Genomic DNA, 57671 nt, shown 5'->3' with positions numbered 1-57671 from the left:
ATCTAACAGAATGCTCTTGATGTATAACATTAGAGTTAACATTGGGGTTAGAAGAGAGAAAAACAGAATATTTAAGCCGACGAGTAAATGGGCAAAAGTAGGGTTTAATTAACAGAGCAATATCGCCGAGAATGTTATGCGATGCATTTAAACGATAGTACAAACCGATCGAATGACTATGCTTCGGAGGCTTAGGAATACAACCATTCTTAAGTTCTAAAACATGAGTATCAACAGAATCGATATTAACAACCCACGAAGACTTTAATGCTCCATAGAATTCAAGACCAAGTTGCTTTGCTAGTTTCATAACTTCAATGATGGAGTATTCCGAGTCGGTAACCATGCGCACCCCATCAAGAGTAAGACCGTTGGCATGTACATAATTATTTAATTCTAAAAGCATCTGTTTTATTTGCACTTTTGGACTTACATGATTAGGGTGCTGTTTCGATGTAATAAAAGTGGGGGCTAAAGGAAAAATGAATTTATCTTTTCCTACGCATACAGCAAAAAATAACAATTTTTGCGCATGCATGTAGCACCTATCTGTTGGATTGTACACGTTAAATGTATATGCCATTTTTCTTCCCCAGCGTTTTATTATCGTGCTGTCTAAAATTAGTCTTATTTTCCAACGACTCTTTGACGATTTCTCTTTTTTGCTTCTGTATTTTTTTAAGAACGTTACTAATAGCCCAAAGCTTATTTCTTTGATTAGTTGCCACCAATCGACATCTTTGTCTTTCAAAAGATCATAATATTTGTTTTTGTTCTTTTGTAACGTTTGTGAAATATCATTAATACTATCAAATTGAAATATTGGATAAAGTATCAGTTCATTTAGAGTTTCTTTTACTCTCGTACCATATCTTTCTTCCAATTTTTTATACTCTTCACTCTTGTACCACGGATATATTTCTTGTACTCTATCTATCAGGGGAATTCCTGTTTCCATTTTTATATCCTTAAAAAGGAAACTAATTTTTGAATTTTTGAATTTTGAATTCCCCTAATTATATTAAATTAAAACAGTTGCATCACTCTCCTTTCTTCTTTCTTCTGTTAATTCTAATCTTTAGCTAATTACTGAAACTCCTGCTCTGTGGTTCATTTTTATTGGTTATACAAGACGACCATCAAATCCATGAGAGTAATCACACACTCCTTTTAACTTATTTAATTTATTTGATATTTAGCAATAAATGAGTATATTTATCTAAATGTAAAGAAACGGAATATGACAATCAATCCATTTGCAAGTAGATCAATAACAGTAAGAGTGCAACATGAAAAATATCTTCATCTATGTTTTGTTTTTAAGCAGTTGTGTATTTTCACAAAATGACGAAAAAATTTCTGCTTGGATTACGCAGTTACAAAATCCAGATCAGTGTTTTTTTGCGATAGAAAAGTTAAAAGCGGTTGGACCACAAGCAAAAAAAGCGATTCCTTTTTTAAAAACGGTTTTACAAAAAGCCCTCAGGGACAACGACACACGGTTGTTTAATGCTGTATTCGTTGCGATTGCAGAGATTACACCCGATATCATGCAAACAGCACAAGAGAAATCAACAACGCATAACAAACAGCGCTCTATCGCGAAAAAGAGCTATGAGAATTTTGGTGGGCTTACTGTTTTGGGGTTGAGCCAGGATTTTCGTCAGAAGTTGCGCTACAATCGTTCCCATGCTGTTATTGTTGGCATAAATCGTTATAAACATCACCCTTCTTTGCATGGAGCGTCTTACGATGCTGCCGAGATTGCGGCGGTTTTGGCAAGTCGTTATGGTTACCACAACATCACCTTAATCACCGATACACTTCCGCAAAAAATTTATCCTTTACGCTACCTAGAAGAGATCGCAAGCAATAATGTATATACAACTTACCGGCATCGGTTAAATAAAGAAAACATTGTTGTTGTTCATCCTAGGCATTTTGTCACAGGGGAGTTGATAGAAAAGTGTATTTCTCGTATAAAAGTAGAAAACAAATACGAGTCGCTGTTTTTCTTTTACGCGGGACATGGGATTCCAGGAAGTTTTGTTTTGGGAGATAGTCCAAAAAACTCGGGTTATCCTTTGGCAAAAATTGCGAATACATTATCTGAAGTCAAGGCGCATCACACATTGATGGTTTTGGACAGTTGTTTTTCTGGTTCCTTGTTGCAAAACCCCCACCGACCACAACTACAAGGTTATCGCGATCAACAGCTTTTGTTTGGTCGTGGAGAGAATATTGATCGTGTATTTGCACGCCGTTCTTTCCAAGTAATTACGGCAGGAACGGGTAGCGAAGCCGTCGAAGACCAATTGAGCAACTCCACGCGATATGCACAACTGACAGGAGAAGGGGAACATTCGCCTTTTACGGCAGTTTTCTTGCAGGCAATAAAAGGTCTTGCCGGGCGTGCCGATGGTATTCAACTGGCCTCTGATCTTGGCTATTACATGATGAGTAACTTGGTAAATGACCGTCGTATTCAGGCGTCGCAGGCTCCACGTTATAGTAGTCTTGCCGGAGATGGCGACTTTATGTTATTTCCCAAGGATTTGGTTTTGAATCCGAAGTTAATCGCACCGCTCTATCTCGATGAAAAAAGCTATGCGGATATTCGCATTGCCACCTGTGAAGCTTTAAAAAGTTTTATTTTAGAACAACCACAACAGCAACGCCTCGCCTTGACAAAAAGTGCCATGCCCCACGTAGGTAAATTACTTCAAGAGTCGCGTGTGAAAACACAAGTAGCAGCGGTTACATTTATCCGTGATATGCTAAAACGATTTCCTGCGCAAAAAGTAAACGAGGTCCAAGCATTTGTTCTTCCAATAACACAGTTACTCGCAAATACCAATCACCAGGAATCTTCTCAGATTCGTTTATTGTTAAGTTGCTTGGGGAAAATGTCTTTTTTTGCCACGCCACAATCTATGGATGTCCTCAAAAATCTGGTGGAAAAACACTACATCCGCGATTGGCAACAAATCGACAAACAAGAGTTACCAAATGACGTCAAGGATTATGTGCAACGCCTGGAAAACCTGAAACTTGCAGATGCAAACACTCAGCAACAACAAATGGACTACTGGATCGAAAAAGGCGTCATTTATGAGTGGCTAACATCTACGGGAAAAGTTCACATAGCTAATCATAAAGATCGTTTAGAAAAAAGGCATCAGCAGGGGCTTTTATTGTTAAAAAATGCCAAAAAGTTGTATGAGGAAAAAGATTTCTTTACGGCTCATTTTACGATGGCTCGGGCAACGAATTTTGCAAATGTCGACAAAACTCCCGCACGAAAATCCAAATTTTTGAAAAATTATAGTAAAGAGTGGTTTGAGGCTTATCGCCTACTCAATTCTAATCTCCATTGTACGTTGCAGTGGCAAAACGCGGCTTTTTCTCAGCACACAGGTGCAGTGACTTGTATAGATAAAAACCAACAAAATACCCTTCTTGCCTCCGGAAGTAGTGATAAAACAATTAAACTATGGGATTTACAGTCGCGTAAACTTCGTGCTGTTTTATATGGACACAAAGAGAAAGTAAATGCGGTGTGTTTTCATCCACAAGAAGAGGTGTTGTTTTCTGCTGGTGACGATGCGCTCATTGTATGGGAACTGAAAACGCACAGCAAAAAAATGGAACTAACCGGGCATACCGAGCATATTACCAGTTTGGCATTATCTCCAGATGGAGTATATTTAGCTTCCGCGGATACTGATGGCAATATACATCTCTGGGATACGAAAACCTATGAAAATAAACGCTCTTTTCCTGCAAAAGGCCACATCAACATATCTAGCTTGAGCTTTATCAGCAAAAACACTCTGGCGTTTACCAAGCTACAAAAAAATACATTTTTTACATGGAACATAAAAACAGGTAAACAAAAAGAATTCATCGGACACAAACAACAAGTGAACCATGTTATCGGAAATGATTCGTTTTTACTGTCCGCCAGCCGCGATAAAACTGTAAAAATGTGGGATTTTAAAACCCAAAAATTACGACATACATTTTCTCACCCCAATATCGTACGAAAACTTGCTCTTTCACAAGAAAACATTCTGGCCACGGCTTGTGGAGATAAAACAATTCGCCTTTGGGATCTATCGAACAAAAAGCTACGACATACTATGCATGGACACAAAGACGCCACCCAAGCTCTTCTTTTTACTCCACGACATTTAATCTCCGCAAACAACGATTATACGATAGGGCTGTGGGACTTAAATACCGGTAAACCTCTTCGAGACTATAAAAATTACTACGGCACACCTGTACGTTCCGTTTTAAGCGAGGATGGAAAAACTTTCGCTGTCGGTTATAGTTCAGGAAGCATTCGGTTGTGGGACACAAAGAGTGGAAAAAGTACTCTATCTCTTCATGGTCTTTCTAATTGGCCACTGGCTATAGCCCTAAGTCCCGACGGTAAAAAGTTAGGAGCCGTTAGTCGCAATATCATTTTTGTGTGGGATACCAAAACAGGAAAGCCTCTGCGATTTTCATATGGCCGATTTGGTAGGAGTGTAAATATTATCCGTTTTGGCACAAAGAGCGAACAATTTTTCTTTGCTTATGGCAACCGCATTTATTCATGGAATCTACATAACAAACAGCAAAAAACCTTTACCGCGCACAATGGACAAATTACGAGTTTTGATTGCCACAACAACATGCTGTTATCGTCCAGCGCTGATAAAACGGTAAAAATTTGGGACATTGCCAACCACAAGTTAATCAACAAACTCGAGCACAGCCATCCCATTGGTATGGCAAAATTTATAAACAACGGTAAGGTGCTAACTTGCTCTACCGATAAAAAAGTAATCATTTGGGATACCGAAACCAAAAAGATCTCACAACAAATCCAAGAAGACCTTTCATATATGTACGCTTTTGCGAGTACGGATCAAAAATTTTGTGTTGTTCTTGGACAAAATGAGAAAAACAAAAAACGCCTTCACTTGTGGAATGTGACATCTAAACAAAAAATTCACTCCTGGCAATGTCCACGAGGAAATTGGTTGAATGTCGTTTGTTTTAGCCCTGACAATCGTCTTGTCGCCTATACAGGAGAAGACAACAAAATTTACATACACGACCTCGAAAACAAGTCTTTAGTTGCAAAGCTAAGTGGTCATTCGCAAACGATTCGCAGCATACATTTCGCAAAGAATAGCCGCAGTATATTTTCGATTGCCGCTGATAACACCATCAAGTCGTGGAAAATAGAAGTTGCCAAAAATCACCGTTCGATTGACAACTGCGTTATTGACATTATCTTTCATAAAAAACGAAATCTCTACGCCGCCATTAGCAAAAACCTCCGGAATATCAAGTTGTGGAAAGATCCCAACAACATAACGATACTAAAAGGACATAAAAAGCGCATCAACCAAATCGCCTTTAGCGCAAACGGAAAATACCTTGCTTCGGCGAGCGCTGATCAAACTGTTCGCGTGTGGGATGTAGAAAGCCAAAAGCTTCTCATGACTTTTACTCACCAAGACCGGGTGGAAAGCGTATGCTTCCACCCTAAAAATGAGATACTCGCCTCTGCTGGTCGCGATAAGGTAATCAAATTGTGGAGTATAAAAACGCAAAAGTGGATTAAGGATTTGCAGGGAAATACTGGGTGGATACAAGATTTACGGTTTAGCTCTGATGGAAATACCATTTTTTCCGTCAGCACCGATAAAAAGCTGATGATGTGGCGTTGGAAAACAAATGATGTCATCAAACGCTCCGGGCATTCGAGTGTCATTCGCAGTATAGATCTTAGCCCTGATGGTAAGCTACTGGCAACAGGCAGTTGGGATAAATCCATTATTTTATGGGATGCCAAATCTGGCAATCCTATTGCAAATTTAAGTGGTCATGAGGAGATGGTTTACAAAGTGAAATTTACTCCCAATGGAAAATATCTTCTGTCTGCCAGTGAAGACAAAACCATTAAAATTTGGAGTTTACAACACAGAAGAGCCATTGCGACTTTCTCTGGGCATAAAAAAAGCGTTACGGGTTTGTGTATTCTCGATGAAGAAAACTTTGCCTCTGTGGAACATGACTATGTCGCGAAGTTTTGGAGGATAAACTTTCCTACGTATGAAAAGTATGAATCGTTTTTCGACTCTGATTTTCGATTTCGTAATTTTTCGAATATGTTGTATTAGAATTCGTGAATCTCCGATCTTGCGAAATCAAAGGTTTAAAGTTACACATAGGTATGAGCGACTTGGGATAAAATAAAATTTTATTTGTCTACTTGCAAAGCCAAAGATTTGTTTCCAAAAAATTTAAAATCAAATTTAGTATTAAACAAAAAATTTAAAAGAAAAGGTTATTATGAATTTGAATATGAGTAAGTCACTCGTGCTATTTCTTTTCTTTAGCTTTAATTTTATTTTTTCGGACTTTGATCTTAAAAAGTTAAAGCCACCAGCTAATCCCATAAAAAAATTGGAAGAAGCTAATAAGCATGTAATAAAAAAAGGGAAAGAAACCACCAATCATGTACGGAGAGACCTAAAAAATGGAGCAAAGACTCTTTCAAATTTTGCTCAAGGTAAGCCTTGGAAGACATACATAAGGTTTCTTAATAATCAAGCTAACGGGAGAAAAAAGCGCTTACCGAACTGGTTTATAAAGAAAATACAAAATTATTATCGTGATATTAATCTAGCAAAAGTACAATATGCCGAAGGAATAAATTTGGGAACAGGAGATCTACAAGATGCAGTTACGATTGGCTATGATATTTTTTTTAGAGGACACATAACATGGACAGAGGAGAAGGATCGACGTTTGATGCTACACGAGCTAGCGCACGCTGTTCAGTATAAAAAAGCAGGTGGTATCGATAATTTTATGAAAAGATATTTCTATGAAGCCTCTCAAACGACTTTTGAAAACTCTAATAACATTCATAAAATTAAAATTACTAGTACTCACCGCTTTAGAGACAGTATTAGCGGTCTTATCGATATACATGGTAACATGACGTTAGAAAAAAATGCGGAAGGCAAAGCGAAATATGTAATGAGAGATTTACAAAGACAAAATAACATTAATCAGCAAACAAGTAAAAATCAGCATAATAAATCTTTCATTTACATTCACAACCCTACCAATGAAAGAATTTATGTCATTCTTGGTTATCAACCACCAGGCAAAAGGCCTATCCAACAAGGATTTGTCATTCATCCATCTAAGAATCTAAGAGTTACGCGTGAAACGGGAAAATATGTATATTATTATGCTTTCAACCGTATAAATTCTTTGATATGGCAAGGTAACAGTCCTGGCCGTATTAAAAACGTAAAAACTTTATTTCAGCGTTTCGCAAAAGAAATAAAATCCCCTAAGACTAATCAAGTAGTACGTTTCAAAAAACTTTTTATACCAAACACTAGAGGATTGCAGATAGTACTACATCCCAATACAGCTACATCCTCAAATAAATTCCAACCGACAAATCGTCATTACAACCAACATCATGTTCAAACACAAACACCAATACAAAGGCAAACGCAAAGACAAGAAACAGAAGAAGAAAGACAATTAAGAATAGCTTTACAGGGAACAGCCAAAATTGTAGAGGCTGTAGGAAATCAAATAGATCAATCTATTCAACGATACAACACCGATCACCAATACCAAGAGAACCCCTCCTCGAATGCTCCACTCCACGTAAAACGCGACATAAGAAAACGCTCAACATATTATAATTCCTTCTACTTAGAATTCAAAAATCTTCGCTTTCGAGATGTTGTTGTGACTTTGCGTAGTCCAGATGTATTTGGTGGAAAAAAAATGAAAGTCATTGTTCCCGCCCAAGGAAAAAAATTCTTAAGTATGAAAGGGAAATTTCTTTCTTTTCGCAAAGTTTATTTCATGGCGCAGGAAAAGGGAAACGGTAAAAAGTGGATGCAATTTGTGCGCAAGCCACTCACGTCTAAAAAGAAAAAAAGTCTAACGATTAGTTTTCGTTAAAATTTGAAAGAAAGGATACATGTGAAAACAACCAATTTTTTACTCATCGTGTTGTTGATATTCGCATCAGGATGTTCATCCAAGTTGGCGGAGTATTCCATTATTTCTTCGCGTACATTAGGTGATTCCAATACGTTGGTATTTACCAGTGAATCTCAAGCGCAAAGAGTCAGTGGGAGTTCTAGTCGCGTGTGGTTTTTGTTTATACCTTTTGGAGAAGCACCACGCATACAATATGCAATTGACAACGCTCTGAACAACGGTCAGGGAGATTTTATTGAAAACGCCGAACTGTCTTCTAGTTGGTGGTCCATTCTTTTGTTTAGTTATGGAAGTTACAGTATTGATGGAACAGGCAGACGGGTTGTACGTTATCAGAATTAGGGAGGAACAAATGTCTGGTAAAAATTTACTTTTATTTTTTACATTGTGTTACTTTATCACCGGATGCTCTAACGACAAATATATGAATTTGTCTATTGTATCGACAACGCAACATCATCTAGAGAATATCGAATTATCTGAGGAAAGAAGCCGCTCGTTAGGGAAAATAGAGGGAAGTGATTCAAGATTTTGGCTCACTCTACTACCTTTAGGTTTTGCCCCAACACCGTATGAAGCAATTGACGACGCTCTTTCTAAAACACAAGGAGGATATCTACGAAAAGTTGTCGTGCAGAGAAAATCATTTCACTTACTTCTTTTTGGATGGGACACTTTTCAAGTGTTTGGTCAGGGCTATCGTTTTCCATCTTCTGATACACCTGTATCTCCTGCGTCTGAAAGCTCTCCTACCCAAGAAAATGTATCTCCCACACCTTCTATTCAAAACGAAGATGAAGATGAAATCATTCTCGATTGATGTTTCCAAGTGCAGCATAAGACGAAACTTTACGTGTTCTGCTGCATAACAGGTATTTTAGTTTGAATGGCAACGAAAGGATATTTTGTGAAACATATATTTTTTGTATTTTTTTTCGTCTGTGGTTTATGTGCTCAGGAGCTTTCTATTCCTATAGACCCACTTGCAGAGCAGCGCGAACAAGTCGCCTCTCACCTTGCAGTCGTGTTGGAAAAATCACTGGAAATGTCTACAAATAATCGAGCATCTTTGTATAAAAAAATAGGTATAACACCTACTTCTCTTGAGACAAATTTTTCTTCGTGGCAAAAACAATTGATTTTATGGCACGATTTAGCTCGTTTACAACATTGCTTAGGCGAAAAATATTTGAAAGAGCAATACCATTTTTCCCAAACAGTCGTTCCCGATGCTGAGGGAAATTACTTAGCTGTGTTGAGTAAAAACCCCCTGGTGGCTGCGGAACAAATTGAAAATATGACGAAACAAATACAAAAAGTAGTGGGAGAAAATAAATGAGGATTTTTCTGACGTTGATCATTTTACTATTACCTGTTTTTGCACAAGACGGACTTGCTTCACTCTACAAGAGCGCTTTCGAAACGCAAGAAGTTACTACGAGTAAATTTCTCGAACAGGAAAGTTTCCGCAGTGCTATTATATCTAACTTTAATGCTCTTCTTACACAATTGTCCCAACCGCAGCAGGATCTCATTCTCGATAACGCTATGCAAGAATTTAGTTTTATCAGAAGAGAAGTGATCAAAAAAGAACTGCAAATGAACAACAGCAAAAGTGCTGACCTGCATTCTTTAGATGCGAATACTTTAAAAAGCTATGTTCTGTTACTAAGTTCTGTTCAAGCGTTACGGACACCCGCTAACTCGGAACAAATGGAAAAGCTAAAAGAATTGCACGATCAAATTTTTACAAAAAAGTCGGATCAACAAACTGTTGTGAATTTTAGTGGCGGAGTAAACTTACTAAAAAACACCTATGAGCTATTTGTAAAACATCACCAGGCAGGAAACATATCCGCAGAAGAGTTCCGTGCCTGGATGCGTATTGCGGTACCTTACTTGTTTAAATACGAGACACAGGAAACTCCACTAGTGGTAGATGGTAAATTCCAAGAAATAGTAAAGGCAATATCTCCGTTTTTGGAAAAGTCACTGGAAGTGTTTTTTCACGATATTCAATTCAAAGGGGAATCTGCTCTTCAAGACACGACACAATTAGGCTTATGGTTTCCGTACAACGAGCCGAAAAACAGTATTGGGTTTCACCCTGTTTTTTTTCTGACATTGGAGAATAATAAAAAATTTCAAGACATTATCGCTAGTGGAAAAGATGATAGTTTGTCTGCTAAGGCAATGCTTTCTTATATGGAGTGGCTGGCAACATTTAGTCGTAAGGACGAAACAATCATTTCGTTCCTCTTTCGCGTGGCCTGGAAAAATGCAGAGGCAACACTTCCCGGGAAAGAAATTCCAACTTTTTTAGCGAAAGAAACCCCGACAACTCCTGTATACTGGCAGAGGGTAATTCAAACTGTCATTTTTGGATTAGAAGAGAATTGGCCAAAGGTTTTCTCTATTATCGACATTGCCTTACTTGGCAAGCAATGGAAAAACAATTTCTACCAGGAAAGAATACAACTAACCACGCATGCGGTGGATTATTTATTTGAAATTAGCAAAAACACGCAAAATGATCTCAAGCTTTTGTCACTTAGAGAATGGAAATTACGCAAAGATAGTAACAAGCAGTTCGCTGAAGATTTCCGCAAAATTCTTTTTCCCCATACCTCAAAACTCGTTTTCGACAATCCATATGCCATTTTTGAATTTTCTCCTACAGAGTACAATTCTTTGATTATGATCGCTAACTCCTTGCATACTTTAGAAAATAAAGCTTTCTTAGCGGCACGTAATTTCTTATCCATACTAGCTCTTAGAATTCCGCAACTCAGCGAACTAGCCTGGAAAACGCTAGCAGATCAACAGCAGACACCACAAACCAAAAGAACCATGTCTCTACTTTTTGAGGGATTTGCTTACAGAGAAATTAAACCGCAGGAAGTAGACAACATATTTGCCCGCTGGAAAAAAGACAAAAACTTGAGTGATACTCTACTCCTTTTGTATATAGGAGATCACAGATATGAAGGTCAACAACTAGTAAAGCACATTTTTCCAGAAACTTCCTCTATAAAAACGTTGATCGAAAATAGCTCGGAAAGAAAAGCGGAAGTCTACGACGCTGTCGCAAATTTTATTATACGTGATATCCAACAACGTAGTTTTCGCGACGACACTTTTTCTCGTTTTAAAGTTCTATGTGAATTAGACGCTCCACCAGGAGCATTATGGAGTACGCAAAAACTCAATCTCGAAATAGCGCAAATATATTGGATGAAGATTGGAGGAGTAGGTCTTGAACAAGAGGGCGTTCTTGGTCTTGTTGATAACATACTGTCTTCTCAACAAAACTTTACCAAACCCTATTTTGATACATGGATTGCTTTTCGTGGACTACTAAAAATATCTACAGCGCAAGTTTCCAGGTCTTTCGAAGACTCAGAACCTTCTTTGTTTACAGAGCTAAAACTCATTTCCGAGCATTCCATCTCCGAATTAGATCTTCGAAGTCAAAGTTTTTTTCATTTGTTTTGGATTCTCAATTATTCGCGAGAAGGAGACCGTTTATTCCGAAAAGGAAAAGAGTTAAGTGATGCAGGTAAGCACTATAAAAATGCTATTAACAAAGGTCCTGTGTTATTAGATTCATTCGATCGCTTTGAAAAGAAAAATAAGATTTTTGGTGAGTACGGTAAAAGTCTACGCGCTTTTAACTACCACTTAGTACAGAGTCTACAAAAACGAGCTCAGCTTGAAGTGAAGAGATGCGAAATAAAGCAAAAGTATCTCGAAAAAGGTTTTAATTTTCATGGTGTAAACCCGAATATGTTTCCGAGCCTACAATGGGAAAATTATCGACTAGCCGCAAAGTTAGAAATAGACCATTTAAAGGAAATTAGAACAAAAATAGAAAAACAAAAAGCTGATAATCTTCGTGACATAGTCAACAAACATAGCGAATTAATACAGGAGACACAAGAACAAGCGCAAAGTAAATTAAAAGTTGAAAAAGCTATACATCTACGGCAGCAGGCTTTTTTTGAGGAGGAAGCAGCAAAGTTTGCGGTAGAAGCGCGATCTCAAGAGTTAGAAGCAATGCAGATAATGCATTCTGTTGTTAAAAAAGCGAAAGAAGCTGCAGAGATAAATGTAACACTAGCAGAGAAATCTTTAGAAATTAGCAAGATAGAAAAAAGTCGTTTGGAACTCGCCACTAAGGTTCAAGTTTTAGATATTAATATTCAAGAATTTAATACAGAGATTGCAGAGCTTGAAGGAGAATATCAAGAAAAAGAAAGTTACAAGAAGAAATATGAGCGTTTGGCAGCTCAGGCAGAAAAATTAAGAGTACATGAGACCCAAAAACAATCCTTCCAAATAAAAGAACAATACCAACAACAATTAGAACAACACCAAAGAGAATTGCAGTTATTGCAAGGAGAACTTGAAAGTCGACAGAAAGTACTCACTAGCCTGGGACAGTTGTTTAGCCTCATTATCAAAGAGATTGACGAAGAAGTCAGAAACTTGAGAGAAAAGCATGACAACGTACAAGATGCCAGGGTAAAAACCTTGATAGAAAGAACAACGATTATTGGCTGGCAACTTGCGAAAAAATTTCTAGAAAGTCCGTTCTTAAATACACAACAAAATAAACTTGTTGCCGATTTAGAGCAGCTCATTCGTGAAAAGAAAAAAAATAGCAGTGCACAAGCAAATGCTGTATCGTCTTTTCGCTCTAATAGCGACCCGATTTTTCAAGAGCTTTCTTCTGATGCGATCGAAAATACTGTCTTTGAAGGCATTTCTCTTCAAGAACTGCATAAAAAATTTCCAGAGGTTATCGACTTTACCAGAGACTACGAACGCAACATGCTACGTAATACGATTAAGCAATTTATGACACAGGTAGTCGCAGAAGATTTTTCTGCAGATATGGAAACACAAGTTAAGAGAGAACTGCTTCTTACTACTAACGAAGAACAAAATTACATAGGTAACTATCTAAAATTTATCACTCGTAACATTGAAAAGAGAATTTCTTTCAAAAAAAGCATGGACGACGAAGCGTTAAAAAAAGCAGTTTTGTTTAGCCTGAGTAATAAATACGCAACTGTTCTTGAAAAAGAAATCCACAAAATTGCGATGAAGTACATTGAGGAAAAGTGGGATACCGCTGAAGGAAAAATCGAAAATGACTTACGAGCTTTGTTTGGAAGTTCGGAGTCTTTACAGCAAGAGATTCAAAAATGGCTTGGCATTGTACAGCAACAGTTTTTTGCAGATGAATCCCAGCAACTTTTACAAAATTCACTGCAAAGTTTGGTGAAAAGTTTTCAATGCAACATCGCAGGATTGATGTCAGTTGCCAATATTGACGAACTAGAACGCAAAGTCAATAGCGTAAAGCAAAGTCTAAATGAAAAAAAGAAAACATTAGAAACCCAACAAAATGAACAAATAAGCAAAATAGAAAGTAAAATTGCTGCACAAATAGCAGAGATTACAGAACTCAAGGACAAAATTCAAAAACAGGATGTAGATTACAAACAGGCTACGTTGTTGTATTTTCAGGGAATTCAAAATCTAAAAAGTGCGGAAATCGGTGAACAACAAGCGCAACTAGGAGTGCTCATTTCCCAAATAAAAAAGAAAAGAGAATCTATAGAAGCGGAGAAGAGAAAAATCTTTTTAGAAATGGAAAAAGAAAATCAAAAAATTGGTGAGACCAAAATAGAGCAAGATGAACTCACAATAGAGATAAGAAAGCTCGAGTTGGAAATGGCACAACAACAAGCGGAGAACATCGCTAAAAAAATTGAAGTTGCAAAAACAAGAGTTGCTGAAGCTGAAAAGCAAAAAGAATCTCTATCAAAAAAAATAGATGCTGCGAAAGTCCAAGTCGAAATACAGTCTCTGGAAGTTGCTCAACAAGAGGAACGCCAAGCTTTTAATCACGTTGTAAAAAGCATTCCGACGAAAATTAAACCATTAATTTCCATTGATGATCTACATCGCATACAGGAAAAGTCAGAAGCTCGCTTACAATTTTATCTTACAGCGATGAGACGAATAATAGAGCTAACAACAGATAAAAAGTTACTCCTTGAGAAAGACGAACCTGCTAAAGAAAATTACAATGAACTTATTTTTCAAGAATTAAAAAGTAAAAGTCACTTGCGTATAGGAGTTTTCATTCTCGATTTACATATAGAAAATAAAAAAAATAGAGATCTCTTACATCAACTAGTGAAGACAGGAAAAATAAGTTTTTCCATAGATGAAATAAAAGCGCAAAATCCATTTGACAAAAATCGCTCTGTGGAAACTCTGTCAATGAAAAATCCATCCATTCTTTCTGTTGATCCTATTTTTTCCATACGAGAAAATACAGAAACATTTGGATTTACAACGGTTTCCTTTCGTCCCAAGGGTGTGATCCAACCAAAACCTATTGAAGACAAACTACAAAGAAAAACAATAGGTGTCGAGACCACCTTTGCATCAGCGGTTCGTAAAGACGGTAATTTTGTTCGACTAGAAGATATAGAAAGTTTATCACAAAAGACCAGTACGATAGAAAAAAATTTATCTGAGTCAAATTTTATCTTTAGAAGTCCTATTGGTGAGTGGTCCATAAAGATAGATCCCGCTCGCGATCATCAACAAATTACAAGAGCGGCCTTTATCATTTACTACACATACTTCGTTGAGTAATTCTATATTCATATTGACTTTTCTCTATCTAGTGAGGAAAAAATGAACAAAACAAATTTATACTTTTTTGTCGTCTTACTATTTTCATCAATATTTGTTGGATCACAACCTGCTCTTCTAGAAGAAATAACCGGCGGGTGGGATGATGATGTTCGCAACGAAATCAAAGACAATATCGTTTCTTTGGTTGCGAATTTGCAAAGTGAAATCGCCACAGTGGAGAACTCATTTGCCAAAAAAATCGAAGACATTGACTTTCGCAAACTAAGTGCAACAGACCTAAAGAGATTATTTAAGGTTTTTGATCGCTATCATCAATTTTCAGAACAGTGTCACAAGTATATTCTTTTACATGGAGAACTGTTCTTCGAAGCATTGGCGATGGCTTATGATGAAGATCCCGACAGCAATGAATCTAAATGGGGCGATGCCATGGAAAGAGATGCGCAAAAAGTTCGATTCTCTTTGCAAAAGCTTTTCCAAAGTAAATTTTGTGCATCAGAAGAACTAAGAGAAGTGTATCGCGATAAATTCGATATTCTCCATGGGCCTTTGTGGAAAGACATGACAAAAGGACTCGATGAACTCAACGACAAGATCGAAGATCTCGAAAAAAATCTTCTCAGGCCAACCTTGTCACCAACGTCCTTAAGTAAACGTCCGTCTTCACCACCAGTAGTTACTTTAAATCGTACTGTCAATTTTGTGGCGGACGAAAATCAAACAAAAAAAGAGGATCTTTTACAAAGGCTTAACAAAGATATTCGACCTTTACGCGTAGAGGCGACAAAAATAGCCGTTGATGAAAATGGTTTAGTTTACACCTTCAAAGGAAAAGTAAAACTTAGCATTGGTGAAAATAGCGCTGTCTACTTTTTGTGTGAGGCAAATGATGCCGCACAAGATCTTGTCTCTCTAGATCTAACGCAAATGCTCATCGAAGGTTCTGGTGCTCTTAATGTCTATACGAGAGACAATAAAAAAGTTGCGACGATCTTCAAAAACAGCTTCAAATTTCATTTTGGTGAAGGAATGAAAGCTCTAGAAGAAGGTATTCAACAAGTCCAGACACGAATACAAGAGAGGGCGAAAACTTACGGCGAGATTGGCGAAGCATCCTTGGAGGATATACCACAGGAGCTAAGAGAAGATTTAAAAGGTAAAATACCCGACGTTTCTAAACACCAGGCAACAAGTTCATTAATAGATTTACGTGATAGAATAAAAAAAGATTTTGAGCAAGGACTTGTCATGTCTTTTGATTTACGTAAAAGTAGCTTCAATGAATTCCTCTCCGAAATAGAAATCAGCGGTGCTCCGATCCAAATTTTTTCCCTAACACTTTCCCAAAAAGAAATTATTGTTACTGGTAGTATTTTTTTTGAAGTAGAAAGTGTTGGTTTTAATGCCGAACTTACCTCTTTAACCATCAGTGAAAAAGGTATTGAAGGAACTTCTCTTGCTCATATAAAAGAACTTTCTTTGGCATGCTGTAAAATTGAAGATTTATACTTTGACTTTATGGTCAAGATTAACAATGGAAAACTGGGCATTCTCGTACGCCAAGTCCGTGGAAGAGTGGAAATATCGGATGTCGGTGGCTTAATCTTAGAAAACCTATCTTTTACCAAAGACGGCAAACTAGATGGAATTGTAATCGGATGTAAATTCCCCCCATCCATGAAAATTTCTCTCATTCCTCCTTTTCCGATATTTCTTCGCGGAGTTTTTGGTGGCATAAAGGGAATCGTAGAGCCGCCCATTGAATTTCGCGCAGGAGCCATGATTGAAATCGGAGATTCCTCCTTAGTAGCGATTGATCATCTGGAACTTATTATAAAATTCGGTAAAGACCCAAGCATCACCGCCAAAGCAACGAAAATTAAAATTCTCAAGGAACCTCTCAAAAGCGTAACCACACTTCATTTTAGTAAAAAAGGTTTTACTGGAAAGAGCAAAGTTAACTTTAATTTTGGAATTGGCGATGGCGATATGAACGTCGTACTCGCCTTACTTGCAAACGGAGATTACTTTGCTATTGTCGATGCGGAATATCAAATAGGTAAAGAATTTCGCAAAAAATTACAGGCGGATATCAAAAACAAGATCCAAAACAAATGCAAACTCATTCCCTCAAACGTCTTGAACGGCGTGGTAGAGCAAATGCCTAATTTCACAGCAAACTTGAAAGGAATGCTGCGCAAGGGGCCTTTTGCCAAAATAGACGCAACAGGAGAAGTCACAGTGCTAGTTACCTGTCGTTTACGATGGGCAATCAGTTATGAGGATAACAAATTTAAAGTTACACCTTCGATCTCACTTGATACAAAGCAACTAGAAAAAGTAGGACGAGAATTTTTAGCAAAAAAAATGCAAGAAGAAATCAAAAAGAATCTCGAAAAAGCCACAAAGGCAGCTCAGAAATTTGCCAGTAGAGCGAAAAGCTTTGCCAAGAAACTCAAATCGCCTTTTTAGTGACAAAACATTTATTCTGAATTAGGGAGTGTCATCAATTAACAAAATGTACAAATACGAGATAAAATATACGTCTGGTGTCATCCCGCACTTGATGCGGGATCCACAAATAAAATTAGAAAAGCTTTAAAAAATAAGGAATTCTTATTTCTAAAAATATTTCTTTTTATTTTTGATATTTCTATTTATTAACTTGGATCCCTGCTTTCGCACATGGCTGTCAAGCTAAGACATAAAGTACTACAAATAAAAGAATTACATTTTTTCTCTGAAACTAAAAAACTACCTTACCGGTGTCATCCCTGACTTGATCAGGGATCCAAGCGCATACAATTTAACTTTGTGTTGTGGATTCCTGGTCAAGCCAGGAATGACACGGCTTTGTAAGTCTTTATTGATAAAGATTTTACATCTTAACTTGACAGGTATGTGCTTTCGCAGTGATGACACGAGAACGGAATAAATTTTCTAATTGATGACAGCCCCTAATAAAAACAAATTTACTTAGGAGTTCATACTCATGAACAAATATACATTTCAAGTAGTGTTGCAACTTACTATTTTCTTATCACTACTTTTAGCCACTCCCCTTGTTGCAGATGGAGAAAAAAGTATCCTTGAAAGACTCGAGATGCTGGAAAAAGAAGTGAAAAAGCTGGAAAAGCAAAATAAAGATCAGCAAAAACAAATTGCTGATTTATCTGCAAGAGAAGGGGTAGCATTTAAACGTTATTCTATCCAAAATGGAGAAGAACAGGCGATTATGTTAGGAGAGGGTTTCTTCATGATATATTGGTCAGGGGATCCCAACTCGATATACGCTTTTGGCCTTCGCTCCGGAAATGGCAAAACAACATTGATTTCTCATAGCAATCACTTTACGGTAAACAGTGACAGATTGGGAAAAAACAAGGGGACAAACGGAAAGATAAACTTGTACACTGACTCAGACGGTAGTCGTGATTACTGCCTTTTGGTGGAAAACAAATTTGGTAGACATTTAGACTTACGTTGCTCTATATTTGGAACTTTACCACATAAAAATTACAAAGAAACAAGTAAACTTTTTGCGGGAAATGCCCACGAAAAGACCATCAACAACAAAGAGAGACAAGAAGTTTACAACGCTTCATTTGACTTTTCAGACAGACCTGGTACACCTCCATCTAATTGGGAAATAGAGTTTGAGGTGGAGTACTCCTTTGAGAACAAAAATGGCACAAATTTGCAACAGTACTGGTCTTTAAGTGTAGATGGCGCGGCAAAAAAAGAACTTCTGGTTGAATTTCCTCCACCGCGAGGACCTTATACCAAGACCGCAACGGTAAAATGGTCAATTCCGTACCAAAAAAAGTTAAATGTTAGCCTTCATCATTATGTAATTTCTGGGCTTTTTGAAACAAAAGTCACTCGTGGCAATGTTAGAATAATACATCGGTAACTATAGATCTTCGATAAAAATGATTGGGATAAATTTTTCGCAAGCATCTCAATCATTTTGCTTAACGATAGCGATGTAGTAGGCCGAACTATGAAAGAAATTCGCATAGCAAAATAAAAATAGTGAGATAAAACTTATGTCAAACAACCACCTAAAGCGATATATTTTTTTCCTATGTCTTGTTTCTTCTATTTTTTCACAAAACACTTCCGAACTCATCGAGCAATTGCAGCAACAAAAAATGCAGGCCATAGAAAAGTTATTGGAAAATGAAACAGAGGCAAAAAATACCATACCGCTCTTAAAAAAAATTGCCGATGAGGCGCTAGACGAGAATAAGCATATGCTATTTTTCTATGCAATGAAGGCGATTCGTATGATAGAACAAAATTCTCGATCACGAACCAACTTTCCTTTTTCTCGTTCATCGTTATCTCGGACAAGATCAATCGCTCATCAAAACACCAATATAGGTGGTATCACCATTCTCGGTTCAAGCCAAGATTTTCGGCAAAGACTGAAGTATGGTAAACGGCATGCCCTTGTCGTGGGTATTAACAAGTACCAGCATTACACGCCTCTAAGTGCGCCTAACTTCGATGCAGCAGCGGTGGCTTCTATTTTATCGTCGCGCTATGGATTTGAAAATGTTGTTTATCTTTGTGATGAAATCCCAAAAAACATTTATTCAACAGAGGAACTAGTACTCAAAAAAGAAAATGTAAATCAAAAAACCTACACGACCAAATATGGAACAGAGAAAATCATTGTTGCAACAAACTATATCAAAAAATCTATTATTCAGCAGCATTTAGATCATATGTGTAGTCTTACTGGTGAAAATGATGCTTTGCTATTTTTCTATGCTGGCCATGGAACCAAAGGAGCGATAATCGCTGCCAATAGTCAAGATCATTCAAGTAATTTACCGCTAAAAGAGGTTGCGGAAAAACTTTCGAATAGTCAGGGGCGTCATATTTTGATGGTTCTTGATAGTTGTTTTAGTGGTTCCATTTTACAAGAAGAGTTCAAACCTGAGTTAAAAGGTTACAAAGATAAATATCTAGCTCCTAGGATAGGAGAAAACATTGATCGGGTATTTTCACGTAGAGCCTTTCAAGTCATTACGGCTGGAACAGGTAGCGAAGTGGTTGCTGATAAATTGGGAGTTTCTACTAAATACGCGGAACTTACAAAAGCAGGCGAACACTCTCCTTTTTCTGCGGTATTCATACAAGCTCTCAAAGGACTTACCGGAAGAGAAGATGGAATTCAGCTGGCCTCAGACCTTGGATATTACATGACCACTAGTCTCGTAAATGATAAGCGCCTTGAAGCTTCACAAACTCCTAGATATACATGCCTAAGTGGAAATGGTGACTTCATGTTTTTCCCCAAAACCAAAGTCTTAAACCCCAAATTGATAGCTCCATTGTATCTCGACGAAGAAAGTTACCAGGAAATTCGCGCTTCTACATGCGAAGCCTTAAAAAACTTTATTTTACACCCTCGCCATACACCAAAAGAGCAACTGCACTTAACAAAAAATGCACTCACACATGTCATTGGATTGCTATCGGCGACCGATGCCAAGGTACAATTTGCCGGAGTAAAGTTTGTTCACAATGTTGCACAAAAATTTGTCGTTGCGGATGTCGAAGAATTTCGTAATTTTGTTTCTCCCATCTCTCGTTTTCTGCATTCACAAACTCGAAAACTTGTACAAAAAAGACATCAAGAAACCGAAAACATGGCTCATGTTGCTTCTTTGAGTTTAAAATTATTATCTATATATGCGAACAATAATGCCGTTGACAGTTTAAAAAATTATGTACAAACTTATCAAAAGCCCTTATGGGAAAATAGTAGTGAAGATTATTTTTTACCTCCTGATATCAAAAAGATCACAAATAAGTTATTGGGTGACCTTCCTTCAGGTGTTGAAAAACAATTACTATTCTGGGCGTTGAAAAACGACACATATCACACGCTAAACACCCAAGGAATTTCTAAAATTCTTAGCTACGATAAGATGTGTCAAAAAATTGTGCAGGACGCCGAAGTGATGCTAAAACAAGCGGAGAAAAGTTATAATGAACTTATGCGCATTTTAAGTAAACAGCAAAACGAAAAGCAAATTTGTGATTTGCAAGAAATTGAAACACTTTATGAGGAATTTGGCGCTATTGCCTTAGAAGCGATAAAACATATTCGCAAAGTGCAATCGGGCAAATTGGTCTATCTTAAAAAATTACAGACCATACGAAAAAAGTGTTCCGACTTAGTACTTTTATCGCTTAAACGATTACATAGTAGAGTTGTTTGGAAAACGCCTACTTTTGGTCACCAAGAAGCGATAAATGCTGTTGCCCAGAGTAAGTGTAGAAAATTCTTAGCTTCGGCAGCTGAAAACCAAACTGTCATTCTTTGGGATGTGACTACAGGTAAAAAAGTACATATTTTGTCTGACAGTGAGCTTTTTGTCGGAGCGTTAGCTTTTAGTAATGACGGACGAGTTTTAGCATCTGGAACGGAGCAAGGAAAAGTAAAATTATGGGATACGCTAACGGGAAAAGAAAAAACTTTGGTGAATATCGGTTTTCAAATACACTGTTTCGCATTCAGTGCGGACGATAAGTACCTTGTCGTTGGCGGAGAAAAAACAGTGGTCATTGATTTAGCCACAGAAAAGCAAAGGAACTTAGAGATAAAACAACGGACTTTTTCTACTTGTTTTTTAGCCGATCAACAGCAAATTGCTTTTGGCTTGCAAAATGGCCAAATAGTCATTTACGACACAAAACTTTTTGAAAAAGTTCATTCGCTCCATGGTCATAAAAGAAGTGTTACCAGTTTAGACTACCACTTAAAAAACAAAACATTAGCATCTGGTTCTGCGGACAAAACGATTAAAATCTGGCGCAATGACAAATGTGAACAAACGTTATATGGCCATAGTTCTCGAATTATGAATGTCAAATTTAGAAGTGATGGAAAATTTATTGTTTCGGGGTCTAGTGATCAAACAATTAAGATTTGGAATTTAAAAAATAACACTCCACAGACACTACGTGGACATTCTCGTAGTGTAAACTTTGTCGCATATAGCCCAAATGAGAACCACATTATCTCTAGTGCTTTTGAAAATATTCACATTTGGGAGATAAAATCGGCAAGAGAGTTACGAAAAATTCCTACTCATACGGGAGCAGTGTTTTCTATTGACCATGCCCCTCAAGAAAAAATGATTATCTCCGGGGGGATCGACCGCACTCTAAAGCTATGGAATTCTGAGGATGGTAGTTTAATCACCACTTTAAAAGGGCATAGAGAAGCCATAGATTCGGTGTCCTATAATCGGCAAAAGAAAACCATTGCTTCTAGCTCTAGGGACGGAAATATTTTCATATGGAGCAAAGAATCACATGAAATTATAGATAGTTTTCATTTTTCTCCGTCTGCAAATCATGTAAAGTATGACCCTAGCGGAAAATATTTGGTTGCCTCGCTAGAAAACGGAACAATTAAAATTTGGGAAAATCACAAATTGGTTCGAAATATCAAAAAGCACTCTTCGCCAATCGTAGATTTAGTCTGCTTAGAAAACAAAATAATTTCCGCTGATGAAAATACCATTTATGTGTGGGATCTCAAAAATGGTCAGCAACAACACATCATCAATGACTATCACAACATAAATGCTCTGGCATATGACGAAAGTAGCAAAACCATGGCGATCGGTTTCAATAACGGGTCAATCATTCTCTTACGCGATGGCGAAAAAATAGTAGAATTGGAAGCACACGACTACTTTGTGAGTTCATTACTGTTTAACAACAACCATCTTATTTCAGTATCCCAAGATGATGACACCATATGTATTTGGGATTTAAACACACATAGGCAAATCGCAAAACTAAAAGATGATTATTTAGCCGTTCTAGATATTAAGTCTACACATAATGGCAAATATCTCATATCGGCAGGACTTGATGGGACTATTCGCAAATGGAACATTTTTTTTGATAAATCCAAAGTAAAAAAATTTACTAGCGCTATCAAAGCGTTAGATTATCACCCGAAACAGAAACTTATATGTGGATTAGAGAATCAACAGATATACCAGTGGCAACCACAAGAAAATTTCTTACGCCAAATAGACAAAAATACACCGCTCAACAGTATATGCTATGACGACAGAGGTAACCATGTTGCCTACATTTCTAAAAACAAAATGCATATTCATAAAATCACAGCAAAAAATAGCACAGAATCATTTTCACATACAAAAGCACTTGTCGAACAAACAGGAGATTCCAAAGTAACTATTCACTTCCCAGCAACAAGAACAAGTACTGTTTTGTCAACAGATTTGCACGTTTTTTCTTTCTGCATAAGTTATCCGCTAATTGCTTTAGGGTCTTTGGACGGAAGTATAGAGATTTGGAACATTGGTAACATCCCAAAACCAAAAAAAATTGCCACTTTTCCCGCCGCCCATAAATATACCGTGAGATCATTGGCGATATCTCCTACGAAAAAAATACTTGCCTCTGGCTCTGATGACGATATTCAACTATGGAATATCGAAAACAAACAGCAAATGCACACATTTTTAGGTCATTCTAATTCAGTAAAGAGCTTAACCTTTGATTCACAAGAAAAATACCTCATCTCAGGAGCCGCGGATAAAACCATCAGAGTTTGGGATATTCAGAAACAAAGACCTCTATATGTTCTCCGCGAACACACAGATAGTGTTGAATCTCTAATCTATATAAAAGATCAATATTTGATTTCTGCTTCCAATGACAAAACCATTCGTTTATGGAATTTGCCATCTCATCAATTCACCATTCACTCGATCCCGAAATGGCTTCTTCATACGCCAACAGCAAGAATGTTTCACAAAAGTCCTCATCAAGATTTTGCTCGATGGTTTTTACAAACATTACAAGAGTCACCAGAAAAAATTACTTGTTTTTTATATAAAGTAAATGTAGATATGTCTCTTGAGAAAGTAAAAAAACGTTACCTTTGGTACTCTGAGTAAATACAGACAAATGCCGGTGGAAGTAACCTAAACAGTGTGTAATCGCCGCGTTTTTCAAGTGATCACTGCCGGAGCCGGAGATGAAGCCGTGGCCGACAAACTAGACGAAATGTCCGCTGTTTACGCACAACAGTTTAAAGATAGCTGTGGACATTCACCATTTACCGCGGTATTCCTACAAGCAATCTAGGGATTAACTGGGCGCGATGATCGAATTATTTTAGCATCGCAATTGGGGTTCTATATGACAGATACTCTGGTGAATGATGACAGGATAAAGGCGTCTCAGGTTCCGCTACAGAACTATTGGGGCAATGGAGATGAAAAACGCGTAAAAGAATTCAACTGTTACTCAAAGGTAAATCTCCCAAACAGGTGGAAGAAGAAATAAACAATACAAAATAAAATTCTTCACATACGGTGCAATGTCATTCAATAGACACGGCCTCCGCATTCTACCGTGTTTGGAGAAATCCCATATTTACTCCTAGCAACACCTAAACACTTTCGCATTCGCCCAACTTAGACCGTAATAGTCCCTAGAATATTATCGCGGTAACTTGCAACTGTCTGCGCGTAATGGTCATTGCCGTTACGTTCATCAAAACGTGCGGCAAGGTCTTTTACTTGTGTTTCCAAGTATTCTTGTACAGCCCTCACAGAATAGATTTGTTTTTCCGTGTACAACGGAAATGATTTTTCCATAGGCAACGAAATATCTTTGCTTTGCGTCTTTTCCAAAAAGAGAGCCGTTGCCAAGTAAAAATAGAATTTATCGTGATCACTGCGCGTAGCAAACGCCATTGGTAAATGTTTGCGTATAATTTTTTGTGCGTCGTCCAATAAATTACACGTGGTAAAATATAATAAATGATGCGCTGTTTCAGATAAAAACGCGCGTTTACCAGCAATGATATCATATCCACGTCTTTGGTATTCTCGTGCGTGATTGTCTTTCCCTAGTAGAAGCAATGGCAAAAGCATCGAAGAAGTCACCCACCTCATCACATTGTCGCATCCCCAAATGTAGTCACTGCCATCAAACACTTTTTCGGCTCTTACAAATGCCTGGCAGTACTTTTTTTGAAACTCAAAATATGCTAGGTGCACTTGCTGTAGGCATCCACTACATCCATAGGATTGATCCTCTATTTCTCGCCACAGTTTGTAGAACTTTGTCACTTGTTGTGGCTGATGCATGGCGATGGCATTGTACATGCGTAAGCTATAAACATCTGCCATGCTATTTTGATGTTTACGCGTGCGATTTTCAAAATCAACGGTAAGTGCTTCGATATGCGCAGCAGATGTAGATGTAAGTTGCAAAAGATTTTCAATGGCCCATGAATAGGCAAATAGAATTTCATCATCGTCAAACTCCTCTGGATTTGCGTCACACTGGCTCAAACACCAACTGTATATCGCCGCAACTTTGTCTGGATAACCAGAGAGCTCATTGCTAAACATATTCTTTCTCGCTCGAAAACCATCGCGAATATTGTTATGGGCGTCTGCGAGTTTAGCGGCTTGTTCTAAAAATACTAACCTCGCCTCCACAGGCGCTCCCCAGCTTTTCATCATCAGAGATTCATACTTTTCCTCGTAAGACATCGCTTTCCCCCTTTGCAAACAGTATTTTATTTTTCAATACGACGCAGGGGAAATTTATTTATGAAAATGTGGATTTGGAAAGTGCTTTTTGCCAAAGATATTTTTTTGCTACAATGATAAATTGCAGGTATAAAATCCACATTGTTTCGGCGGGGTATATTATGGCTAGTAGAATATATTTACGGTGTATTGTTATCTTTTTCGCGTTCTCTTGTTTCCTCTGTGCACAGTCAGAAAATTCCGTTTTAGACGAACGACTAAAAAAAATAGTCACACAACTGCAATCTCCCGATGCTCGTGAGCGTTTTTCCGCACTAACCGATCTAGAAACAATGGGACCGACCATTAGAGTAATCCGTCCGCACTTGGAAAAGGCTCTGAAATCGGCGAGGGGACACAGCAGACTAACAATTAACTACGCTATTGGTATTATCAACCAACTAAAAAATGAACCTCCCTCCCAGAAAACAACACACAAAACGCGTTCTATTCCCTCTTTGGTAAGAAAAAACCTTGGCGGTTTAAATATTCTTGGTGTCAGCAGAGATTTCCAACAGCGATTGAATTATCGAAAAAAACACGCCCTAGTGATTGGCATAAACAATTATGATAATTTTACAGATCTCCAAGGTCCAAATTTTGATGCTGCGGCGGTCGCTGGCGTGTTGGATTCGCGCTTTAAGTTTGAAAATGTCGTTTTACTCGTCGATAAAAAACCAACGATCGCGCAGGGGAATGTAAAGTGGCGTATTGCCAAAACCAACGGAAAAAGCACCGTGACAAAAGAAGCGATCAAGGAATGTTTACAAAAACTAGAGAGAGAAGTCGCACCAGGAGATGCACTATTTTTTTACTACGCTGGTCATGGAATTCCTGGTTATATAGTTGTATCTGATAGCCAGAAAAATTCGAGTACAGGTAAACCGACGGAAAAAACAATGATTTCTTTACATCAGATCGCTAAAGATTTGGATTCCTTTAAAGCACGCCATACTCTAATGGTTCTAGACAGTTGTTTTAGTGGCTCTCTACTGGACAATGAATATCGTCCAAACTTTTCACACTTGGCCAATCGCTCTTTTGTCGCTCCTGGTGGCGATAATTTAAGTCGCGTATTTAATCGGCGTGTATTTCAAGTCATTACCGCTGGAACTGGCGATGAAGCCGTGGCGGACAAGTTAGATGAGGTTTCGACTACCTATGCCCAAAAGTTTAAAGATAGCCGTGGTCATTCACCGTTTACGGCAGTTTTTATACAGGCCTTACAGGGACTGGTAGGACGCGCAGATGGAACTATTTTAGCATCGCAACTGGGCTATCATATGACGGACACCCTTGTCAATGACCAGCGCATTGGAGCTTCTCAGGCACCTCGTTATGAAACCTTAGGTGGTGGTGGCGACTTCATGTTTTTCCCAACAGCCCAAAAAGTTCTCAATCCCAAATTGTTGTCAAACTTATATTTGACTAATGAAACTTATCAAGATTTACGTCGTTCCGCCTGTGAAGCATTAGAAAAATTCATTTTGGAACAAAAAAAAGACTTTCAACCACCCTTAGTACAAAATGCCATTCCGCATTTTGTTCACTTGCTCCAAAAAGATGAGCCGGCCATAAAAACTATTTTAAAATTTTTGGCTCACACCGCTCAAAAATATGGAAGCCACAAAAATACAACTAATTTTACTCAGGTGGTAGAACCTGTTGCGAAATTATTGAGAAATGAATTACAAAAAGAAAACAAAGACAAAGAATTAATAGAAAATACCGCCCTAATATTGGGGAATTTATACCTTTATGCCACTCAAAATGCCATTGACCAAACTCAAAACTATGTGAAATATCTAGCAAAGCAGTGGCCCGAAGAAAAGAAAAAAAATATGTTACAGGTATTTATCTCTCCACAGATAGAAGAAAAAGAAAATGAAATACAAAAAAATGCCCGTGAAATAACATCCACAATGACTAAGCAACAACAGATGAAATATTGGAAAAACTTACATGATCAATACTACTGGTTGTATCATAGAGGTTTACCTCTGTTACAAAAATACCAAGAAAAAATAAAAAAGTACGAATTAATAATTCAGAAAGCCGAAGAGGCCTATAAAAGATCAACCTTGCATAACGAAAGTAATCCTTATTACTTTCGGGAACGCGAAAAAAACTATCGTGAATGCGGTACTTATGCTGGCAAAGCGCTTTTTTACATTAAAGATCTAAAAGGACTAGGCTTACTCAAAGAAAAAGCGCGTAATCTCGTACATCTAGCGTTAAGACAAAAAAGAGAAATTTGGTGCTCTTTTCAGCATAACTCCGATTACTATTCAATAACTTTTAGCCCCCATGATGGTATTCTGGCCTTTGCTTTAGATAAAGAAATAGTATTGTATAATTACTTTACAGGCACTGAAATAAGGACATTTAGAGGGCACAGCGCTCGTATAAACTTTGTGACGTTTAGCCCGGACGGTAAAACTCTTGCTTCCGCTTCAGATGACAAAACTGTGAAGCTGTGGGATCTCAATGGGAAAGAAATAACCAATATTACCGGACACGCCAAGAGGGTAAATTCTATTGCGTTTAGCCCCGATGGTAGAACTCTTGTCTCCGCTTCGAACGACAAGACTGTGAAACTGTGGAATACCCGTGGTAAGAACATTGCCAACATTACTGGACACACGGAGAATGTAAATTCTGTTGCCTTTAGTCCTGGTGGCAAGTTTATTGCCTCCGCTTCAGATGACAAAACTGTAAAACTATGGGACATTCATGGTAAGGAGATAGTCAACATTACCGGACACACGGAGAATGTAAATTCTGTTGCGTTTAGCCCTGATGGCAAGTTTATTGCCTCCGCTTCAGATGACAAAACTGTAAAACTATGGGACACTCATGGTAAGGAAATTGTCAACATTACCGGACATACCGAGAGTGTAAATTCTGTTGCGTTTAGCCCTGATGGCAAAACTATTGCTTCCGCTTCCGACAACCACGCACCCAAATTGTGGGAAACAGCAACCGGTAAATTAATTCCATGCATAACAGAGCATGCTTCTGAAACAGAGTTTGTAACCATTTTAGGAGGTTCTACAAAAAACTTTGTAGCATTTAGCCCTGATGGCAAAACGCTTGCAGCCTCTAATAACATATGGAATGTCAACACCGGTAAAAAAATTTCGCAAGTTGTGGGACACAAAGCCCCTACAGAATCCCTGTCATTTAGTCCTGATGGCAAAACTTTAGCGTCGGTATCTGTTGATAACACAATTATAATTTGGGAAGCCAAGACCGGCAGACAAATCGCCAAATATACCCTAAACGGTTTTGCGACACAGGTGTCATTTAACCACAATGGTAAAATTCTTATTTATAGCGAAATCGATTCTGATAATGAAAAATCAACTATCATATTGCAAGATGTTGAAAAAAATAGAAAACTCCAATCCATTGCAATAGATGGTCTTGTTCGTGGTTTAATATTTGGTTCAGATAATAAAAAGCTCATTTATAGTTTACAAAATGGTGAAGTACGATTACACGATATACTAACTAACAAGACAACTGAATTAGCAAAGCATGGCAAGCCAGTTACAGCGATCGCTCTCAGTCCAAACGGACAAATTTTGTGCTCGGCTTCAAAAGATGATGTAATAATACAAAATATTTTCTCTGGCAAAAAGTTAATGCCCCCCGAATTCTTTTCCTCGACAACATCCATAGCATTTAGCCCTAACGGCAAAACACTTGCTTTCTCTTCAAACGATTCGAAAATTCACCTGTGGGATATGGAGTCCAATAGAAAATTGGCTACTTTTGAGAAAAGTATTAGACCTCTTTTATCGGTAGCCTTTTCTCCAGATGGCAAAAGCATTGCGGCGTCCTGGGGTGATCAAATTTTGATATGGGATATTGCTTCTGGTAAACAAACCTTGAATCTTACAGGGCGTACTTCAAAGTTTTTCCGTATAGCATTTAGCCCGGATGGGAAAAATCTAGCCTCTACTTCTGCAGAAGGCGCAGTAAGAGTTTGGGACATAACTACTCCCGAAGAAATAAAAAAAATTACGCCAAAAACAATCAAAAAAGAGGGAGATGCTATTTTCGCGACAGCACTCAGTCCAGATGGCAACATTCTCGCTATAGCAAAAAATTCGTTTGCAGGCTTGTATGCGCATCAAAATAGAGACCAGATTCGAAAGTGGAATTCAGCAATCGAAATTTGGAGTATCGATGAAAAAAAGCAAATATCTACACTAAAGAACCAAGGTCTTATAGGTTCTATCTATTTTACTCCAAGTGGAACAACAGTGAATTATACCTCTCGCTTATTAGAGAGAAAAAGCGAAGAAGAAGTAAGATTAAAAAATACGGTAATAAAGTTATGGAATTTTACCACCAAAAAGTTGGTAACTGGATTGAATCATAAAGAAAGAGGTCCCTCACCTTCAAGGGCTATTGATATGCAGAAGAGAATTCTCGCTATATCCGACTCTTGGAAATATGACGACGCTGGAAAAGTAGAATTATGGGACCTTCTTACCGGTAAGCAGATTTCGGTATTAGAACATCCAAAATCTATTGATCCGATGGCGTTCAGTCCCAATGGTCAATACCTAGCTTGTGCCTCTGGGCAAATGATTTACCTATGGAATTTATCTCTCAAGAAACGCATTTGTCAATTAGCGCATCAAACTTCGGGGATCGGAAAACTTGTCTTCAGTCCTAATAGTGAATATCTTGCTTCTTTTGATACTCCTCCACCGTCAAATGCAAGTATGATGTCTGTTTTTTTTTCAGGAGGCACTTCAAAAGAATTTAATTTGTGGAATATCAAGACCGGAAAAAAAATTGGGCGACTTACAGGTCATTCTTCTGGTATCCAATCGGTTGTATTTCATCCAGATAATACAAAACTTATTTCCTTTGCTGCAAAAGAAGCTATTTTATGGGACACCGGTACAGCTAAAAAAATTGGACGACTTATAGGCCACTCTTCGGAAATCAAATCGGTTGTATTTCATCCAAATAATAAGGCAATTATCTCCAGTGGACTAGATAAAACAGTCAGATTTTGGGATATCACCACGGGAAAACAAATGTTTCAGCTTACACTGCCCGAGAGTATTTACTCGGTGAAACTTCATCCTAAAGAGGATAACATAATATGCGATTCTATGAAAAATATAACATTGTGGCAGTTGAATAAAAATACATCCATTTCAAGACTGAACGCAAATCATTTACTATGGATGAAACAGCACAAATCACTTTCCTCTTTCAAGCTTCTATCCAAGCAACAATTATTTGACACCGCTTTGACAAAAAGCCCACAAAAATTTACTGAAATATTGTTTGGTTTTCGTATCGATGAAAAACTAAAAATAGTACCGTACCAACAAAAATATTTATGGAACTTGAAAAAGCTCGATCCTATAGATTACCCGTGGAGTAGCAAGCCATCTTCTATGAACCAAAAATTGTGGAATGCTTATCTAAATGAAGACTTTTTTGCGATCCAACGACAAGATCTTGAGTACCTGAGTCAATTCACGCGTAAAGAGTATGTCAACACTGTTGCATCTATATACGCTTGGTTGGGGGAAAAAATAGGAGGAAAAAAACACCTCGAGATTTCTGACGATGATACAAAAATGCGCGTTAAACTCCTTCAACATGGGTTTTCGCCAAAAAATGTTGAATCCATACTACAAGAAAAAAAATTCTCCTCGCAACAAATAAACAATTTTACGAACGGTACGCTTCATAAAAAATTATGGCGTTTATACTTGGATGCGCAAATAAACAAAATAGAAACAAAAGACTTATTGTTGCTCTCCTATTCCAAAAAACCATTAGAAATAGATACAGTTGCCAAAATCTACGCGTGTATGGGAAACAAACAAAGAGCAGAAAATTTTGCAGGCAATGCACTAGAAAGTACACCTCAAAGCATAGAGCTATTACGGAAGGAACTTTCTCCTTTACAAGTCGAAAACACGATACGCAAAAAAGTCATTGAAGTTCAAAAAGTAGATCGAGAGCAAAGTTTGCTTTATAGTTTTTTACAAGCAAAAGGATTGAAGCAACAGCAAATAGACACCATGAACACTCCCCAACAATATTTACATCTTTTAGCGTACTATCGACAAATGCGAAAAGCAAAACTTTACAAACAGGTATTTGTAAAAAAAGACTCGAGGGAAATTACGACATTACCCATTAGTAGAAGCACCTTTAGTTCCAACGGGAAAACATTGATTGGCATAAACGACGATGAGAGTTGTATTATGCAATTTGATATCGCAGGTAATTTAATCAAAAAAATAAATATAGAAAATACAAATAACTACTTTGCTTTTTCTCCTGATCACAAATTTGTCGCTATTGCCGACTACAAAAACATAAAATTGATAGATATTCCCTCTGGTAAACTGGTTCACAAATGGAGTAATAAAGTTGAAATCACATGTCTAGCTTTTTCTCGTACTAATAAATACCTTGCCCAAGGTGATATTTCTGGAAGAGTGATCATATGGAAGATGGCAAGCAAAAGGAAAGAACTTATCTTCCGTCAGCACAAAAAAGCTGTTCTTTCTATTGCTTTTGATCCAAACAACGATATATTTTCTTCCGCTTGCGATGGAGGAATCGTATACACATCTAATACCCGTGGACAAATTTTATACAAAGTTACTCACCAACACCCTATACATGAGGTTGTTTTTCATCCCAAGCAGAAGAAAATAGCTTTTATAGACAAAAATGACCAAGCATTTTTTTGGCATTATAGAAGTCGCTCTCGCACAACCCCTACAAAAGCTATAAAGTTTCCCATTTGGAACATCGCGTTTTCACCTGATGGCAAAACGGCGTTGACATCAGAGAAGAACAACTTAAGGCTCTTAACAATGTCAAGAAAGCTCATCAAAAAATCAACTTTAAATTGTAGTGAAATAGAATCTATCGCATATAGTTCCGACCAACACAACTTCATCACTGTCGCAAATGGACATACACTTTTATGGGACAGCATCACCGGTAAGCAACTTCATGCGAGAAATCGTTTGGAGTGGCGAATTTTAGATTTTTATCAAAATAAAATAAGTAAAAAAATGTTAGCAAAAGACTTGGATAAAATGACACCTACTGTACGTGCTAAATTTTACTACTACATGGGTTTGTACTATGTTGTACGGAGTAAAAGTTCGGATGCTAAACGCTACTTTGAAAAATGTCTGGAGCAAAAACGCAACAAGTCTGTGGAAGCTATTCTTGCCGTATCACATTTGAAAAGATTAGAACAGATAGAGAAGCGTAATTATGTACGATTAAAACAATTTTCACCTTTTATGGTTCATCAATTATCCAATGGTTACGTTGGTAAAAAATTACGCGTCCTTTATCTAAAAGGGCAAAAATACCAAATCAATAAAGAAGAACTGGAACTATTATCACAATCATCGAAAAGGCGTGAACGTGACACCGCAGCAACTATATATGCTTGGCTTGGTGATGTAAGAAAATCTCAAAACCTTGCGAAAAAAGCTTTTTCATCGACACCCCAAAAAGTAAACTTACTACTAATGAAGTTTTCACCTCAGCAAATTGAAAATTTACTAGAGGGAGATCTTCATAGAAAATTATACCGCATTTACCTTACAAACAAAAAACAACGACTAAAACCAATAGAGTTAGAACTTCTGTCATGTTCTCCAAAAATTTTGGAACTAGATACCGTTGCAAAAATATATGCTTGGTTAGGTAATAAAAAGCTGGCATACAAATTTGCAAATAAAGCATTATTATCTACCTCTAAAAAAGTAAATGCTCTTTTAGAAGGAACCATTCCAACAAAAGTAGAAAACACCTTTTCGAAGTAACAGCAGTTTTACGTTATTTCGTCAACTGATTTCACCATACCACAACGTAGCTCTTCATAAGAAAAAACGCTCGTGCCCATTGGCCCGAACTAAAGTTGCGTCTTTTCGACACTTTTTTATATACGTAAACTCTCCGTGTACGGAAGATCCAGCGGCGATTAGCCGCTGGAGAAATCATCGCATACAGTATTATCAAAACTCGATTGAAAATCCCCCACTATTTTCCTATTACAAAATACAAAATTTTGTTCTTCAAGCGTCGTATTGAAAAATAAACAAAAAATGCAAATGCGAGAATCAAGGAGAATAGCATGAGTTACAAACTACAAATGGATACCGAGAGAGTCATCACCAACATCCTATCGAAAAGTCTATATAGCAGCGCAGATGTTTTTGTCCGCGAAATCATCCAAAACAATACCGATGCCATTGTCATGCGACAAAGTGCAACAACAGACGACACTCCGCAAGGGCGTATTCACCTTGAGATCATTCCCGGTGAGCTACCAACGCTTATAAATAGCGACAATGGTTGTGGCCTAACAGAAAAAGAGATTCATATGTTTCTCTCTACAATTGGTAGTAGCTCAAAAAGTGACAATGAAGAGGCGATTGGCTGCTTTGGAATTGGCATGTTGTCGTGTTTTCTGATTAGCGACGAAGTGACAATTATTACGCGTTCGGTAAAAACTCCTGATGATGTGCTGAAGTGGCACTGCAAAAAAAATGGAAGCTATACCGTGGAAAAAATTGATAGTGATGTCGAAATTGGCACCAAGATTTTCTTACGCGCTACCGAGGAAAGTAAGCATTTATTTGACTATGAGTATTTACACAAACTCATTTACAAATACGGTAAGTTGCTGCCCTATCCCATTTCCTTGGTGGAAGGAAGACGCAACGAGCGGGTCAATGATGGTAAGGCACCTTGGGAAAAAAACTATGTCAACATCGAAGCCAAAAAGCAAGCGATGATGCAGGAGGGGCAAAACGAGTTTGGTTGTCATTTTCTGGATTGTTTTGAAATCAAAGAAGCGGGTGTGAGTGGTACGGCATACGTTGTGGCTCATGAAGTCAGTGTCAATAGCAAAAGTGACGACCGCATCTATCTGAAAAATATGTTCCTCACACAAAACAGCCAGGATTTGCGCTCGCCATTAGCGCACCCGTTTAAGTTAATTTTAAACTTCAGTGAAATTACTCCCAATGCTTCTCGGGAAACATTTCAAAAAGACAGTAAGTTACGACAAGCGCGTAGCGCACTTGATAATTGCTTTCGCGAGTATCTGGTGAAAACAGCCAAAGAGCAACCACTGCTGATGAAAAAAATCATGGCATGCCACGCACGTTCGCTAAAGTCTTTGGCACTGGAAGACAACGAGTGTTTTCATCTGTTTATCGATTTATTTACCTTCGAAACAACTCTAGGGCAAATGACCTTAGGCGAATATCGCCAACAAAATGCCGCGGTGAAATACACCAACAGTGTGGATTGTTTTCGGCAAATTGCTCCGGTGGCGAGTTCCGAAAAAGAGTGCATCATCAACGCCGGTTACATATACGATGCTGATTTGCTACGCAAATTCCATCAAGAATTCCCACAGGAGTACACAAAATGTGTTGATAGTGAAGATTTCATTCACGATTTAGAAGATATCACTCTAAACGAACGTAGTGACTTTGCAGAATTTATTCGCATTGCTGATTTGGTACTGCAAGAACATAAATGCCGTGCCGAAATCAAAAAATTTAGTCCACATAGTTTAGCAACCATGTACAGCAATGATGAAACAGGTATGGCGATTCGCTTTGTACAAAAATCGAAAGACATTGCCAACGGTCATTGGGGAGAGGTTCTACAACAAATGGAATACAACATGGCACAGGCGACTTATACAGCACAACTGTGCTTTAACTTAAACAACCCGCTGGTGAAAAAATTGGCCACGATCAAAGACCCATGTGTACTAGAAACTGTGGTCAAAGTGCTCTATGTCCAGGCACTACAGATGGGACATCATCCACTGACGAACCGCGAGCTGCAACTACTTGATAATGGGATCTTAACATTGGTGGAGTTGATTGTTAGCGATTGAGACGGAGGCAATGTTTATTGCGTCAACTCCTAGAGAAATATTTTGCTCTGGGAGTTGATGTTATTTCTGTGACACAAGTCGTAAATTTTACATGCGTTTGACCATGTCACTAGGGTTGTTCAAAAACAATAGGAGGAAAAAAATGAAAACGTTAGCAATTCATGCCATCAATGGTTACCAGAAATACATATCGCCCTATAAAGGTTTTTGTTGTGCGCACCGTGTACTACATGGTCTCGACTCTTGTTCTGAATATGCGAAAAAAACTGTCGCGCAAAATGGTGTATACAATTCGATAAAGAAGATCCGTCAAAGGTTTGCGGCGTGTCGTCAGGCAAATATGCTACTTATGGAGGAGAAAAAAAAGTCCACGAAGGACCATATCAGAATGGGTTTGTATGTAATGGATCGAAACTGTGACATGGCGCTTCGCGGCTGTGAGATATTTAATTGCTGTTCCTTTTTGTAGTAGGAGTTATCAGCTAAAGCTTTTCTGAATATAACGTTATAACAAGAGTGATCGTTTTCCCCTACAAAAATAAGGGATTTCCTTAGGAAATTTTCATTGAAATAAAACACGTTTTTTGTTTTTTATAAGATATATAATTAGTTTTATTTTTATATAAAATTTTGGGAGTAGTAAATGAGAAAAGCTATTATCACGATTGTTATACTTAACTTGCTTATTTGTCTCCAAGGGCAAGTGGATTTAGGCAATGGTTGTAAAATTTTTAGTCCGGAAGCCGAAAGAATAAATATTGACGGACGCAAGGTATATATAAGATCAAACTCAGAAAAACCAACCGCTCTTTTCTTAGACAATACAAAGAGAAACTGGGCAATCATGTCACATACCGGTAACTTTTATGTATCAGACATCACAGGCCAAAAAGATATATTTTGTATCAATACCAGCGGTACTGTAGGAATTGGCGCGATTAGATACCCCAACGCACTACCGAAAAGTGAAGCACTATATGTTGAAGGTAATGCTACCATAAAAAATCGTTTACATGTAAAAAGTCACCTCGTTGTTGATGGCGAAGATTCAACAATGGGCCGAATTTTACGTTTAAAAACTACTGATACTGAAGTTTCCGCCCTACATTTAGACACCAAAAAAAGAAATTGGGCAATTATGTCACATACAGGTAGTTTTTACATATCAGATTTAACAGGTAAAAAAGATGTGTTTTGTATCAATACCAATGGTACTGTAGGCATTGGCACGATTAGATACCCAAGTGCACTTCCTAAAGACGATGTACTATATGTTGAGGGTAATGCCACCGTTAAAAATCGCTTAGGAGTAAAACTTATCAATTTTGACAATAGCGACAACCGTTGGCAGTTAGCTCCCGAAGAAGGCGGAACACTAAATTTTTACGTTGCTAAAACAAAATTGACACCTGTAATTTTCAAAGAGGATGGTAGAACATATTTTAGATATAAAATGGGAATCGGCACACACAACCCGAAATCAATGTTGCATATTGGAGCAAGCTATCCCAAAATCACTTTTGGTGAACCTAGTAATGTGTATAAGGACGGTCGATATTCTATCGATGTACCTTACACTGAAAATGATGATGATCGAAAGTTCAGAATAACTATCCCTGGGAAGTATACTTTTCTAGAAATGTCCAAAACTTCTAGCGGAAGTGCTAAAGTCAAAATAAACAGTCATGCATCTTCACTGCTAACGGTCGTAGGAACAACAGACTTGATAGGTAAGCTATATGTAAATCCTGGAAATTCCAGAGAGGTAGCTGTTTTTCGCAGTAACCATGCAGACGGCCCATATGCTAAATTTGGTAACGACACTTATTTTGGGGAATCAAAAGGTATAGGGCTCGTTTCCTCCGGCAATAAATTGCAAGTCGTTTCAAAAATGATCCATTTAAATGGACAAGTTGGTATTGGAACAAGTAATCCTTCTGCCAGATTAGATATAGTAGGTTCAACAAATACAGGAAGTATTTTACATGTAAGTCACCCTGAAATACCAGGTGACATACGATATAAATTGCGGAAGGTTGATGGGATCGTCTCTGAAACCAGAAACGTTATGGATAAAGCAGCTCTATTTAAGGCGAAATTCTCCAGAGGTTATGGAACAGCATTTGCCATTGTCGATGGCGAAGATAAACTAAAATTTTCCATCAGCGATAGCGGAAATATATACGGTAAGCCTTCTTTAGGCTTAACAACATCCGGTGGTGCGTCCATAGGATTATCACAAGGTAAAGTGAATATTAGCGGTTCTCTGATAAACTTAAACGGTTCTGTCAGTGGAGCAAGTAGCATGAGTGCCACTGTCAAATTAAAAAGTTTCGAGATAGATAAAGGTGGCTGGGCAGCCTTCCATGCCAAACCTACCCCAGGAGTAGCATTAGCTGTCAATGGAGCGGTAAACCTCAAGGGCTTTCAGGTGGACAAAGACGGTTGGGCAGCCTTCAATGCAACACCTACCCCAGGGGTAACATTGACCATCAATGGAAGTACAAAAATCAATTACTCGTTGGGTATTGGCTGTAATCCACAGCCCGGATTTTTATTAGCTGCAAAAGGTAAAGTCAAAGCAGAAGAAGTTGAAATTTCAGTGGATGGATGGGCTGATTTTGTATTTGATGACAACTATCAACTAATGCCTCTTGAACAAGTAGAACAACAGATCAAACAACACAAGCATCTCCCAGATATTCCTTCCGAGGCAGAAGTCAAGAAAAATGGCGTTCCTGTAGGCAAAATGCAAACAAAATTATTGCAAAAAATTGAAGAGCTGACACTATACACCATCAATCAGGAAAAGAAAATAAAATCTCAAGAGCAAAAGATGGAGTTGCAAGATAAAAGAATTGAACTGTTAGAAAAACTTGTGAAAAAAATGAGTACAAAGTAATCCTGAAAAATTCCTGAAAAACTCATGAGTTTTTCAGGAATTATACAGTTGGATATAATTAGACACTTCATGTATCACAACTAAAGTAATAGTTGGAAGGAAACAAAAAAATTCAATGTATTAATTTCATTTGAAAGGATTACAATGGCGACACAATTTTTAGCAAAACCATTGATGTTTTTGGTATTGTTTATCACCTTTACCTTCGCACAAGAAGCATCTGATACAAAAATTGAATATAAACCTTTTTCTCTTTCTGATCTCAGTGATGCCACTTACGAAAGTAAGCCAGATGGACTTGCCCTAACAGGAGAACCTGTGGAACGACCTCTCACAGAAGAAGACATAGTGTTTCTTAATGAGTTAGAGAAAGGCTTAAATGAAATAGGCCACAGTCTACGCGATGAACAACAAGTTGTATCTCTCGATGATACCACCGACCAAGATGCTCTCGAAGCGCAAGCAACTGCATTTACTTCCCCACAAAAAGGTTTAGGACTGATGAATCCTGAAGATTCAAAAGTTTTTACCTGGGAATTTGCATCAAAAGAAAAAATCGGTGTTGATAAAATCAAAGTACATTTTGACAACGCGATATCCATGAGAAACCAACCAAATCGTGGATACTTTCTTCTCGACTCCGAGTTAAAAGGGTATCTATGGGGCCGGAACTTTCAGATATTCCATGGAAAAGTTGAAGCAAATTCGGATAACTCTAGTTTTGTATCGTTAAATGCGCACTTGAAAGTTTTAGGAAAAGATCAATTTCCTCCGGTACAAGAATATGTGGAGTTGCCAAAGGTAAAAATAGAAGATCGACTTGACTTATCTTCAAAGATAAACGTTCCCGAAAAAAGTAATTCTTGGGGGGACAAATTTTCCTGGGAAGGATTTCGGGTAACTTCACCACGATTTAGCATACCTATTGTTGGTGCTATCTCGATAGGGGTAGAAGTTGGAGCAGCAGGGGAAGTCGGTCTGGAATACAGCGCTGGTTATACCTTCAGCCTAAGAGAAACTTCATTAAATGCAACAATAACTCCTTATGCCAAATTGGAGGGTTTTGCAAACGTATCCATTGATGCTGTTGTTGCCGAAGCAGGGGTAAGAATTGCTATCACTATTGTAGATGTACGCATTCCTTTAAAAGGGGAAGCGGGAATAAATTTCACCTCCAAGGGAGCAAAATTTTATAGAGAAATCAGTGGTAAAATGACGGTGAGTGCTCTAGGTGGCTATGTACAACCTTATATTGCCACAAAAGCAGTAAAAGCCGGAGGAGTTACCATCATATCATCCAAAGAGACACGCAAAACAATTTTTCGGTTTAAAGGTATCAGTAACAGTTATGATCTTTTTGCCCCAATCGTATTCTCTCAAGACATTCCTTTTGAAGAATTAGCAGATACTTTTGATATTAAGGCCGTAATACCGAAAGTTGTCTTAGATCCCATAACAGGAATGACAAACGTCATGCTTGATAAACCTCTCCAAAAAGGTATCCGCTATAACAAGTACATGGAAAAGAATGAAAAAATGCTATTAACACCAGGTTTTAAAGTCGGGGCTGACGCTAGTTTTTTTGCTTCAGCAAAGCGTTAAAAAATGTATAAAATTTTTATCCTTCTCATATTCCTCCTTGTGTCATCGTTGGCGCAAGGAACTGGTAAATACCATTTTCCTTTATATAAAAAAATGGTATTTACCATTAAAAGCTCCGATATAGGAACTTTCATTAGCGAAAATTTACCACAAAATAACGCTAGTGACAGTCATTTTGAAGTATATTGCAATGGAAACTGGGAAATGACAGTTCTGATGCAGGAAAAAAATTTGACATTACTCGCCTGTTGCCTTAGTGATCATCATATTCGTTTTGTAATTGATGGTCAGAATAATTCTCTAGGAAAAAAATTAATGGCGGTCACCGCTGAGAAGTTTTATTTACTGGTGAACGACACAGGTAAAGTTATAAAAATTTATATAGATCCTAAGTGGAGCAGCCACCAAAAAAATTTTTGTAAACTACTGGTTTGTTACTGGCAATTGATTCTATCAGGAAAAAGTTTTACAACAAAAGAGTGGTCGACAATAGAACAGTGTATCTATGGAAAATACAAAGGCCGCTATATTGCGACCGAAAAGACTACGGATATACACATAAACAAAATGTGGAGCCTTCAAGAATCCCGAAAGGTTCAACAAAACCATTTTATCGCAAAATACAAAGCCGACATCAGTGCTGTATGGTTGAAAAGTCAAAAACGAATGCAGCAACTCAAAGGCAATATAACAAAAAGTAGCTTTTTGAGCGGCAAAAAAACTTCACAAGCCGTTAGTAAATTCCAATTTAATTATACTGAGACTATCCAAGTACCCACAGAGAAAATTCGCCTATTGATTAGCAAGATGAATATGTTACGTAGAAAAGTACGCGACGCTAGCTTACTAAAAAGTGTTTCTATTCGCGAGCAGCAGCAGATTATCCTTGGTAAAGATACTCTACAAACCATCAGTCAAAAAATTTTACTATTTCAAAACGATATAAAAAAATTAAATCGCCTACGACAAAAAATACATGCGTTGTTGAATCTTTCTTCTGAAACAGTAGAGGTACTATCAAAAAAGTTCTTATACAAACCTATCAACGATGATGTTTTTCAATTGATGATTAGCATTTTCATGGAGGTGGGAAGTCTCGAAACGCAAAAAGCCATTGCCAAAGTTCTCGAGATACAAACAACAAACCTTAAACATCTTAGGTTCATTTTACCTGCTTTTGTTTATTTGAAAAAACCAAACACCATTATATTTGAAACACTACAAATTTGTCATAAAAAAATAGAAGACCAAAACACAAAATACATGACAATACTTGCCATAGGCAATATCGGTCAGACTGCAAAACCTAATCTGCAAAAAAAAATAGTAGAGTACCTGAGTAAAAATTTACAACATGCCGTTGATTTAAAAGAGAAATCGATCTTTATTCTTGCTTTGGGTAATGTAGGAACAACCGCCATCTTACCTCATATTACATTTTTTTTAGCACCAGAAACTAATAGAGTTTTGCATACAAACGCATTATGGGCTCTCCGATTTGTTCCTGGTGAAAAAATCAACAAACTCCTCATCCAGCTATTACAAAAGTCTGAAGAGAGTATACAACTCACAATACTGGAAACTTTTGCTTATAGGCATCTAAACGAAGATTTACTTACTTTGCACACGAACATTTATACTAAGACACTATCAGATCACATCAAGGCTCAAGCACTACGAAATCTATCACATTATCTACAAAACGAGCGCGTGCAAAAGTTTTTTGTTTGGGTTAGTGCCCATGAATCAAAACCGGAACTACAGAAGTTCGCTACACACGTATTGGAAGAACTAATATTGTCAAGAAAATAACCTATTAATATTTCATTCACAGTAACATGGAGACGTAATGAAAAAATCATTTTTTGTTATATTGATTGTTCTTGGTGTATTTATATACGCTCAAGAAGTAAATTTAGCTAATGGAATCAAAATTCATAGCCCTAAAGCGGATCATGTTCATATTGATGGACGTATCGTACATATAAAAGCAGAAGGAGCCAAAGTATCATCTTTATTATTGGAAAATAACGACGCTACTTGGTATCTGGAATCAAAATCAGGAAACTTTGGTTTTGGTAATTATCATGTAACACACGACCTTCTAAGCATTAAAAAAAATGGAGACGTGAATATCTCTGGCAGTGTTAAAGTCAATAAAGATGCAACTATCAATGGCAAATTGAATTTAGCTAATGGAGTAAAAATTCATAGTCCTAAAACAGATCATGTTCATATTGATGGACGTATCGTACATATAAAAGCAGAAGGAACCAAAGTATCATCTTTATTATTAGAAAATAACGACGCTACTTGGTATTTGGAATCAAAATCAGGAAACTTTAGTTTTGGTAATTATCATGTAACTCACGATCTTCTGAGCATTCAAAAAAATGGAGATGTAAATATCTCTGGCAGTATTAAAATCAATAAAGATGCTACTATCAATGGTAAATTAAATTTAGCAAGCAGCTTGACTACCTCACAAGCAAATATTAAAGAGCATATCAAATTTGACAAACCAGGAAACAATTGGAGTATTCAACCTGATGGAACAGGTCTCATCTTTAAAGAAAGTAATGATAAAATTCGTTTTGCCATCACAAGGGATGGTAACGTTGGTATAAATCACTCAAATCCTGAGTCTGAACTACACATCAGAGGTGGTCACGGTGGAAGAATTACCTTTGGCAACGCTCCCGACCAATATTCTATTGGCATGACACATCAAAAAAATCTTAATTTTACCGCTCCAGGTAAAAGTACGAACTTCATGGAGTTTTCTGCTGCCAATTCGTCAATTACTATCAACAACGATACTACGATCAATGGTAAATTGAACACTAAAAACGTAACTGTTGCAGAACAACTCGAAGCTACAACAGCTAATGTCACAGGTAGTTTAAATACAGCAGCCTTAGTTTCACCGCACATTAATCTTGAAAAACCAGAAAATAAATGGGGTATTGAACCTGATGAATCCGGCAGTTTGCAATTCCATGACAGAAGAACAAAAAGAACTCCCCTGGTTATTGATAAACTAGGACGTATCGGTGTTGGAATAAATAATCCTCTAGCAGAACTACATTTAGGAGGAGCTGCAACCAAGATTGCAATGGGAAATGGGTATGGTAGATATGCAATCAACATGACTAATGACAAGCTAATGTTCACTGTACCTGGTAAGGGCGTTAACTTCTTAGAGTTTTCAGGAGATAGTAAACAAAATGCAGCAAGTAACTTTTACAGCCTTGTTCAAACTCATGGTAATGATATTCGACTACATACAGATGAATATCATGGAATAGGCGTATATAACAAAGTCAAAACATTTGAGCATTTCGTCAGTAGTGGTCCTGTCGTATATGGAGCCACCGGTGGTGCCCTTGGAACGACAATAAAAGAAAAAAAAGTTGCTTTACAATGGAATGATAAAAATGAAGTTGGTATCAACTGTAAACCACAAAAAGATTTTAATCTAGCCGTAAAAGGAAAGATCAAAGCAGAAGAAATTGAAGTTTCATTGGATGACTGGTCGGACTTTGTTTTCAATGATAACTACCCATTGATGTCGCTAGACGAAGTCGAAAAACAAATCAAGAAAAATAGGCACCTTCCAGACATTCCATCAGAAACTGAAGTCATAAAAAACGGTATCGCTATTGGTAAAATGCAAGCAAAGTTATTGCAAAAAATAGAAGAGCTTACCTTGTATACCATTCAACAAAACAAACAAATTAAGACTCTACAAAAGCAAAACAAGCGAATTCACTCCTTAGAACAAGAAAAAGACAACATGCAGCAACGTTTGCAAAGAATGGAAAAAATGCTAAATAGGTTTATGAGTAAGTAGTCTTAGAACAAGATACAAGATGAGAAATTGTAAGTCATTTTGTATCTTGTTTTAACCACAAAATTTAATCTACGGATCTCAACTTCTAAACGTGCAAAATTAACGAATCGTTACTAAGAATAAGGCTGTATGGTACTCAAACTTTATAACGATAATTATTATAAGCGACCAAACTATATACTCATATCAAATCTTTTAATTTATAAGCATTCAATATGTCAAATAGTAAACGAAAGGAAATACAATATGAAATTGGCAGTATTTAGTATTACGTTGTTGCTATTGATCCCCCTATATGCTGATTACATCGGTCCTAAAAAAACAGTTTTTCGTGATATTCCCGCTCATAAATCTATTGGCAAAACATGGAATTCAAATTTCGGTTCCTCCACAAAAATAATTGCCAAAGAAGAACAGTTTTTTTTTAAAGCCCGTAACAGCATCAAAATTTTACCAAAAACAGTTATAAAAAAGGGAGCTCATTTCAATGCTTCTATTTCTAGAGAGATACCCACCAAACTCTCTTTAACAGGTATAACGGAATTGTATGAAGGTAAACAGGCTAACTATACAGTGAGGGTGTACTTTCCAGGATCTTCCCAAGATGTTACCAACAGTTGCAAGTGGGATGTGTCACACAAAGACTACGCTGAAATCACACCAGATGGAAAGCTTAGGGCAAAAAATGTTCCTCACGATATCGATATTGATGTTGTTGCCCGCCTCCATTACCAGGGTTTTGTGATTGAAATTAATTTACAAGTAAGAATACTTGCACTTGCTATTACAGAACTAAAAATAGACTTAGAAGAACCTTTACGTGAGCAAGGATATGAACTTATTTTAGAGCAACATAGTGACTTTGGACAAGATTTGAATGAAGGCTCAAGGGGAAAAACCATATATCTTGGTATGAAAAAAGAGTATGTGGATCCGAACAAGCGAATTATTGGAATTGCCATTATTGCTGCTGATACTTCCCGTCCCAAATTAGAAAAGGGATATGCCATCAATCGTGCTGGGGATTGCAATATGGAAATTGGTGGAGGATCTGCGCATGTGAATCTATTCTTCAAGCGTGGTTATGGGTACCATCCGATTACAGACATTGCTGTTCTAAGATCACAAGCAACTGACGAAAAACATAGAGATTTTGAAGTAATCCCTTTTGATATCAATTTTGGGTCAGGTTCTGCCACAGAACACTTTGACGGGACAAAAACTAAAAAACACGGAATCCCACTGTATATCGCCATAAAAAATGGTGAAGAAACCATACATTTTGCATATGGAAGTGAAAGTGATTATGGAATTACTCGTTATAGTGACAACATTACTAGGGCTGTAAAGGACGCGGAAAAAGCGTTTGGAGATGTCGAAAAAGCCTACAATAAGGCAAAAACAGCTTTAAATAAAATACAAAAAAAAATAGGGTCTATCGCAGATTATGAAACAAATAAATGGCGTATAAAAGATGAAATCAGAGATGGTGGCTGGCGTGTTGCATGGGGAAGAGAGTTAACCGAAACAGATCTTCTCGAATTCATTGCAACTATCGGTGCCGATTTTTTAGGTGGCGGAGGAGTAGCAACAACAGCAAAGTTGAAAAAACTAGGGTTTGAATCGATAGAAGAACTCACCTCAAGTGTGATAGAAGAGTTCACAGAGTACTTTTCTGAAGAAACAAAAAAATTGATCGATGAAATCACGGGTTACTCTGGAAAAGTAATTGGTATTTTTTTTCAAGCACTCATTGATGGCGACAATCCCAAAAAAGCAGTTGCCGCATTTATGCAAGAAAAAAGTAGAGAAATAGGAGGAATCAGGGTTCATTTTAAAGCGGGTGTTGCTGAATATTCTGGATCAAATAAACTATTCGGCAAGACTATTTCTAAAACATTTTCATGGCAACCTTACATTGCTGTACGCATTGTAAGGGGAAAATAATCACCTTATTAACCTAAGTATTACTTGTTTCCAAGTAGAATTCATTCCTTGAAGACACAATCTGAGTGCAACGTAAAATCGCTTACGCATGATAAGTTTCTAATACTATTAGACTGTTAATTTTATAGTTAACAACTAGATAGTATCAGAAATTTATTATGGCAAAATTAATAATTCGGTTCTGTTCCTGTTTCAACAAAATATAGATTCTCTCCTTGGGTTAGATCCTTCTTTTGACAAGCGCATTCTCATAATCGCCACTTTTACAGTCGTTATATTACTCGTTATTATTCGATATTACAAAAGGGTATTTTTTTTAATTTGGCAATATTTGGTTTAATATATGTTGTTATTTTGAGTGTTAGATTTTTTATTTGTAGAAATTCATTTCTAAAAATATGCAGACAATCCCAGACTGAAAATTCTATTTTTAGCAAAGCATGCATTGATATCGACTTTATCGTTTATGCAAGTAAATATATATTGTTGAATACCAAGAATATGTCTTTGCACAATGCGAGCATACAGAAAGATAAGTTAGTATTAACCGTCGGGACTTCCAACTTCTTTACACAAAAACACGACTTTGAGATCATTATACCAAAAGGAATGGAACAAAAAGCGCTAAATATATTACCTGTGACACGTTCGCTATTTTGTCATTAGAAAACTTGGCCTCATTCAAAATGCAATGAGGCCAAAGTAAAATCTTTTGAGAACCAAATTCTCCGTTCTATTTTCCCATAATTACAATTTTTCAAAGAGGCGAGAATTATGAAAAAAGTTACTGGTTTTATTGTGTTGATTGGACTTATATCTCTTTTCGTAGATAGCTTTCTCTTTAACAAAAGTTTCCATGAAATCACTTATGCGGAATTCCAAGAACTGATCAAGCAAAAAGGTACCGTTGCCAACTGCCATCTTTATGACAAAGAGGTACGCTTTGTTCATGTAAAGCATCATATTGCGTGCGCAAAGTCCGCAACAATTACTGAACAGCAGCGTAAAAAAACAAATGATACCCCACTACGATACTTCGTGCCTATAGAAGGTAAATTGCAGGTAATTGGTTTATTTCGATCTCATGGAATCCACTTTACAGCACACACAAATTGGACAGCAAAATTACATCGGAAATGGAGAAGTCTATATTGTTATTTTTTTAGTGAGTTTTATATGAAACGTAACGCGGCAATGGTTGAACCAAAAGACAAAGTGAAATAAAATACCCCTACGCGTTGCAAAGCCCTCATGAAACACAAAAGTCTATTTGCATTAGTTTTTTATAGCTTCAAGGATGAAGTATCCATAAAGTATTATTGTGTATCTTTATGGAGGCAAAAACAAATGACTTAGAGAATGTACAGTAGGCTATTTTTTTAATAAAAAATAGCCTACTGTATTGTTTGGTTTTAAAATAAAAATGGAATTACTGTTTTATTAGCCCTTTAAATGCGGCCTTGATAACAGTCCCATGTTGAAGTTTGATTGTTTTTTTAGCAGACATCATTACTTTGCCGTTTGAAATTTTACTGTCTCGCTCGACAACCACGCCTTCAAGAATAATGTTCTTAGAGTCAAACGTAATCTGCTTCCGGCTTGCGATGTGTACATTTGGTCCAAGATGGATGGATTCCGAAGCATGCATTTTGCCTGATGTATTGATCACTCCTAATGAAGAACCAGCCGTACGATTTTTTATTACAATGTTAGAGGGGGGATTTTGTAAACGTTTTTTTATCTCATTACCTACAAAATCTATTCCATGAACGGACAACCATTCTTTATATTCTCCGTATTTGTCGTCTGGTATTGCCCCATAACGATTATATTCAATTTGGATGGCTAGATTACCAAACTTTTGTACCAGCTCCTCTCGTAATGCTTTCATACCCTTTGCACTAGCTATTTCATAACCCCATTCAATTTCTTTTTTATCCATAGGAAACCGTCCTATTGTGGCGCGAAAAGTTTTTTTTACAAGAGTTGTATGTGCAAGGCTAATTCCTTCTTTGACTTGTTTCGTAATTTTGTGCCAGATAAGGTCATCTTCGTCTATAATCGTGTGATACGTGTACAAAGGAGCTTTATAATCTTCTCCTATAAGAGAGGGACAATTCATATATCTTGCTTCACCATTAGCGCCTCTTTGAAACTTTCTCTTATAATTAATAACGCCTTCTCCTTTTAACGCTTGTCCCAAAGAAATGCCCCCTGGAATTTGTATTGGAGGACCAGTACAGTGGTCGACAAACTCAATTGCATTTCTTTGATACCAATTATGTATGACTTCTCCCTTAGGCTTTATTCCCAGTCCAAAAGTTATTCCATCGATATCGCCACTTGCTCCAAATACAGGATCAATCGTTGCAACATAGTTTGCCTTCCTTTCCAAATGGTTGGAGAGTATTACTACGGAACGTCCTCCATAACTATGACCAATCAAAGCTACATATACTGGTTTTTTTCCTCGATTCTCCAAGTCTTTTATGGGGTAATCTTTATATCTCTCTGATCCTGGTATTCGCGAATACAAATCACTTATATGTCTCATTGTTGCTGGCGTTCCAAAAGGATCTTCATTTTCTAGGTGTCCAGGATTCCAACTCATTGCAATTGTATTTCTGTAGGGAAGTTCAGGAAATTCATCGCGCAATTCGGTACAGAGATTAAAAATTCCGCCTCCTTTTCCCCTTCCGCCACCTCGCCCCCAGATCCCCATGATTAGAGTATAATTCCATGGACGATCGTTATGCAAAAAAACGGGTTTTTCTTGCGTTTTATCTAAAATATCGGAATGCCAATCAGCCATACATACAATGCTTGTCAGTATAAAAAAGAATAACACATGGATTTTCATAATTACCTCATTTTTTACGTACAACACGAATGGCAACAAATGGTTGCCAGGAAAATGTTTTTGTAACTGTTTGTCCAAATAATTTATTTGAGCCCGAATATTCCGCAACACCAGCTCTTAAATGGATGGTAATGCTTGTATATTCTTTTATTTTACCATCAAAATGCTGACGGATAGCCTCAATGGGATCTTTACCTTTTACTAAAGCACCAAAAAACTTACCAATTACGTCAGAAGCAAGATTTTTAATGTCGTTTTGTAGATCATTGGCGATTTCATTAGCTTGTTGCTGTAGGTAATTTGAGAAAGCTTCAATGGTGTTTTGTGTAATTTTTTCCATAGATTCAATACCAACGGTCTCTAGCTTTGTTAAAGTCGCAGAGCCACCTCCTCCAGAAATGTCCGCTCCTATCGCAATTAAAAGTTCAGCTAAATCTGTTTCGGTAAGCTCTCTCCCCCAAGCCACAGTCCAACGTCCTTTACCCTCTTCATGGTTAAGATTATGGTTATAAATCCGCTCTCTTACATCCCACTTGTTGGTGTCGTAATCAACAGCGGTACTTACCGCCTTGGCAATTTTATCGATTTCTTTGCGTAAAGTTTTCACCTTTGCTTCGGCTTTTTCGAATTCTTTCTTCAGGATAGCAAGTTTTTGATTTAGTGGATGACGCACATCTTTGTGAAAATAATCACCATCGTTTCCGAGAGCACTAGAAATAATTTCGTCGCCACCTCTGACAAAAAGGTATGCTGTATCTCCATGATAAGGATCCTCGTCTTTCTCTACAGTTCGATCTGTCATTCTCTTAGAACCGAAGTTGGTATCTAGTTCTATTCTTGTATAGTCTGGTTCTGAAATGGTTTGCCAATGCGAAGCAATTAAACCATCAATTGGCTTCACACCTCCACGCTTAATATACAAACATACCCTAGCCGTATCATATCCATACTCGTTATTGAAATCGACAACAAACTCATCATACCCTTTTGGAGCAGTAACATGATTTGTTGGAGCTGCGACGAGAGCGATACTTGTAATTCTTCTCTCGGGAGGTAAAAATTCCATTTTATAGCCAAGAGCCTGAAATGGTGTACGGTCTCCAGAGCCACTTGCAAAACCATTTTCTAGACCAAGAACCTTTACATCAATATGACTGTTTCTTTTTGCGTGGGCTACCGCTGCCGCATTTGATGAGTAAGAAAACCCAACCTGTAAGCTTGTAATACCGAGTTTCAGCAATTGTACTTCAAAAGCAACTTCGAAATAGTTACCGTCAAATGAAAAAGCAGCGATAATTTCAATAGTGATGTCACGTGGAATATTAGGACTGACAGCCATTACGCCAGGCACCGCCATGGTCGCGTAATCTTTATGAGAAATAATCCATTTACAAGTTTTTGTAGCATCTTGTTTCGGCTTATCGGGAAAATGAACGTATGCCTTATAAGCAGCGGGCTTTCCTGCATAGACAGCGCTTCGTCCGGTGACAGATATGCTATCAGGAATTTTATCTGAAATAGAACCGTGAAAGGTTTCTCCCTCTTTGAAAGAAGTACCTGGTAACAAACGAATAGTTTTTTGTGCTTTTACTTTTGTTTTGCTATTTTTTAGCATAATATCTACTGTACCATCTGCGATGAGCATAGGGTCGCTAAGTAACGGATCTGGTTTACGTAAAATGTATCTTTCCCCAGAAGTTTTTTTCGATACTGTTTTTATGGGGCCATAGTATGGATACTCGGCGATACAAAACGATGTCAAAAAGACAACGCAAAGTAGTACAAATTTCTTCATTCGTATTTCCTTTTTGATGAAATCCAACAATTAAAGGCAAAGCATGATAAGAATTTAAGGTGTAAACAGTTTCTATCACACGCAATCATAATCTATACAATAGAATGAACTCCAATAAAGGAGTCCATTCCATCAAATCGACAGACTATTCATCTGATAACTTTTTAATGATTTTTTGCATCTTTTCCATATATAGCTTCATTTCTTTAATTTGTTGATTTTGTGTAGAAATACGCTTTTCTTGATCTATCGTATACAAGGTCAACTCTTCGATTTTTTGTAACAATTTCGCTTGCATCTTACCAATAGATATACCATTCTTTTTGACTTCTGCTTCCGAAGGAATATCCGGCAAGTGTCTGTTTTGCTTGATTTGTTTTTCCACCTGTGCTAGTGACGCAAGTTCATAGCCCTCATCAAAAACAAAGTCAGGCCAACCTTCAATTGATATTTCGACTTCTCTGGCTTTTACTCCACCATTGACTGCAAGCTGAAAGCCTGGTAGCGGTTTACAGCCAAATCCAGCTTTTCCCTCACTATCAACACCGTATTTCATAACGTTTTTAGAGTCAACAACGCTAAAAGCAAAACCACTTTTACTTTCGCCAGAAAACTTTGCTTTAAAAAGAGAACTCAGATATTCATCACTGGTGTTAAGATTACCTGTTGTCTCTGAGGTAATACCACTGGGCAATCCATATTGGCTTGTGGCATTGACATGGAGTTTTGCCGATGGAGAAGTTGTACCAATACCTACATTACCACCATTAAAATAACTATTGCCTTGTTGTGTTAAGTGCACTTTGGGAGTAACACTGTTAGATTCGATGTGATTGATGGTTATGGGAGCGTTATTTGCGATGAAAGCAACGTTTTGAGAAAGACGTACGTCATTTTTAGAGACAGCCATAGCACCAACGGATGACTGGGGTGCGGTTAAAATCAACTTATCGCTAAAAGTTCCAACGGAAGCACCACTAATATTAATAGAGTTTGTTGTTACCGACCCTATAAATTTAGTATCGCCAGCAACTTCCAATCCTACATTTGCAGGAATTTTGACAGATTTTTTTGCAGAATTACCAGCAAACTCCATAAATACACCTCCACCAGGTACGGTGATTTTTAGCTTTTCTTCCCACATATCAATAGCATATCGACCATTCTGAAAGTCCGCTTGTTCACCAAAAACAATTTTGGGATTACTACCACCAATGTGTAACTTTCCTCGGGGATTGGTAGTACCAAGACCTAAATCGCCTTTGTTATTGGCAAATAGTGCATAGTTTTTGTTATTTACATCATAAACATAGTAGCCTGTTTCTCCAGCACCCATTTGCCAATTGTTATTTGTGCTATTTGTCAACTTAATGTTGGCCGTGGTAGTCGTCGATATAACACCTACAATCCCATCGCGTGAGACCAAATCAAGTTTCTTACCTGTTAGATTTAAACCGCCTTGTCCATTAAAAATTGTTCCAACATGGTTGTCACCTTCGCTAATGTGTGTATATTCACCAACAAAAATGTGCTTTCCCTTTTGAATTTCAAGTCTACCATTAACTAGAACCCTCGGTGAGTTTAAGTGCAATGATTTAGTGGATTGAACATAACCTCCACCAGAAGATGGACCATAACCAATAAATAAATTTTCGTCGGACTTACCACTAAACTGAGCAAATGGCCCATGTTCATGACTACTTTTAAAATGTGCTCCCAAACGTCCATTGCCAGTATTTACGTTCAATGTACCTGTAAAATAGCTTGTTCCATTAACTTTAATGGACGCTCCTGTAGAATCTCCAAAAAACTCCATCAATGTGGCTACACCAGGTACAGTTACTTTTAGCTTTTCCTCCCACATATCGATAGCATATCTAGCATTTTGTTCGCCAAAGGCAATTTTGGGATTACTGCCACCAATGTGTAGTTTGGCTTGAGGATTTGTTGTTCCAATTCCAACATTGCAATTATTATCGGCAAATAAAGCGTAGCGTTTATTGTTAGAACGATAGATATAATAACCATCCTTGTATGCTCCCATCGACCATACAAATCCTTCTTTGTGGTTTTGCAAAACAATAGATGTTGTCCCTACGCTTTTGCTACCCATATTCGGTGCATTGATATATAAAGTTCCTTTTCTAACATCGATGTTAATATCTCCGGAAGTTACTCTTAAATTGTTGGGACTATAGATACTTCCATCTCCATTTTTCTCTTGTAGAATAGTGGATTGACCAAGTTGAAGATAGTTGTCATGATGAATGATAATCCGACCATAAGTATTGATCACTTTTGAAAGTGGCACCAGGGTGATGGATTTACCACGTATGCCTATGTCACCATTGTCCGCACGTAAGTTTATGCTACCATTGTTAGACGTGTCATTGATACTTCCATTTACATTTCTATCTTGTGCGATCAATGTTGAACAAATAACAAACAATACTAAAAGTATTCGGTACATTGTTTCCCTTTCGGTTGAGGTACATTATTGAAAATAGTTCTTTTTCTCGTTCTGACGTTTTTAATGGCTGGTTTCATTTTTTTCTTTATACAAAAAACCACAAAATCCGTTAAAGTAAGTTCTTTTTTAATGGAAATTCTTTTATTTTTTAAAAAAATCAAAATTGATTTTATTTAAATTACTAAAAAAATCACTATTTTTCAACCAAGAACATTCTAAGAGATTCCCTTATTTTTACTGATAAAAAACTCTAGTTATCTAAGATGCTGTTATTTAGAACTATAGGGTACGCTTATTTTGCGTTGAGATTACAGGAAACTCTTACAATATGTAATGCTTCGTTTTGTACGATCCAAAAGTAAAGCATTACACTATATTAAAGATTCGTCAAAAAATCACTCAAGCTTTTTTGGTTAGTGAATGCCTTCTCTATCGCCTTTTCAAAATAGTACCCCTTTTGTTTTTTCGATTCTTCAAACACTGACTTTGCCAACTCGGTTTTGCCGATCCACGCATATGCGATAATCGCTATATTTTTTTGGTATATATGTTGCGATGTGGCTAGTAGCGAAAGTGTTACTTCATCGATGTCCTCAATTCTTTGAGCTTGATACGCTTGCCAGACTTGACAAGCAAATATATTGTTGAATATTTCCAATGTTTGTGTCGCTTGTAGTTTGGATGTATTCATTGCATCAACATATTTTTGGTTTGGCATAGTTTTATTTAGGGTATATGCGGCGATCAATCGGACTCCTGGATCATTGTCTTGTAGTAAATTTTCTAAGAATGGTGCAGAATCGATAGCAAATTTTGCGATGGAATAAGCTGCGACTTCCTTTGCATATTTTTTTCCTTCGCGTAAATCGACAAGCAATTCGTGGATATTCAGCTCCTCTTTGTCCATCAATAGTTCTTTTATATATTCGTGGCGTGAATATAAATTATCAAAAGGTGTGGAGTAGCGATTTTTTAAAGCAGGGCAAAGATTGGTAAATATTGCATTGACTTGGTATTTGTCTTTTACGTCACTTAAGATTTTTGGGATAATGTATGTCAGTTTTTGTGGTAGGCGTTGGCTTATTTGCACAATAGATTTCACCGCGCAATTCTGCACTTCCTGATTTGGATCTTGCAAAAGTTCTAATAGTTGGCGAACAGTACGTGCGTTTCCAATCTCTCCTAACAACAACGCCGCAGATTTTCGTGTGGCGTCGTCGTGATCCTGTAAGTGTTTCTCAAGTATGGGGACAACGATTTTGTTTTTTGTATTTCCCAAGACTTTGATAATGGTACGACGCATTTTTTTATCGTTTGTCTTGGAAAGCAAATCCACCAGTCGTCGCATCGCAGATAACTCGCCTATTTTTGCTAAAGCGATGGTTGCCGCGATACCAATTATTGGTTCATTGTCCTTGAGAGCTTTTATTAGATTTATATCGGAAACGCCCCCTATCTCGCCAGACAATTTCGCAGCTAACGCTCGTATTTGTGGCGCGCTGTCTCGCAAAAGTTGTGTCAATCGCGCCGGGTTTATTTGACCAATCATACGCAGGCCAAATATGGCGGTGGTGCGCTGCTCTTTGTTTTTGCTTTTAAGGCTTTGTAATAATTTCGTGCTAATTTCGTGCTGGTATTCATACAAGGCATTTTCAATAATTGATCTAATGGTTGTCGCCACCTCCGAGTCTCGTTCTTTTGTGTGTATGTTAATGAGTTCGAGAATAACCTCTGGCACATGATTTTCTAAAGCGTACAGCGCCTCAACACGGACTTCTGAAGGTTCTTTTTGGTTTGTGACAACCTGAAATAGCGGAGTTATCGTTTGTTTTGTATTCAAATTTTCTAAAGCGCTTATCGCAGCCATTTTTACGGAGATATTGTTATCGCCCAGCATTGCAGCAAAGTCGGGAATATAGGAGTTATTACCAAATTTTTGCAGAGCTTTTATCGCCGCGATTTTTACTTCTTTGCTATGGTCATCAAACATTTTTACCAACTCGGGAGCAAGACGCGCATTTCCGTATCGTCGCAGAGTGTAGATAACTTCCGCTTTCAGTTTTCCGCTGCTGTTTTTGAGAAGTTTTAATAACAATGGTTGTAGGTTCTTGTCACCAACTCTTTTTAGAATTTTGGTGATTTCCAGCTGTGTTTCTTGACTAGAAACATCGACAAGAGCAACCAAATCGGTAACAAAAGGTCTGGCTCCGATTATCTCAATGGCTTTTCTTGCTTCTATACGAATGGACTCATTGCGATGGGCAAGGAGTGGAAACAATTTAGGAACAGTGGATTTTGTGCCTAGCCTTTGCAACGCTTTGATCGTCTCTAACACAAGTAAATTATTATGACTACTTAGAAGTGGTTCGAGCTGTGGTACGGGAGACTTCGCTATACTTTTTAGAGCTCGTATGGCCTCTATTTGTAATGTAAAATTGCGGCGTTCAAGAAATGTAATCACTTTAGGAACAATGGATTTATCTGCTATTTGTGGTAAAATCTTTAGTACCTGTAGCTGAATTTGTTGATTGTCATCTAAAAGTCGGCGATACTCATTGGCAAGCATTTTACATCTTAGTTTGATTAAAGCTTGAACACTTTCCAGACGAATTTTGGCATTTTTGTCTTTTACGAGTTTCATCAATTCCGGGGTGTCGTAATTGAGCTCTTTTACAATTTGTATGGCGGTTAGACGAATTTGCCACTGTGGGCTTTGCAGAGACTTTACGAGTATCGCATGAATTGTTTCTACTGTTTGTGGACTTTTTTGTGTAGAGGCATTTTGATATATACGGTATATCATCTTGTAAACTTGTTGGCGCATAGCGGAATTATTTGCTGCTTGTTCAATTAATATGGGAACGGTTGTTTCAACCACGGAATTTTGCAAAACTTTTTGGACAATTTTGAGAAATTCCAGGTCTTCGGAGGATAAATAACCAATAAACTGCGTTGCGATCTTTTTTACTTGAGGAGTGTCTATCCAACTTTTGTCGATATTTTCTAAAAGCTTCAGCGATATTACATGAACTGGTAAACTTTTATGGGCTAAACCTTGTAGGATTTCCGAAACCATACTTTTTGCTTGCGGTAGATATACCCAATATGGATGGATACTCTTTAAAGAATCTAGCGTGACATTACGAATCCATGCGTCTTCGCTCGTGACATACTTGGCTAAAAATTTTAGCGTGTCGGCGTTACCTATTTTTCCGAGACAATGAATTGCCGCGACTTGAACGTTTTTTTCTTGTTGATCTATATTTTGTGCGATGACTTCCGCGAGGTTGCCGAAAGATTTTTGCGCAACAATGTTAAGTGCGATCATTTTTATTTGCGTATCTCGACCACGGAGTATTTTTTGTAACAGCGAAGGGGATAGCTGTTTTATTTGATCGGCCTCTTGCGGCGCACCATGGGCAATCGCATGTAGGTAATCAACGATACATGCGTCGTTGTTGGATTGTTTTTTGTACATTGCAGCGCGTTTAACGTACAAGTGCGGATTGTCTGGAAATAGTTGTAGCGCCAATGTATATTCGGTTATCGCTTTGTTAATTTCATTTTGTTCAATATAGCGTTTAGCACGATTTATGTATGGCGTTAAACGGGTATTTCTCTGTCGCTTTTGCTGCTTTAACCTTTGCAATTCTATACTGGCAAGGTGCGGCTCGATATGCTTTCCCACTGTGTATTTCACACAATTTTCAAAATACAATTGTGCGCGCTTTACATCTCCACGATTTAAATGGTGAAGACCCACATAATAGTAAAACTCACATAATCGGACTTGTTTATCGGCATTTTCTATATCTGCCATTGCAAATAATTGTTGTTCCGAAATGTTCTCGGTGTAAAAATCAAGAAGATTCCACGAAAAAGAATTTTGCCTTTCTTGCTGTGCTTTTGCAATCATCTCAGGTAATAATTGTTCTTTTTTGGCCCGTTTAGCGTAGCCAATTAGTAGCAAATAGCGATATGCTTGGTGCAATGGACTGGATTTTTTTAAATATGGCCATGCTTTGACAAAATTGCCTTGGTGTAAATAAGAAATTCCAATCGCAAAAAAGTGCTGTACATGTAGGTAGTTGAATAAATCTATTTGCAATGTATCTACATATTTTAAATATTTATCTAAGGGAACTGCTTGCGATTCAATACAATCGGTAATTTTTCGTATCAGATGATCGACAATATGTTTACGTAATTTTTGTTTTTTTTGTGTAGAGCGAATCTTGTCGTAATAATCTAATGCCAAATGAAAATTCTCGGCGTCTACGCTCGCAACGCATAAAGTCGCGTTCATGTTTTGCGCATCGAAACTTGCGGTAGTCACTGTGTGAATCTGTTTATTGCGCTTTGCTGATAAACTTTTCCTGCCGATGTTAGCAGTTTCCATTTGTGTTTTGGCAAGCTCGTATATCAAATAGGCTCGTAGAGCCTTTTTATCTTCTACAGTTAGATGAGAGAAAACAAATACTGCAGCATCAAGATTCCCGCAATTTATTAATTTCCTACATCGCGTTTTGTTATTTTGTGCATAGCTATGGCCATCGAAAAATAATTGTTGATTGCTTCGGTGTGTAGATTCAAGATCATATAGCTCCAGGTATTTGTCAAAAGACAACGTCGCAAAGTCCCATATTTTTATTGTTCGATCCCAACTTCCGGAGATCAAATTTTTACCATCGTCACTAAACCCTAAATCGCTAACATAGCTTTGATGTCCATGTAATGTTTCTATTTCATGACCACTTTCTACATCCCATACCTTAATGGTTTTGTCATTACTCGCTGATATTAAAAAGTGATTTTGCGGCGAAAAAATAACACTATTAACACCAGAAGTATGCCCAGCTAGAGTAAAAACTTTCTTAAAAGTAGAAGTATCCCAGACAATGATCGTCTTGTCTGCGCTAGCGGAAGCGAGTAGTTTCTCCGCTTGGTCAAAAACAAGGTGAT

Annotated in this window: 25 protein-coding genes (2 of these 25 running past the window's edge); 19 read left to right on the top strand and 6 right to left on the bottom strand. The window is 37.5% G+C overall.

Translation table 11 applies throughout. The features are described 5' to 3' along the window. On the bottom strand, positions 1-958 hold the 5' portion of the coding sequence (locus UABAM_RS22415; protein WP_151966752.1) for a hypothetical protein. The gene continues 293 nt to the left of window position 1, outside the view; only the first 958 of its 1251 coding nucleotides appear in the window; the start codon lies at positions 956-958; the stop codon falls past the left edge of the window. 331 nt (positions 959-1289) lie between these two features. Here UABAM_RS22415 and UABAM_RS22410 point away from each other — a divergent pair, with 331 nt between their 5' ends. The 10 genes from UABAM_RS22410 to UABAM_RS33515 all read left to right on the top strand — a co-directional run bounded on the left by UABAM_RS22410 (position 1290) and on the right by UABAM_RS33515 (position 23880). Next, positions 1290-6182, top strand: a complete 4893-nt coding sequence (locus UABAM_RS22410) for a WD40 repeat domain-containing protein (protein ID WP_151970228.1) — start codon at positions 1290-1292, stop codon at positions 6180-6182. A gap of 184 nt (positions 6183-6366) precedes the next feature. After that, positions 6367-8001 carry an eCIS core domain-containing protein gene (locus tag UABAM_RS22405; protein ID WP_173013499.1) on the top strand — a complete coding sequence of 545 codons (1635 nt, stop codon included), beginning with the start codon at positions 6367-6369 and terminating at the stop codon, positions 7999-8001. Positions 8002-8022: 21 nt separating this feature from the next. After that, complete coding sequence (locus UABAM_RS22400; protein ID WP_151970226.1) at positions 8023-8385, top strand: hypothetical protein; 363 nt, start codon at positions 8023-8025, stop codon at positions 8383-8385. A gap of 10 nt (positions 8386-8395) precedes the next feature. Further along, on the top strand, positions 8396-8863 hold the full coding sequence (locus UABAM_RS22395) for a hypothetical protein (protein WP_151970225.1): 468 nt from the start codon (positions 8396-8398) through the stop codon (positions 8861-8863). 87 nt (positions 8864-8950) lie between these two features. Further along, positions 8951-9382, top strand: a complete 432-nt coding sequence (locus tag UABAM_RS22390; RefSeq protein ID WP_151970224.1) for a hypothetical protein — start codon at positions 8951-8953, stop codon at positions 9380-9382. Then, positions 9379-14721: a coiled-coil domain-containing protein gene (locus UABAM_RS22385; protein ID WP_151970223.1), complete on the top strand. Its 5343-nt coding sequence runs from the start codon at positions 9379-9381 to the stop codon at positions 14719-14721. The genes UABAM_RS22390 and UABAM_RS22385 overlap by 4 nt, the downstream gene beginning before the upstream one ends. A gap of 42 nt (positions 14722-14763) precedes the next feature. Next, positions 14764-17196 carry a hypothetical protein gene (locus UABAM_RS22380; RefSeq protein WP_151970222.1) on the top strand — a complete coding sequence of 811 codons (2433 nt, stop codon included), beginning with the start codon at positions 14764-14766 and terminating at the stop codon, positions 17194-17196. 520 nt (positions 17197-17716) lie between these two features. Next, positions 17717-18637: a MerR family transcriptional regulator gene (locus UABAM_RS22375; RefSeq protein WP_151970221.1), complete on the top strand. Its 921-nt coding sequence runs from the start codon at positions 17717-17719 to the stop codon at positions 18635-18637. 136 nt (positions 18638-18773) lie between these two features. Continuing rightward, entirely contained in the window at positions 18774-23690 is a 4917-nt protein-coding gene (locus UABAM_RS22370; protein WP_151970220.1) for a WD40 domain-containing protein, read from the top strand. A gap of 34 nt (positions 23691-23724) precedes the next feature. Further along, the gene (locus UABAM_RS33515; protein ID WP_173013498.1) at positions 23725-23880 is read left to right on the top strand and encodes a hypothetical protein; all 156 of its coding nucleotides are present in this window, start codon (positions 23725-23727) and stop codon (positions 23878-23880) included. A gap of 332 nt (positions 23881-24212) precedes the next feature. On the opposite strand, the gene UABAM_RS22365 is transcribed toward UABAM_RS33515, so the two are convergent. Continuing rightward, the gene (locus UABAM_RS22365; protein ID WP_151970219.1) at positions 24213-25301 is read right to left on the bottom strand and encodes a hypothetical protein; all 1089 of its coding nucleotides are present in this window, start codon (positions 25299-25301) and stop codon (positions 24213-24215) included. A 161-nt stretch (positions 25302-25462) separates the two neighbouring features. Here UABAM_RS22365 and UABAM_RS22360 point away from each other — a divergent pair, with 161 nt between their 5' ends. The 9 genes from UABAM_RS22360 (at position 25463) to UABAM_RS22320 (ending at position 46808) form a co-directional block, all read left to right on the top strand. Next, positions 25463-33184 (top strand): WD40 domain-containing protein, encoded by a 7722-nt coding sequence (locus tag UABAM_RS22360; RefSeq protein WP_173013497.1) that lies wholly within the window; start codon positions 25463-25465, stop codon positions 33182-33184. 311 nt (positions 33185-33495) lie between these two features. Continuing rightward, positions 33496-35280, top strand: a complete 1785-nt coding sequence (locus tag UABAM_RS22355; RefSeq protein ID WP_151970217.1) for an HSP90 family protein — start codon at positions 33496-33498, stop codon at positions 35278-35280. Positions 35281-35422: 142 nt separating this feature from the next. Next, entirely contained in the window at positions 35423-35749 is a 327-nt protein-coding gene (gene yidD, locus UABAM_RS22350; RefSeq protein WP_173013496.1) for a membrane protein insertion efficiency factor YidD, read from the top strand. A 174-nt stretch (positions 35750-35923) separates the two neighbouring features. Then, positions 35924-38182, top strand: coding sequence for a hypothetical protein (locus UABAM_RS22345; RefSeq protein ID WP_151970215.1), 2259 nt, complete (start codon positions 35924-35926; stop codon positions 38180-38182). 144 nt (positions 38183-38326) lie between these two features. Continuing rightward, positions 38327-39784, top strand: coding sequence for a hypothetical protein (locus UABAM_RS22340; protein ID WP_151970214.1), 1458 nt, complete (start codon positions 38327-38329; stop codon positions 39782-39784). A 3-nt stretch (positions 39785-39787) separates the two neighbouring features. Further along, a complete protein-coding gene (locus UABAM_RS22335) occupies positions 39788-41596 on the top strand; it encodes a hypothetical protein (protein WP_151970213.1) in 1809 nt (602 codons plus the stop codon). Between the two features lie 37 nt (positions 41597-41633). Beyond that, positions 41634-43637: a prefoldin domain-containing protein gene (locus UABAM_RS22330; RefSeq protein ID WP_151970212.1), complete on the top strand. Its 2004-nt coding sequence runs from the start codon at positions 41634-41636 to the stop codon at positions 43635-43637. Positions 43638-43883: 246 nt separating this feature from the next. Further along, the gene (locus tag UABAM_RS22325) at positions 43884-45584 is read left to right on the top strand and encodes a hypothetical protein (RefSeq protein ID WP_151970211.1); all 1701 of its coding nucleotides are present in this window, start codon (positions 43884-43886) and stop codon (positions 45582-45584) included. 774 nt (positions 45585-46358) lie between these two features. Next, positions 46359-46808, top strand: a complete 450-nt coding sequence (locus tag UABAM_RS22320; protein ID WP_151970210.1) for an ATP-dependent metallopeptidase FtsH/Yme1/Tma family protein — start codon at positions 46359-46361, stop codon at positions 46806-46808. Between the two features lie 205 nt (positions 46809-47013). Here UABAM_RS22320 and UABAM_RS22315 read toward each other — a convergent pair whose 3' ends face one another. From UABAM_RS22315 to UABAM_RS22300, 4 genes are all read right to left on the bottom strand, one after another. Beyond that, on the bottom strand, positions 47014-48396 hold the full coding sequence (locus UABAM_RS22315; RefSeq protein WP_151970209.1) for a hypothetical protein: 1383 nt from the start codon (positions 48394-48396) through the stop codon (positions 47014-47016). A 55-nt stretch (positions 48397-48451) separates the two neighbouring features. Beyond that, complete coding sequence (locus UABAM_RS22310) at positions 48452-50239, bottom strand: hypothetical protein (protein WP_151970208.1); 1788 nt, start codon at positions 50237-50239, stop codon at positions 48452-48454. A gap of 145 nt (positions 50240-50384) precedes the next feature. After that, positions 50385-52709, bottom strand: a complete 2325-nt coding sequence (locus UABAM_RS22305) for a hypothetical protein (protein ID WP_151970207.1) — start codon at positions 52707-52709, stop codon at positions 50385-50387. A 376-nt stretch (positions 52710-53085) separates the two neighbouring features. After that, positions 53086-57671, bottom strand: partial view of a HEAT repeat domain-containing protein gene (locus UABAM_RS22300; RefSeq protein WP_173013495.1) — the 3' portion only. The gene runs 4126 nt beyond the window's last position; 4586 of the gene's 8712 nt are visible here — the last part of the coding sequence; the start codon falls outside the window, past its right edge; its stop codon occupies positions 53086-53088.

The sequence above is a fragment of the Candidatus Uabimicrobium amorphum genome (genome assembly GCF_009002475.1).
GTDB classification, from domain to species: Bacteria; Planctomycetota; Uabimicrobiia; order Uabimicrobiales; family Uabimicrobiaceae; genus Uabimicrobium; species Uabimicrobium amorphum.
This window is presented reverse-complemented; position numbering and strand designations above follow the sequence as displayed.

Excerpts from the sequence above, each read along its gene's own strand:
- UABAM_RS22410 (WP_151970228.1), top strand. The coding sequence starts at position 1,290 with ATGAAAAATATCTTCATCTATGTTTTGTTTTTAAGCAGTTGTGTATTT.
- UABAM_RS22405 (WP_173013499.1), top strand. The coding sequence starts at position 6,367 with ATGAGTAAGTCACTCGTGCTATTTCTTTTCTTTAGCTTTAATTTTATT.
- UABAM_RS22395 (WP_151970225.1), top strand. The coding sequence starts at position 8,396 with ATGTCTGGTAAAAATTTACTTTTATTTTTTACATTGTGTTACTTTATC.
- UABAM_RS22385 (WP_151970223.1), top strand. The coding sequence starts at position 9,379 with ATGAGGATTTTTCTGACGTTGATCATTTTACTATTACCTGTTTTTGCA.
- UABAM_RS22380 (WP_151970222.1), top strand. The coding sequence starts at position 14,764 with ATGAACAAAACAAATTTATACTTTTTTGTCGTCTTACTATTTTCATCA.
- UABAM_RS22375 (WP_151970221.1), top strand. The coding sequence starts at position 17,717 with ATGAACAAATATACATTTCAAGTAGTGTTGCAACTTACTATTTTCTTA.
- UABAM_RS22370 (WP_151970220.1), top strand. The coding sequence starts at position 18,774 with ATGTCAAACAACCACCTAAAGCGATATATTTTTTTCCTATGTCTTGTT.
- UABAM_RS22365 (WP_151970219.1), bottom strand. The coding sequence starts at position 25,301 with ATGTCTTACGAGGAAAAGTATGAATCTCTGATGATGAAAAGCTGGGGA.
- UABAM_RS22360 (WP_173013497.1), top strand. The coding sequence starts at position 25,463 with ATGGCTAGTAGAATATATTTACGGTGTATTGTTATCTTTTTCGCGTTC.
- UABAM_RS22355 (WP_151970217.1), top strand. The coding sequence starts at position 33,496 with ATGAGTTACAAACTACAAATGGATACCGAGAGAGTCATCACCAACATC.
- yidD (WP_173013496.1), top strand. The coding sequence starts at position 35,423 with ATGAAAACGTTAGCAATTCATGCCATCAATGGTTACCAGAAATACATA.
- UABAM_RS22345 (WP_151970215.1), top strand. The coding sequence starts at position 35,924 with ATGAGAAAAGCTATTATCACGATTGTTATACTTAACTTGCTTATTTGT.
- UABAM_RS22340 (WP_151970214.1), top strand. The coding sequence starts at position 38,327 with ATGGCGACACAATTTTTAGCAAAACCATTGATGTTTTTGGTATTGTTT.
- UABAM_RS22335 (WP_151970213.1), top strand. The coding sequence starts at position 39,788 with ATGTATAAAATTTTTATCCTTCTCATATTCCTCCTTGTGTCATCGTTG.
- UABAM_RS22330 (WP_151970212.1), top strand. The coding sequence starts at position 41,634 with ATGAAAAAATCATTTTTTGTTATATTGATTGTTCTTGGTGTATTTATA.
- UABAM_RS22325 (WP_151970211.1), top strand. The coding sequence starts at position 43,884 with ATGAAATTGGCAGTATTTAGTATTACGTTGTTGCTATTGATCCCCCTA.
- UABAM_RS22320 (WP_151970210.1), top strand. The coding sequence starts at position 46,359 with ATGAAAAAAGTTACTGGTTTTATTGTGTTGATTGGACTTATATCTCTT.
- UABAM_RS22315 (WP_151970209.1), bottom strand. The coding sequence starts at position 48,396 with ATGGCTGATTGGCATTCCGATATTTTAGATAAAACGCAAGAAAAACCC.
- UABAM_RS22310 (WP_151970208.1), bottom strand. The coding sequence starts at position 50,239 with ATGAAGAAATTTGTACTACTTTGCGTTGTCTTTTTGACATCGTTTTGT.
- UABAM_RS22305 (WP_151970207.1), bottom strand. The coding sequence starts at position 52,709 with ATGTACCGAATACTTTTAGTATTGTTTGTTATTTGTTCAACATTGATC.